This window comes from Pantoea sp. YU22 (assembly GCF_003970755.1).
Taxonomy (GTDB): Bacteria; Pseudomonadota; Gammaproteobacteria; order Enterobacterales; family Enterobacteriaceae; genus Pantoea; species Pantoea piersonii.
The window spans coordinates 56996-97391 of sequence record NZ_RYDU01000017.1 but is presented as its reverse complement, the minus strand read 5'-3'; the positions used below and the strand labels follow the sequence as shown (position 1 = coordinate 97391).

Sequence of the window (40396 nt, the reverse complement as noted above, 5' to 3'; positions counted from 1 at the left end):
AACAGATGTCACCGACAGAATATGAAAACCAGTATTATCAACGGCTCGGAAGTGTCTAGATTATCCGTGGCGATTCAGTAAGTAGTTAGTTATAATGTAAAAAACCCAATCAAAAGGGTTGGGATTCATTTTCAAGCATGAGAAAGTTTGTCTATTTTTCCTATATCCTTAATGATCTGATTATCAAAAATAGATTTATCCAACCCATTTAAAAAAGAACTAATACGTAGAAGAGCAGGCGATACGGATCTTGCCTCATTACTATCTAAAGAAGCTATAGAGGATATCAATTGTCCATCATAGTCTTCTCCAGCCAACGGATTCTGCCTTAGAATAACTTCAGCTCTTGGTAAAACTTCTGCAAAAAATAGCTCTTGCCTTATTGCTCAGGCAGCATCACCAACATCTACTTTATCGAGAGAAATATCCAAAACTCCGCTAAACACTCATCTAAAGATGAGTGTTCACTTTTTTATAATCATTTTTATTGATAAGTAAAAGTTTTCTAAACGCTGTCATATCCCGTATATATCCTTTCATATTCTTCTGGAGTTATTGCAACTTCATACTCACTTATATGATCACACAATATCTCAAAGGCAAGTGACTCTTCATTGTACTGGATATAATCTAAACATCCTTCATCAAAGCTGGTTTTAACCGATCTTCAAGATTTTTCTCTAACTGAGTAATTCTGTTACCGAACATTTATATATTCCTTACTATTTTTTCCGGTCTGGACTGCGCCAGAATAGGTTTCCTATCAGGAGTCAATTAAGTAGGAAGTCAAATTGCATATCCTCTCCTTTGCCTTGATATCTTTGTTTTGTTTTATTAAAAAGACCAACAATAACATCAAATTTTTCACCTAACCTTTCTTTGGAAGTGGATGAGTTCTTCCAGTGTATAAAAAAACCACAAGCCATACCCGAACTTAACATATCCCATAGAGCGTCAGTATTATTACCATAGTAGGGTCCAAAATCTAACACCTCAGCTAAAGTACGATGAAAATCTTTCTCTGAACTCATGAGAGCGCCATCTATTACGATACTTTGATACATATATTTCTCCCTTGTCACTTCCACTTGCCTATCGATGTTACTGTTTCATAGTGGTCTGTTGTTATATATAAAAGGCCATCATCAGAATACAGTAAACGTGTGCCACCTTGTTTTGCTCTTGACATGACATTATTTATTCCAATATCAGCTTCATACCAAGTCCTTCCTGCTGAAGAGGTGCCTTCCAGCACCGGAATAAGCAGTTCGCCTTTTGATAAATCCTATTCGGTGAGAAAGGCCCGGCTGGTAATATAGCCGCGCTGCATATACCAGTCGGAAATATCGTGCACCAGCGCGTTTATTTCCGTTAAGTCAAGGCAGCGGTTAATATAGGGCGCGGTGATATTTCCCTGCTGGCGTTCGGACAGCAGGGAGGCATTGCGGATAACAATTTTTTTCACCGGAAAACAGGGGCCGTTCCGGCCAGATGCCACAGAGGGCGGGCTTTCAGGCGACACGGCGTGCCACAGCGCATCGCGCTGCTGCTGATCCTGGCTCAGCCGCTGCTGCCTCTGAATATAATCGCGGTCAGCGGGATTTAGCGGTGCTGCAATAACTGAAGTTGTGAATAAGCTGACGCATAGCGCCAGTATCGTCCCTGATTTCATCATCATAAAAACTTAATTTAAATTGATTGTAAGTTTTTCGTAAGCACACAAGCCCAGAATACCATCAAAACAATCGGAAAGTTCCTGATGGAACTATAAAAAAATGATTTTCTATATGTTTTAAATATCAAAAAATTAAATATCAACTTAACACAAATCAGATGCAAATCAGACAGAATCATGCAAGCGAGAACAATATATGAAGTGTCAATCAGGAATGAATAATTAAAATAAATGCTGTTTGAATACGCGTAATCAATGGAATTGATAAATAAAATGGGTATGTAGCGGAGAATAAGACGGGCTTCAACGGCGTTAAGTTTTACTCAGCCACTCTTCTGTTTGCTTGTTCAGCCTCTTACCGATTACCACTTTCAACGCACCGTTTGCCGGAGCGGCGATACAGAAACGCGCCCGAACAGATCTCAGCTAAAATCATGCGCAAGGCGTTGCTCGCGAATCATGACTGGCGACGCGCGTCGCGGAAACCACATCGCTACGCCTTACCGGAAAACATGATGTCGCCTGTCGCTGATATCCAGCAGCGCGAAATTTGAGTCACCTCTTTTTAAAACTACCATCTCAGAGCCGCCCTTAACGCACAATGCTCTGGCTTCGGCAACGTTCAGTTATCACAAACGGCAACAGAGGTGCCCTCTTATCGGCCGCCTGTCTGCGTACCTGCCTGCAGGTCCGCTTTTTACTGCTACCTTTTACTGATAACCCTCTGTTTTACTGGAGAGAGACTTTGCCATCACCCCGCACCAGAAGAACAGAGCGCTTTGTGCTGCTGTTTCTGCTTTTTATTAGCCTGTTTATCGTGACGGCATGTAGCTGGGCATTATGGCGTTCCTGGCAGAACCGGCTTCAGGATGTCTCAGTCCAGGCCCGCAACCAGTCGCTCTCTCTGTCGCGACAGGCGCAGGATACTTTCCTGCAGGTTAATATTGCGCTGGATGAAATAGCCCGCCAGACAGACCAGGTATTTAGCCACCCGGAGGCGTACAGCGGCGAGCGCGGCATTCTGGCCAGACTCTCTCTTCCCCTGCCTCAGCTGGCTGGCCTGTTTGTGTATGATAAAGAGGGTAACGGGCTCGCCAGCTCTCGCGACCAGCATGACACGCAGATGAATAATGCCGATCGAGAGTCATTTATCTGGCACCGCGATCACGCGGATACGGGCGCTCATATCGGAGAGGTTATTCGCAGCCGCAGCGCCGATGAGCTGGTCATTCCGGTTTCTCTGCGGCTGAATGACGCTGAAGGTAATTTTCGCGGCGTGGCGCTCGGCTCGGTAAAAGTCGCCTTTTTTCGCCAGTTCTACGGCTGGTATGAACAGAGCCCGGGCGATCTGCTGGCCCTGATGAACACGGAGGGCCTTCTTCTCTATGCCCGCCCTTTCCCAGACAGCGTGCTCAACAGCAGTCTCTCCTCCAGCCCGCTCTTTACCCGCCTGCTGAGCCAGTCGCGCATCGGCAGCGCGACCTGGAACAGCCATCTTGACGGACAGAAGCGTCTTTTCGGCTACGCCCGGCTGGAGCGTTATCCTCTGGTCGTGGCTGTCGGCTATGAAACCCGGGCGATCCGGCACGCCTGGTGGATGAGCAATATCACCGGCATCAGCGTTAATATTTTTACGTGGCTGCTGGTTTTGCTGTTCGGCTTTCTGGTGCTTCGTCAGCTGCATGCCAACCAGCGGAGCCAGCAGGCGCTGATGCGCTCGCAGGATGAGCTGACGCGGCTCAACAGCACGCTCAGCGACCTGGCGATGCTGGACGGCTTAACGGGACTGGGCAACCGGCGACAGTTCGATTTTTATCTGGAGAAGAGCCTGGAGGGCGCCGCCTCACCGGTCTCGCTGATTATGTTCGATGTGGACTACTTCAAGCGCTATAACGATGAGTATGGACATATCGCTGGCGATCGCTGCCTGCAGGAGGTAGCGGCGGTGCTGAAACACCTTCCGCTGCGCAGCACCGACCGGGTGACCCGCTATGGCGGAGAAGAGTTTGCCATTATTCTGCCGGGCACAAAAGCCCGGGATGCGGAGAACGTAGCGCATCGGGCGCTGGAGGCCATTCGCCGGGCGGCGCTGCCTCATGGGGCGAGCGATCTGCCGGAAAAAATCGTTACCCTGAGCGCCGGTATCAGCGCCTCCTCTTCCGGAGACTCGCCTGACTCACTGAAGGTTGCCGCCGACGAGGCGCTTTACGTCGCTAAAAAAGCGGGCCGTAACTGTATTGCCGGTATGGATGGCATCTGCCTGCTATAACCTTGCCTTTCGGCGTGGAACAGAGATCGTCACCAGACCCAGCACGATCAGCAGCACGCCCGCGAGGCCGCTCCAGCGGAACGGTTCGCCGAATACCGGCAGCAGAACCGCAGCCAGCCACACCAGCACATAGCTCAGGCTAAGCAGCGGATAGAGCCGGTTAAGTGGCAAATGACGCAGCGCCAGCATCCAGCAAAGCATAGAAAGCCCATAGGCCCCCAGCCCGATACAGAGCAATATCAGCGACTTGCTGTGCTGCACCCAGTCGACGCTCAGCCATTCAGCGGCGGGTGGAAAGTCCCGCATCGCCAGGCGTAATACCAGCTGAGCCAGCGTCACCAGCAAAACAGAGCACAGCGCCAGACTAAAGCCTTTCACAGATGGCTCCCTATCAATGCCACGCCAGCGACGATCGCCAGCGTGCCGATCCACTGCTGCAGCGTGTAGCTTTCCCGCCAGATGAGACGCGCGGCAAGCGCCACCAGCACAAAATTGATGCTGAGCATCGGATAGGCCACGCTGACCGGCACCAGACGCAGCACCCATAGCCACACCAGCATCGCGACGCCAAGCAGCAGCAGGCTCAACGCGATCCACATCAGCAGGCGTTTTTTCCCCTGTCGCGTGCCGATGGTGGCCGCCTGTTTCTGGCACAGCTGCGCTGCGCAACTCAGCAGGCTCACCAGCATAATCAGCAGCAGGTTCATGGTTTTTCGTCGTAGCCGTAGTAAATCAGCCGCCCCTGGCGATAAATCTCATCTGGCTTCGGCAGGCTTGCATCCGGCTCCTTCTCGCCTGAATCGAGCATCACCACTACGGATACCTTGCCGTTTCGGCGATGCTCCTGCAGCCAGTCCGCAAAGGCGCCGCCATCCACATAGCGCGGCTGCGCATCGGGATAGCTGAGGCCATATTGCAGTTCGCCTTTAGCGTCATAGAGGGTAATATCGCTGCGCCGCAGCTCCCAGGCGATCGCCGAGGCCACGCCCGGATGGTCGGCCAGCAGATAACGGCTGCCCGCCAGCCGCTCGCGCACTGCGCTGACGAAACTCTGCGGCTGCTTCGAGTCGCGCACCTTCTGCGGAATGGCGTAACCAACCAGCAGCGCCAGCGCCAGCGGACAGAGTGCCGCCAGCTGCCAGCGGTTATCGCGCGGCTGGCGGCTCAGCCAGCCCACCACGCCCCAGCAGACAAACGCCGCTGCCGCCCAGACTACGCGCATCGTCTCGTCGCTGGCGTAGAGCGGATGGTGTGCCAGCCCCCACGGCGCAAGGAATGCCACGACTGCGATTGTCGCGATCAGACCGAACAGCAGGTTTATCCAGCCGTTGATCTTAAACACCTTGCCCAGAGCTGCGCTGCTGCCGTGGGCATAGCGCGCCATCAGCAGCGCCAGCGGCGCGAAGCAAGGCAGAATATAGGTGGGCAATTTGCCTTTTGCGATGCTGAAAAACAGCAGCGGCATCACTACCCAGCACAAGAGATAAGCCGCGCCGGGCTCTTGCCCGCGCTGCCGCCACGCCGCCTTCAGCGAGCCAGGCAGTAGCGCCAGCCATGGCATGCAGCCCGCCAGCAATACCGGCAGGTAATACCAGAACGGTGCTTTATGCTGCGCATCGGCTTCGGCAAACCGTTGGATATGCTCGACCCAGAAGAAGTAGTGCCAGAAATCCCCTTCCTGCCGATTGATCGCCAGTGCCCAGGGCGCGCTGATTAGCGCCGCCGTCACGATGGTCAGCAATCCCCAGCGCAGCAGTTCAGCGAAGCGACGCTGCCAGATCGCCCAGGGCACGATTGCCAGCACCGGTACCGCCAGCGCCAGAAAGCCCTTGGTCATAAAGCCCATGCCGCAGGCGGCGCCGAGCAGCAGATAGCCACCGAGTCGCTGCTGCGTGGTGTTCGCCTGCGCCGCCAGCCAGTAACTGCACATCGCCGCCACCAGCCACAGCAGCAAAATGGGATCGATCACCGCATAGGTTCCGACACCATATACCAGCAGCGAGGTCAGAAAAATGAGGCCGCCGGTGAGCGCGATTGTCCGGCTGGCAAACATGCGTCTGCCGAGCCAGTAGAGCAGCAGCGCGCTAAAGGTGGTGCTGAAAATCGCGCCTGCTCGCACGCCGAAAGGCGTATGACCAAAGATGAACTGGCCGATATTATTTACCCAGTAACCGGCAATCGGTTTCTCAAAGTAGCGCAAGCCGAAAAAGTGCGGCACCACCCAGTTGCCGCCCGCGAGCATTTCGCGGCTGATTTCGGCATAGCGCGTTTCATCCGGCTGCCATAAGGCACGAAATTCAATCGGGATAAGGTAATAAAGCGCGAAGAGCGCCAGCAGCAGCGCGGTTTTAGTGCCTGTACGCATCCATGTTTCCTGTGCAAATAAATACCGTGACGTTCAGCCCTGACAGCCCAGCCAGCCTTCGCGTCCGGGGATGTGACCGCGGACGACGCGGCCTCGCGGCAGCGTGCTGAGATCGGCGGGCAATAGCTCACTGAGCGGGCAGAAGTGGATACCCTGATCTTCTGCGCGTTTCAGCAGTTCTGCGAAAGCGGATAATCCGACAATGCCTTCAACCTCGGCATGAATGGTGTAAACCGGCGAGCCGGTGGCAGCCAGCATCTGTTCGAGGATAAAGTCGTTGAAGCCTGCCACACTGACCTGCTGGCCGACCACTTCGTCCCAGGTTGGCAGCGTAACCGGCACCTGCACCGTGCCGTTGCTGCCGTCGCTGAGCTGCGGAATAAAGGGCCCGCTGCCGCGGCAGTCGCTGTTATAGAGGAAGCCAAACTGCTCTTTGGCATCGACCACGCGCGTATCGGCGCGCCAGCCCGCGACCGCCGAACAGGTGACAGTGTCACCTGTTATCGCTTCGAGGGCCGCTTTGCCCCGCGCAATCTGCTCGGTCAGCTTTGCCTGCGGCCAGACGCCCGCCCAGGTTTGCCAGGCGAAATGATCCCAGGCATGCAGGCCGATTTCGTGATGCTCGGCCGTAGCGCGAATAATGTCAGCCAGCCCGCGCCCGATATCCCGCCCCGGCCAGGCGGTGCCGGCCAGCAGAATATCCCAGCCGTAGAGCGAGGCTGCGCGCGAGCGCAGCATCTTCCACAAAAAGCGCGGCTTCATCAGACGCCACAGGTGGCGTCCCATGTTGTCCGGCCCGACGCTGAAAAAGAAGCTGGCCTGCAGCTGATGCAGACTGAACTGCTCCAGCAGCGCCGGGACGCCCAGCTTCGTACCTCGCCAGGTGTCGACATCGACGCGCAAACCGACTTTCTTCATGGCTTGTCCTGTAGCTCAACGGTGCGCAGGAAGAAGTCCAGCGTGTTGTCGATGGTGGTATCCATCTCTACCGTCGGCGTCCAGTTCAGCAGACGGCGCGCGTTTTTGATCGACGGCTTACGGTGCTCTACGTCCTGATAGCCCTTCCCGTAATAGCTGCTGCTCTCGACTTCGCGGAAACCGGCGAACGGCGGGAAACGGTCACGCAGCGGATGGCGTTCGAAGCTCGCCAGCAGACGCTCGGCCAGCTCTTTGATGCTGGCTTCATTGTCCGGATTGCCGATATTAACGATCTGGCCGTCGCAGTTGCCGTTTTTGTTTTCAATGATGCGGAACAGCGCTTCAATGCCGTCACGAATATCGGTGAAGCAGCGTTTCTGCGCGCCGCCGTCGATCAGTTTGATCGGCGAACCTTCCACCAGATTAAGGATCAGCTGGGTGATAGCACGCGAGCTGCCGATACGGGCGGCGTTCAGGTTATCGAGACGCGGCCCCATCCAGTTAAACGGACGGAACAGGGTGAAGCGTAATCCCTCTTTTTCGCCGTATGCCCAGATAACGCGATCCAGCAGCTGTTTCGACACGGAGTAGATCCAGCGCTGTTTGTTGATCGGGCCGACCACGAGATTAGAGTGATCCTCGTCGAAGTGGTTGTCGGTACACATGCCGTACACTTCCGAGGTCGACGGGAAGATAATGCGCTTTTTATACTTCACGCAGTCGCGGATGATCTTCAGGTTCTCTTCGAAATCGAGTTCGAACACGCGCAGCGGGTTGCGGGTGTACTCAATAGGCGTGGCGATCGCGACCAGCGGCAGCACCACATCACATTTCTTGATGTGGTATTCAATCCACTCCGAGTGAATGCTGATATCGCCTTCAACAAAGTGGAAGCGCGGCTGATCTAGGAAACGGCTGATCGCATCGGAACCGATATCCAGCCCGTAAACCTCAAAGTTATCATCCTGCAGCAGGCGTTCAGTTAAGTGATTGCCGATAAAGCCGTTAACGCCGAGGATCAACACGCGGGTGCGTCGTTTGATCGCGGCGACCGGCTGCGAATAGAGCAGCGCGCCCGGCACCATGCCGAGGTTTTGCGCCAGCTGGCTGCCGTTCATATAGACGCCGTTATCGCTCTGACCGGTCAGCACTTCCAGCGCGCCTTCGCCGCAGGCGATCAGGAAAGGATCGACCGACAGCACGGTACCCGGCTTCGCTTTTGGCGCATCCACATGCACGCGCCCTTTCCATACGACAAACTTCAGCGTACCGGCAAAGGCAAACGCGCCCGGCCAGGGATCGGTTACGGCGCGCACCAGGTTATTCACCGACTGCGCAGGCCACTCCCAGTTGATACGTCCGTCTTCCGGCGTGCGGCGGCCGACCACCGTGGCTTCGCTGTCGTTTTGCGGCGTGGCGGAAATTTCGCCGCGCTTCATCGCCGGTAATACGCCGTCCAGCAGCTCCGTCGCGCAGGCGACCAGCTTGCGGTGCAGCGCCAGCGCGTTGTCCTGTTCATCAATCGCCACGCGCTGCTGTACAACGATATCGCCAGCGTCGGCGCGCTTCACCATGCGGTGCAGCGTCACGCCGGTTTCGGTTTCGCCATTAACCAGCACCCAGTTAAGCGGCGCGCGACCGCGGTATTTCGGCAGCAGCGAGCCGTGCAGGTTAAAAGCGCCCACCCGGGCGGTTTTCAGGATGTTGTCGCTCAGCAGCGCACGGTAATAGAAGGAAAAAATAAAGTCAGGCTGCATCGCTTTAATACGATCGATCCACAGCGGATGGCTGGCATCTTCCGGTGCGTAAACCGGGATGCCCTGCTCCGCCGCCAGGCGCGCCACGGATGGAAACGCATGGCTTTCAGGCGAGGTGTCAGCATGCGTGAAGATGGCGCTGATTTCATAACCGGCTTTCAGTAGCGCGCTAATGCCCGCACAGCCCATTTCGGCGTAGGCGAAGACGATGGTTTTCATTACTCGGATTCCTGTACTGAAGAAGCTTTTTGCTGTGGGTGAACAACACGCTGGATAAAGTAGCGGGGACGCGCGCGGACATCGTTATAGATACGGCCGATGTATTCGCCAAGCAGGCCCATGCCGATAAACTGCGCGCCGACAAAAATAAAGAGTACGGCGAACAGCATGAACACGCCGTCGCCCGCCCAGCTGGCGCCGAGAAACAGACGCAGCACGATCAACACCAGCGAAAAGGCGAAACCGGCCAGCGCGATCAGGCTGCCGATAATGCTCAGCAGACGCAGCGGCGTGGTGGTCAGACAGGTCACCAGGTCGTACATCAGGTTAATCAGCTTCATAAAGCTGTATTTAGAGTCGCCGAACTCGCGCTCGGCGTGGGTAACCGGCAGTTCAATGGTGCGGCGGGCGAAGGTGTTGGCGAGAATAGGAATAAAGGTGCTGCGCTCGTGGCAGTTAAGCATCGCATCGACAATATGACGACGATAGGCGCGCAGCATACAGCCGTAATCCCCCATCGCTTTGCCGGTGACGCGCTGAATCAAATGGTTAATGGCGCGCGAGGCGCGGCGGCGGAACCAGCTATCCTGACGGTTCTGGCGAACGGTGCCGACCACGTCATAACCCTGCTGCGCCGCCTGCACCAGTTTCGGGATCTCTTCCGGCGGGTTTTGCAGATCGGCATCCAGCGTGATGATCAGATCGCCTGAAACATGGCTGAAACCCGCCATAATGGCCGAGTGCTGACCATAGTTGCGGTTCAGCAATACGCCGACCACATGGCTGCCGGGCATATCGGCGGCATCGTTGATCATCTGGGCGGAGCGGTCGGCGCTGCCGTCGTCCACCAGCAGGATCTCATAATCGAGCCCAATCAAGCTGCAGGCCGCATCCGTACGGCGCACCAGCTCCGCCAGGCTCTCTTCTTCGTTGTAAACGGGAATAACGACGGAAACTTTGCGAATCGCTTTTTCTTCCTGCATCTCAGACTCCAGCTATGTGACGCAAGGCGTCAATGACGCGGGTGACATCGTCATCATGCATATCCGGAAACAGCGGAATGGAGCAGATACGATCGCTGTTCCATTCGGTGTTGGGCAGAGAGAGCTGCGGATAGCGTTCGCGATAGTATTTGTGGGTGTGCGCGGCGCGGAAATGCAGGCCGGTGCCGACATCCTGCGCTTTCAGCGCTTCCATCAGCGCATCGCGGCTGAGGCCGCACGTCGCTTCGTCGACGCGAATGATAAACAGATGCCAGGCGTGCTGATGAGCCCATGTCGGTTGCGATAGCGGCAGGAACGGCGTGTCGGCTAATTCGCGCAGATAGCGCTGAGCGATCGCCTCGCGGCGCGCATTGAAGGCAGAGAGCTTTTTCAACTGCACCAGCGCAATAGCCGCGCTGATATCCGGCAGGTTGTACTTGAAGCCAGGCATAATCACTTCCGCCTGCGGCTTGCGGCCGTGGGTATGGCGGTCATACGCATCGACGCCCAGACCGTGGAATTTCAGGCTGCGCATGCGATCCGCCAGCCCGGCGTCATCGGTAACAATCAGCCCACCTTCGGCGCAGGTCATGTTTTTGATGGCGTGAAACGAGAAAATGGCAGTACCCGTACTGCCGACATGGCGTCCCTTGTAATAGCAGCCCGCCGCGTGCGCGGCATCTTCAATTACCGGGATATTGTAACGCTTGCCGAGGGCGTGAATCGCATCGCTGTCTGCCGGCGCGCCCGCGTAATGCACCGGGATAATGGCGCGGGTGCGAGGCGTGATTGCAGCTTCGATTTGTTCGGGAGTAACCATCAACGTATCGCGATCGATGTCGATCATTACCGGCGTGGCGCCCAGCAGCGTGATGATATTGATGGTGGAAACCCAGGTCAGCGAGGGTGTGATGATCTCGTCACCGGGCTGAATATCCAGCGCCAGCAGCGTAACGTGCATACCCGCCGTTGCGGAACTCACTGCGATAGCGTGTTGATTACCCGTAAGCTGGCAAAAAGCCTGCTCCAGCGCAGCATTCTGCGGGCCAGTGGTGATCCATCCCGATTCAAACACCGCTTTTACCGCAGCCAGCTCTTCTTCACCCAGTGAAGGCCGCGAAAAAGGAATAAATGACATAGTTAGATTCCATCAATTTAAGTTGTTCAAACGTAAAACAGTTAAGCACCGCCTGGAGAAATAAATATTACAAACATGAAGCAATTGTTTCTTTTTAGCGTAATTTTGTTGAATCTCACTATGGCTCCCGTTTGCAGAGAGTCGTCGGAGAAATAATGCTGAGAAAACCTTAAGACAGCCTTAAAGAGGCTGCAGGTTTTTTTCATCTGGCGTGGAAGGTAAAGCAAGAACAACTTAAAGGAGATGATGCTAATAACCCGCGCTCGATTTTATCTTTTATTTGAGCATTTCGTGTCATATGCGTTACTAGTGTATATGTTCTTTCGGCAAGATCAACTAACAGGTGAAAAGTTCATTAAAAACAGAGGCTTTTTTTATTAGCAATGGTTAGCGCACGCTCGAAAAAAACCGTTAAAAAAATCTATTTTTCAATTGTTTATGATTGATTTATTGATTTAGCGTCACGCTTTTGATTCTGTTTTTCGCCAAAAGCACCCTGCGCAAACTTTAACCATTCGCCTGCATTCTTATCGGCGTGTAAACAATGATTAAACCGTAAATAGCGTCTGACCTTTAGCAAAGAGTTATTTTGGAATACAAATGATGAGGCAGGATGTAAAGACAACGCATTGATACGCGGCTGGCTGCCGCGCAAAAGAACGTAACTTAATACGCCGGCTTATTAATGCATTCTTGTGCTAATTTACTTTGCCCGCTAAGTAAAGAAGCGATCCTTTTACGGGCTCGCTCTGTCAAAATTCCGCTTCCTCTCCTGGCAGTGGCAGAGAAAGTTCCTGACCTTCAACGCCAGCGTAGAAAATAAGTAATTCAGTCGGCTCTTCGCTGGTATAGCCGCGATGCGCGCTGTCGATCGTTTCATTAAGCGCCTGCCCCGCGCTAACGCTAAAGCGTTCACCGGTGTGCTTATCTTCAACGGTCAATTGACCAGACAGAATATAAGCGGTATTGGGCATGGGATGTGTATGCCAGGGGAGCTCGCTGTGGGCAGGCAATGACATACGCATCACCGATATCTGCGGCTTGCCTGCCGGATACGCCTTATATGCCTGACCGTTCCAGGCGGTTCCACTTTGCAACACCAGCGCATGTTCGATATCCGTCGGGCTTTTGTCTGCTGGCTGCTTCTTCTCCGTCATGACTGCTCCTGTGAGTTTAGGTCTGTTCGAGTGTAGCTGCCCTCTGTAAAACCGCACTTTTGCAGGCTCAGCCAGCGGGTCGAGCGGCCGCTGCGCACGCGATAAAAAGGAAAGGCCGCATTAAGCAGCCTCTGCAACAGATTTCAACGCCCTCCCTGAGCCCGATATTCTCCTCACTCTTCAGGCCTGACAGCCTGATCAAAGATGAAAAGCGTAACCATTAAACCTGCGCCAGACCGCCATCCACATAAAACTCCGCGGCATTAATAAAAGCAGCATCGTCAGAGGCAAGAAACGCCACCGCTTTGCCGACTTCTTCGGGCTCGCCCAGTCTGCCGAGAGGGACCTCCGCGGCCAGCACCTCAAACAGCCCCTGGCGATGTTCTTCCGGGACCAGACCGCCCAGACCTGCGGTGCGGATCGGGCCAGGGCTGACAACGTTCACCCTGATACCGCGATCTTTTAAATCGAGCGCCCATGAGCGGGCAAAGTTCCTCACCGCTGCTTTACTGGCGCTATAAACGCTGAAGTTCGCTGTGCCTTTAACTGCGGCAGTCGAGCCCGTCAGGATAACCGATGAACCCTTGTTAAGGAGAGGCAGCGCCTTCTGAACGGTAAAAAGCAGCCCGCGCACGTTCGTGCCGAAAATGCGATCGAAGTGCTCTTCCGTAATTGCGTCAAGCGGCATCATATCCCCGCCGCCGGCATTGACGAACAGGATATCAAGTCGTCCTGACTCGCTGGCGATGGTGGCAAAGACCTTATCCAGATCGGACAGACGGGAGGCATCGGCGCGGATACCGGTCGCGGCCGGTCCAATCGCCGCTACCGCAGCGTCAAGCTCCTCCTGGCGACGGCCGGTGATATAGACCTTTGCGCCCTGTGAAGCCAGCTCCTGCGCCGAGGCCAGACCAATGCCTGAACTGCCGCCGGTCACCAGCGCGATTTTATTTGAAAGTTTATTGCTCATCATCTGTTTCCTCAGGTTAAGGCACGCATATGCCTGTTGAATGTCATTTAAAGTTTCAAGCTGAACATCGCTAAAAATTCAGTGCTGCTCTGCATGGCGGAAGAACGGCGTAATCCGGCAATTCCTTTTCCGCCTGATAAAGAGTTAATGGCTGCCGACGGCGTTACTGACTAAGAGAGACCGGCGGCTGTGGCGACAGAAGAAGCATATCGACGAACTATATTTTTCAAAATAGAATGATTTAAAACTCATCGTTGCAGATTTGAAATGAACAGATTCCCCGATTTCGAAGGACTCGCGATGTTCGCGAAAGTAGCTGAGGAAGGATCGTTCGCCGCCGCGGCGAGAGTCATGGGCGTCTCCGTCCCAACGGTATCGCGCGCCGTCGCCCGGCTGGAGGAGAGGCTGGGCGGCAGACTGTTTAACCGCACGTCGCGGCAGGTGGCGCTGACGGAGTTTGGCCAGAGCATGGCCGCGAAAGCGTCTGAAATTTACCGGCAGGCGGAGGAAGTCGAAAGCGAGGCGCACGAGCTTGCGGTACAGCCGCGCGGTCTGGTGCGGCTGGCGGTGCCGATGGCCTTCGGGCTACGCTGGATTGCGCCGCTGTTGCCGGAGCTAATTCACCAGTTTCCCGAACTCAGCGTGGATTTGCACCTCTCGGACGCGTCGGTCGATGTGATCGCCGAAGGCTTTGATGCGGCGCTGCGCATTGCCGCGCTGCCGGATTCGTCGCTGGTTGCGCGTCGCTTATGCGCGGTAACACAGTTTCTGGTGGCGGCCCCTTCCTATATTGCTCGCCATGGCGCGCCGGAACACCCCAGAGCGCTGACGTCGCGTCCCTGCTTCAGCTATGCGTACCGCGCGCGCAGTCAGGTATGGCGCTTTACGCATACCTCCGGCGTGCATGAAGATATCGTTCCGAATGGACCGCTGCGGGTAACAAACTCAGACGCCCTGCTGCCACCGCTGCTCGAAGGGTTAGGCATCGCCGAACTGCCGGAGTTTATCGCAGCGGAGTATCTGCGCGATGGCCGCCTGGTACGCCTCCTTGATGAATGGTCGATGACGCAGGGCGGGCTCTATTTCGTTACTCCAACCGCACGCAGCCGGCCGCTCAAGGTCAGAGTGCTTTCCGACTTTTTTGCCCAACGTCTGAGCGAGCCAGAGTGGCGCTACGTGCCCTGAAAGCAACATCAGAAGGATGATTACATAAATGAAATGATAGGTTTCATCCTTTGCTGTTTTGTACACTCCTGAAGTTAATTAGGCTGGTGTCAGGCCCGCAGCATTCTGTCGGCCGTTAACCACTTCAGGAGCCTTTGCCCATGAAAACAGCCATACAGCTACTGCAACTTTATCTGGATTCAATACGCGATCCCCGCGCCGCTGCGGCACTTTTCGCCGCGGATGGCGTGCTGGAATTGCCTTACCTGAAAACGCTCGGCCTGCCGCATCGTGCCCAGGGCGCGCAGGAGATCGCATCCTTTATTGCTGGCCTGCTGGAGAAAGTGCCCGATTTCCGGTTCCGTAATATTGAGTTTTTGATCGATACGCCCACTCAGGCCTTTGGCGAATACAGCGTCGAAGCGGGTATTGCAGGCACCGACCGCGTCTACAGGCAGACCTATGCCGGTCGCCTGGTGGCGGAAGCGGGAAAGATCAAACTGCTGAGGGAGTCACTTGATACGCTGGCCGCCTGGCGCGCCTTTTCCGGCGAACAGAGCTGAGCCTTAATCTGAGATCAGGCCCCGGTTTCTTTCCTCTCTGCGGAAAAGAGCGCCCCGCTCTTTTCCGACCCATATCGCCTTCTTTCTGCTCGCTTCTGGCTGGCCTGAAAGCGCAGAAGCTGACCTTCTGCTATCCCTGAATGAAATTGCTGCCGCCGTTCCCTTGCCTGTAAGCGGGTTATCGACGGATAATCCTCTGTGGCGAGCGGCGCGCACCTGCGCCTTTCGCTCTCTGCTGACTTCTGCACTGTGTACGCTCCCTTTTCGTATACGCAAGCGTGGCAACTGAATCCGTACCGCCGTTCCTGCTACGCGCAGTACGACACGATAACGCTGAGAACCTGAGCAACACATTGATATGACAGAAAATTGTAAACCGATGCACCCTATCCAAACCAACCCTCAAGCGACTGCGTATGCCCTACGATAATGTCTATGCCGAGAAACGCCTGCCCGGCGCGTTTCGCCGCAGCTGGCACCACTTTTATCGCAACACGACCGCTATGATCGGCCTGTATGGCTTTGGCGCGCTGCTGTTCCTCTGCCTGTTTGGCGGACTGCTGGCACCCTACGGTATCGATCAGCAATTTCTCGGCTATCAACTGCTGCCGCCCTCCTGGTCGCGCTACGGCGATGTTTCCTTTTTCCTTGGCACCGACGACTTGGGCCGCGACGTACTGAGCCGTCTGCTGAGCGGCGTGGCGCCCACCGTCGGCTCCGCCATTCTGGTGACGCTGTTTGCGACGCTGTGCGGACTGGCGCTCGGCGTGCTGGCGGGCATCACCCACGGTTTACGCTCGGCCGTTATGAACCACGTGCTGGACACGCTGCTGTCGATTCCGTCGCTGCTGCTGGCGATTATCGTGGTGGCGTTTCTAGGTCCGCGTCTGGAGCATGCGCTGCTGGCGGTCTGGCTGACGCTGTTGCCGCGTCTGGTGCGCGCCACCTATAGCGCAGTGCATGACGAGCTGGAAAAAGAGTATGTGGTGGCCGCGCGCCTCGACGGCGCCACCAATATCGATATTCTGCGGCACGCGATTCTGCCCAACGTGCTGCCGATGCTTATCAGCGAAGTGACACGCTCGCTGTCGCTGGCGATCCTGGATATCGCCGCGCTCGGCTTTCTCGACCTCGGCGCGCAGCTGCCTTCGCCCGAATGGGGCGCGATGCTCGGCGATTCGCTGGAGCTGGTCTATGTCGCGCCCTGGACGGTAATGCTGCCGGGCGTGGCGCTGATGATCAGCGTATTAATTGTTAACCTGCTGGGCGACGGCATTCGCCGCGCCGTAGAGGCGGGAGTGGAATAATGCCATTACTCGATATTCGTAATCTGACCATTGAATTTATGACCGCCGACGGCCCCGTGAAAGCGGTGGATCGCATCAACCTGACGCTTATGGAAGGCGAAGTACGCGGCTTAGTGGGCGAATCGGGCTCGGGCAAAAGCCTGGTGGCGAAGGCGATCTGCGGCGTGACCAAAGATAACTGGCGCGTTACCGCCGATCGTATGGTGTTTGACGATATCGACCTGCTGCGTCTGTCGCCGCGCGCGCGCCGCCGCATCGTCGGGCATAACGTCTCGATGATTTTCCAGGAGCCGCAGTCCTGTCTCGATCCTTCGGAGCGCATTGGCCGCCAGCTGATGCAGGCCATTCCGCGCTGGACCTACAAAGGCCCCTGGCTGCGCCGCTTCTGGTTCTGGCGTAAAACCCGCGCCATCGAGCTGCTGCACCGCGTCGGCATCAAAGATCATAAAGATATTATGCGCAGCTTCCCCTATGAGCTGACCGAAGGCGAATGTCAGAAAGTGATGATCGCCATCGCGCTGGCCAACCAGCCGCGACTGCTGATCGCCGATGAGCCGACCAACGCCATGGAGCCGACGACCCAGGCGCAAATTTTTCGCCTGCTGAGCCGCCTTAATCAGAATAACAACACCACTATTCTGCTGATTAGCCACGACTTACGCACCATGAGCCAGTGGGCGGATCGCATCAACGTGATGTACTGCGGGCAGACGGTAGAAACCGCGGGCAGCGACGACCTGATGACCACGCCGCACCATCCTTATACGCAGGCGCTGATCCGCGCGATGCCCGATTTTGGTCGTTCGCTGCCGCACAAGAGCCGTCTTAATACTCTCTCCGGCGCCATCCCTTCGCTGGAAAGCCTGCCGATCGGCTGTCGACTCGGCCCGCGCTGTCCTTATGCGCAGCGCAAATGTGTTGAAACTCCGCGTCTGAGCGGCAGTAAAACGCACCTGTTCGCCTGCCACTTTCCGCTGAATATGGAGGAGCAGTAGATGGAAACGCTGCTTGAGGTGCGCAATCTGAGCAAAACCTTTCGCTATCGCACCGGACTCTTTCGCCGTCAGCACGTCGAGGCGGTAAAGTCAGTGAGCTTTATCCTGCGCGAGAAGCAGACGCTGGCGGTTATCGGGGAGAACGGTTCCGGCAAGTCGACGCTGGCGAAAATGCTGAGCGGCATGGTGGCGCCGAGCGCAGGCGAAATCCTGATTAACGATCATCCGCTGGAGTTTGGCGACTATGGCTACCGCAGCCAGCGCATCCGCATGATATTCCAGGATCCCTCGACCTCGCTTAATCCGCGCCAGCGCGTTAGCCAGATCCTTGACCTGCCGCTGCGGCTGAACAGCGATCTGCCGCCGGAAGCGCGCGAGAAGCGCATCATCGCGACATTGCGCCAGGTAGGTCTGCTGCGCGATCACGCCGGATACTATCCGCATATGCTGGCGCCGGGACAGAAGCAGCGTCTTGGCCTGGCGCGCGCGCTGATCCTGCAGCCGAAGGTCATTATCGCTGACGAAGCCCTCGCCTCGCTCGATATGACGATGCGCTCCCAGCTGGTCAATCTGATGCTGGAGCTACAGGAGCAGCACGGCATCACCTATATTTATGTGACGCAGCATCTCGGTATGATGAAGCACATCAGCGATCAGGTGCTGGTGATGCACCAGGGGGAAGTGGTCGAGCGCGGCGGCACCGCCGACGTGCTGGCTTCGCCGCTGCACGACCTGACTAAGCGGCTGATTTCCAGCCATTTTGGCGAAGCGCTGACGGCGGAAGCCTGGCGACGGGAACGCTGATACAGGTTGGTTTACCCCATTTGCCTGAGACGTGCTAGAATCCGCACGTCGATTAACGCGGTCGCCTGTTTTTTAACCAATGCGGCCGCCAACAACAATGACCATAAGGATTACAGCTATGGGTTTTCTTTCCGGTAAGCGCATTCTGATTACTGGCGTTGCCAGTAAACTCTCTATTGCCTACGGAATTGCGCAGGCGATGCACAAGCAGGGCGCAGAACTGGCTTTCACCTACCAGAACGACAAACTGAAAGGTCGTGTGGAAGAGTTTGCTAAAGAACTGGGTTCAGACATTGTTCTGCCGTGCGATGTGGCCGAAGACGAGAGCATCAAATCGCTGTTTACTGAACTGGCAAAAACCTGGCCGAAATTTGACGGTTTCGTTCACTCCATCGGTTTCGCCCCGGGCGACCAGCTGGATGGCGACTATGTGAACGCCGTTACCCGTGAAGGCTTTAAGATTGCCCACGACATCAGCGCCTACAGCTTTGTTGCGATGGCGAAAGAGTGCCGCGAGATGCTGAACCCGGGCTCCGCCCTGCTGACGCTCTCCTACCTGGGCGCAGAGCGCGCGATCCCGAACTACAACGTGATGGGTCTGGCAAAAGCGTCGCTGGAAGCGAACGTACGCTATATGGCGAACGCAATGGGTCCTGAAGGCGTGCGCGTGAACGCCGTTTCCGCCGGCCCGATCCGCACGCTGGCGGCATCAGGCATCAAAGATTTCCGTAAGATGCTGGCGCACTGCGAAGCGGTTACCCCGATTCGCCGCACCGTTACCATCGAAGACGTCGGCAACTCAGCGGCGTTCCTCTGTTCTGACCTGGCCGGCGGCATCACCGGCGAGATCGTTCACGTTGACGGCGGCTTCAGCATCGCCGCGATGAACGAGCTGGAACTGAAATAAGTTGTAAGGGCGAGCCTGGCTCGCCCTCTCTTTTGCTGCTCACTTTCCCCGCCTTATAGCTACCGGCTATTAATTATCACCGATCGATCTTTTGCCCTTCTCTACCGTTAAGCGACGATAAGCCAGCCCCCGGGCGCGCGTCACGGTTTCGGATTCACGCCATGCGCGACGTGCCAGTTATTTGCAAAAGGAATAACCATGGAACAACGCCGCTATCCTGGCCATCACCACTGGTTTTACGAGAGCCAGACCAGCCCGCACGCCATCCAGGCTGAGCCGCTGGTTCCCGAAGCAGCCCTTATCAACGACCGTTTCCTGCTCGGTTTACAGCAGGAGGCCAGCGCGCTTCAGCCGCTGCTGCAGGCCAGCCAGCCGATGCTGCTGGCCTCGAGAGATCTCAGCCAGCTGCTGTTTCCCGATCGCGTGACGGCGACGCTGACCCATACCCTGACCCTTTACGATCGACTCAGCACCGCGCTGACCGTCGCGCAGATCGCGGGCGTGCAGCGCCTGTGCAATCACTATTCGGCGCGCCTCAATCCCCTGCCCGGCCCCGACTCTTCGCGGGAGAGCAACAACCGCCTGACCCAGCTGACGCAGTATGCGCGCCAGCTGGCGATGCAGCCGGAACTGATTAACGCGGCGGCGCTCCGGGCGCTGGACGCCGTGGGCCTGACCGAGCCGGATATCGTCACGCTGAATCAGATCGTCGGCTTCGTCAGCTATCAGGCGCGCGTCGTCGCCGGTTTGCATGCGCTGCTGGCGCTGCCGGTGCGCTGGCTGCCGGGCGTAACGCCGCCGCCTGATGCCAGCCGCGACGGCTTTGCCGAGAGGCAGACGTGGAAACCCGGTATTAAGCCGCTGGAGCTGCGCTACGCCAGCGCCGAGCAGCTTGCCGCCGTCACCTTTTGCCAGCCGCATCCCGAGCTCGCCGATACGGTCTGGCTGCTGGCGCACGACGCCGCCGCGCTCTACGGCTGGCAAACGCTGCGCCAGCGTATCGTCCCTGCCGCGTTTACGCCGCTGGCGGAGGCGACCTGCGCCCGCACGCTCGGCTGCCGCTGGGCGTTTCAGTTTTTCCCGGTCGAGGTACGCAATACGCTGCTGGAATCCGTGGATGAGGCCGCCAGCCAGCCGACGACGCAGGGCCGCGTTGTGGCGCTGGCGGCGCAGCTGACGCGCTCGCCGGAGCGGTTCAGCGCGGCGCATCTGCAACCGCTGGTCGCAGAAGGCTGGCAGCCGGAAGCGCTGTTCGCCCTGATTCAGGCGGTCGCGATCGGCAACTGGAACAGCCGGCTGTTTTACGCCATGGGTGAAACGACGTAGCTTTCGAGGTGGCTGCGCGCCTCGTCGAAGAAGTGTTGTGACAGCGGCGACGCGCGGCCCGGCTCGGCAATGACCAGCGCCGCCTGGCGCGCCATATGGGTAATGGTAATCGGCCGCTGCGCCATGCCATTCAGCATCGACGGCAGCAGATGGCCGACAGGCGACACCAGCACCCCCAGCCCTACCTGCGCGCTCTGCACCAGCTCAAGAATAGCGGCGCTCTCTACCATTACCTGCGGCGTCAGACCCGCTTCGCGGAAAGCCATATCCAGATAGCGGCGAAAATAGCGCGTCGGCTCCGAGAGGCAGAGCGGCAAGGCAGCGAGCGCGGCCAGCGAGAGAGGCTCATCGCTGACCAGTTCGGGAAACTGCGCGGGATCGAAAATCGCTTCTACCCCGCGTTCAGGCAGGAACGCCGTCTGAAAATGCAGCTCACGCAGCGTCGCCAGCTCGAAAAAACCGATGCCAACGTCAACCGTGTGGCTGTTCAGCGCCTCCAGCAGCTGATCGGCGCTCAGCGCAGCGATACGGTAGTTAAGCTGCGGATAGCGGTTCTGCACCTTTTTCAGCAGCTCCGGCAGCGCCACGCTGCACTGCGGCATCACCCCGATGCGCAGCGTGCCGTTGACGCCGTGCTTCAGTGACTCCACTTCCAGCTTTAGCCCCTGATAGACCGAGACGATTTCCCGCGCCCACGCCAGCACGCGGTCGCCTTCCGGCGTAAAGCCGACAAAGTTATTGCTGCGGTTGATCAAAGACAGCCCGAGTTCGCGTTCAAGATTTTTCAGGCGCATTGAGAGCGTCGGCTGGCTGACGAAACTGGCCTCCGCCGCCCGGCCAAAGTGGCGCTCACGCTCAAGGTTGCAGAGGTAAATTAACTGTTTAATGTCTATTTTCTTTACCTATCAATCGCTTAACAAGGTTTTCTGTGTGTAAAAATAAAATTATGTCCTGACAGGTGTACTAAATAAAAAAATGCCTGTGTAACTTACCTTTGATCTTCAGGTAGGGCCGCCGGGTTGTCAACGTGAAGCCCAAAATGAGACGGAAGCTGCCACGCTCAGATCGTCGGCCGAACTTATTGTTATCATCGACAATCGTCGCAGTAACTTTACCTGGCACGATAATTCTCTCCATTACCTCTCCTTCCATCGTTTCGCGGTCTGGCATTTCGATGCGAAAGCTGCTCGCCGGGTTTTTTATAGTCGGATTACGATTAGGTTGACTCAAGCAGGCTTTTTAAGCCTCAGGTAACACAATGATACAGCTCACAAGTCCGCCACTCATAAAGGATTTACCTGGGCCGCGAGGGTAATATCACCTTGTAGCACACAGCAAAGTGTTGCGAACGATAAGAACAAGACACGCATTTGCCCGCCATTGAGCGGGCTTTTTTATAGAGTTGCCCTGCCCTTTGTTCTGATTTTTAGCCGCTCATCTAACTGCTTAATTGCTTCATTTTTTACGCGCAGGGAAAGGATTTGTTTTGCTCTTTGGTTGCCGACGCCTCTCGTGCTTGTCGGGACTCGCGATTACTGCCCCAATACAGGCGGGTAATCTTCTCGGGTAAAGAGGTACGGTAAGCGCACGGTTGAGGCCAGATGAAAAGGCGGGGAAAAAAGCCATCGAGCTCGACACCAAAAAATATAGCTTGCACCATCCTGCCTTCATACAGATTTACTTAAAGACAGTCACGCCAGGTATGCCTTAGCCTCGCCACTATATCCACATCTAAATGGATCTAATATTACAATAAAGCCTCCCCTTGCAGACGCGCATTCTGCATGTTATTTTTTTATTAATGCCTTAGCAACTTATCGTTAATTTGCAGTATATTCAAAGCATTGCGTTTGTCACCCCCCTTTTAAATAGCCATTCTTAAAGCTTACCTGGAAGGTGAGGATGCCCTCAATAACATTACCAGACAATACAAGAGGCCCCGAAAAGGCTCGTAGCAGTGCTCTACCACGGTTGCCCGCTACCGTTCCTCGCGTAGCGGGCTTTTTTAAAGACGCAGCGTGCATGCATCTAATAAAACGATGTGATCATCCCGCAGCCTGCTCAGATGGGCGCGGTCTACCTCTGCCCCGTCGCCGGGGCTTTTTTATACGTCACGCTTTTCGCTCCCCTGAGCTTGAGCCTGCATCTGATTTACTATCTCCTGCTGACGAAGGTTGTATGGTGAATTAACGGCGAGAAGTTGAGGTAACTAAGCGGCCCTGGTGAGAAAAACGCGACCGTAGTCGCGTCCGTCAGTTACTTTTGCGTTGGTTGCGGCAGCCCAGGAGTAGGCCGTGGAATTGCATGGTGAGGTATGATCTCTTTTCTGCCCATTTATCGGCCATTACTTCTTCGGCGTTTGTGCCGGTGAGGGTTTTGGCTGTATTCGAGGCGGTACAGGGTCATTTGTAAAGCCCTGATGTTCGCTCATGTATTTCCCTCTGATTGCCTGTGGAAAGTAAGGAAACCACACGCCGGGCGTGGCTAAATATCCCGACTTTTTTACCAGCAGGTCGCTCAGGCGGCTTTTTTTACGCCCAAATTCAGGAGAGGGAGAGGAGTAAAGAGACAGGTGGCTGCGCGTTTCCTTTTACAGCAACAGAGAACACAGACTAAAAGCATGTTGAAGGTGGCATGCAATTGCGTGATTACTTCGCAACCAGGGCGATGCAATCAACGTTGTCAGAGCCAGAGGGCTCATCCCAGAATAATAAAACCTGTGCCCGAAATGCCTGCCGGGTTGCCAGCGCAATGCTCGCAGCGCGCGGCCAGTACCTGCTGACAGAAGAGAAATGGAACGGGTGGCGGGCCTCCCATCACCAGATAGTGACTGTTGTAACACCGTTCACGCTCGTTTTGTATTAATCCTGATCCTGAGGTTCGCTTGGTGTCCTTTCCCGGCCTCCGTCAGACCGATGCTCGTCGTTATTTATCAAGCATGAGTCAGGAGTCAGATAGGCCCCACATTTTGCGCAAGCAGCACCATGCCTGGTTTGCCTGCGTTGGCAATAATTCGTAAAGACAAACTTCCTGCAACCGCAATGAGGGCAACAAAAATTAAGGTTACACATTCTACCTCCCTGGGTACGTAACCAGTACCAACAGCTAGATAACGCTCAATCCAACCATTAAATCCATATATATAGCTAACTTAGATCAAATTATAAGTTTTTTAAACCAGAAATTTAGCATTGTACACATCTTATGATTTGTACCTAAAAAGAGTGATACCGCAAAAGAGATGGAGTAGTCAGCTCAGCGGTGGATTCGCACCAGCGCATTTCGGTGCGAAAGAGCGGAGACAAATCATTAGCCCAACAGGAATGTCTGGGCCTTTTATTTTCGTCAGCCTTTGCCTGAACAACTAAACAGGAATCCCACGATGACATTTTTTATCGTGGATGGACCCATCGTGGGCTTCACCCAGTTCGAAGAGTCATTTTTAGAACGGATCACTCGCCGCCTTCGTGCGTGCTTGCGCAGCCTTATCGACACGTTAAATCAAAGGGGCCAGCCATGAAGATTCACGACTTCCAGAAAGCGCAGGAGTTGCTCATCTGTTCGGTGATAACCGATTTTATGTACTAACACAGGTAGAGATTTTCACGGGTTCAGGCATGACACTGGAGGATGCAAAGTGATTATGCAGGATGAAAACTGGTCTCTGGATTGTTGTGTGACGCGGCTTGCGGGAAATGTGTCGGGATCAAAGGAGATAAGTTGTTATCAATAAACTGATTACAGAGGAAATTAACTGTTTAATATTTATTTTCTCTACCTGTCAAGGTCATAACAAGGATTACTGAGTGTGTTTAAATTAAGTACCAGATGCTGCACTAAATAAAAAATGACCTCTTTTCAGACGATCTTCCGGCAGACATTATAGTGATGTCAATGTTGCAGCCTGATGTGCCGAAGCGCCCAGATCCTCTCAGCCCCGGCACTTTCCACCCTGAAACAGATGAACCTGTTGCCTCTGCATCGCTTCATGAAAGATCGCAGAAATTACCGTCGGGGCTGGCTGAAGATAGTATGTAAGGCCAGCAGCATAAGCATAAGTCCGATCAAAATGATAAAAAGATATCCCAGCAGACGATAGAGCCATATACCGGCCACGCCGCCTGTCAGGAAAGAGAAGAGCGTTAGGGCATGGAGTTTCAGACGGTCAAGATAAAGCGGCGCGTACTCAGGAGACTCTTTGCGTCTCAGGATATCGAACAGCATCGCCAGCTCGATGCCGATATCGGTCGAGGTTCCTGAAACATGGGTGGTTCTTACCCGGGCGTTCGATATCCTTGTCACCACCGCATTTTGCAGCCCCATCAGGAAACTCAGGCATAATATCAATACGACCCCAGGTGAAAGCGGCGTTAGCCAGGTTTCAACGACGCCGAGACCAACCAGTCCCGCTCCCTCAATCAAGATATTCAATGCGTAGACCGTGCGTATCTTTCGCCTGCGCCCGATATTAATAATGACCGTTGAGAAAGCGGAGCCGGCGATAAAAACAGAGATAACCGACAGAAAAAAGATGGCCGGAGCCATATTGGCTTTAGCAAGATGATCTGAAAGCGATGAAACGTTTCCTGTCATATTGGCCGAGAAAAAGCCTACAACTTCAAATGCTGCGGTATTGAGCGCGCCAGCCACGGCGGCAAGCGTAGAGGCGAGTCGGATATCCGCTGAGGTGCTGCGTAATTGTTCAGTGCTGATCAGCATAGCGTCTGCAGTGCCGGAAAAACGTAGCGCTATGATCCTCTTATCCGGTCTCAGTGACAAGCTGACAAACGCCAGAGCGCCAGTTTTCATTTGGCCAGCCCGCCGCACTTTCATAGTGCGTGTACACCGCTGAAAAGAAAAAGCGTCGGGGTCTCCTGTCAGGACCAGAGAAGATAAAAAGCGCATTCGCAGCGCGAGATGAAGGCGGGAACGTCGGCGTAGCGGCTGGAAAAGGTCGTGATACAGCTCCCACCATAACTAATCTGGTCAGCCAGGTGGGAACCCGATATGGCTGCGCGCTAAGCGCTATTTTTTATCCCGATCCTGATAGGGATCTTTCTTGTCATCGTTATGGTCATCGCGGGTGCGAGGGATTTCGCCGTGCTCATTGGGCGCGTCGACCGCCGGATGATCGTCCTCTTCATAGGCGTTGCCGACGTGCGGCGTGCTCTCGGGGGCGCTCTTGCTCACGTCGCCTTCCTGTTTACGTTCTTCATTGGTTTTATGTTTAAACATTTCCGTCTCCTTGTTCGCTTCCGGTCTGTTAAGTGTAGACGTAAATCGTTTCACGCCACGCCGAGCGCGCTTTTCACTTCGTTAGCGATCTTTTCGACCTGCGGGCCATAGATAACCTGGATATCGTGCTCGCTGACGCGATTGATGCCGTTGGCACCGGTGGTGAGCAGCGTCTGATCCACTACCTCTTTCATATCTTTGACCCGCACGCGCAGGCGGGTAAAGCAGCAGTCGACATCCTCAATATTGGCCTCTCCCCCGAGACCGCTGATAATGACTCTGGTGCGCTCACCCGCCGCCACCTGCTGCGGTTTTTCATCGTCGGACTCGCGTCCCGGCGTCTCGACGCCCATGCGCGTGATAATAAATCGAAACCCGTAGTAGTAGAGCGGCGCATAGAGCGCGCCGAGCGCCAGCGTCCACCACCAGTGCGTTTTACTGCCGCCGAGTATGCCAAATACCACCAGATCGATTACGCCGCCCTGCACGTTACCGATCATCAGGTGCAGCATCGACATCAGCATAAAAGAGAAACCGGTAAGCAGCGCATGCATCAGATAGAGCACCGGCGAAACGAAGATAAAGCAGAACTCCAGCGGCTCGGTAATGCCGGTAGTGAACGAGGTCAGCGCGCCCGCCATCATCAACGCCTTGACCCGCTGTTTATGTTCAGGGCGCGCGGTGTGGTAGATCGCCAGCGCGGCGGCCGGCAGACCAAACATCATGACCGGGATCTTGCCCTGCGCGAGAAACTGAGTGGCGTTGCGCAGCGTGTCGTCAGGCACCGATCCGGGATGGGTCAGCGACGCGTTGAAGATATTAAGCGCCCCCACCAGCGTCTGCCCATCTACCGTGGCGATGCCGCCAATGGGAGTGAAACGCACGGTTTCGTTGAGGATATGATGCAATCCGGTCGGGATCAGGATGCGTTCCGCCGTCCCGAGCAGAAAGGCGCCGTACTGCCCGCTTTTGCCGATCATCTGACCGACCCAGGCGATACCCGCGCCGAGCGTCGGCCAGATCAGCGCCAGCAGCACACCCACCAGCGGCAGAAAGACCACGGTGACGATAGGCACGAAGCGACGTCCGCCGAAAAAACTGATAGCAGTCGGCAACTGTTGGGTATAGAAGCGATTATGCAGCATCACCGTCAACAGCCCGGCAATAACGCCCCCCAGCACGCTCATGTTGTAGGTGAAGATGCCCAGCATCTGGATATATTCCGCCGAGGTCATCATCGCCGCAGTCTGATCCATACCCGCCTTTTGCAGCGCTTCCGGCGTGGTGGTTGCCGCCGTCAACCCTTTCGCCGCCAGCGTGGCGTTGATGCCGACGTTCATAGCGATATAACCGATAACGGCGGCGAAGGCGGCCGTCGGCTTCTCCGCCTTCGCCAGACCAATGGCGCTGGCCACAGCGAAAAAGACCGGCAGGTTGGCAAAAAGCGCGCCCGCCACTTTACGAATGAAACCGATAATCAGCTGCGGCACCTGCATCTGAGCAAAGGCGTCGCCGGTAATCGCCGGGTTCTGCATCGCGGCCGCGAGGCCGAGGAAGATCCCCGCCGCCGCGATCACCGAGATCGGCATCATTAAGGCTTTGCCAAATGCATGGATCTGACTGGTGAGCTGTTTCATGGGGTGCGCCCTTTCAGAGAAGAAGGTGCAAGTATTGACCCGATGCGCCAGTAACTCCCGTTATCGCCAGGTTACCAGAGAGTAAAATTTGAGCAGCATCACAATTACGCCTGTGCCGCGATAAACGGCGGCTATCGCACCATTAAGTCAATCAATTAGACAACTTATGATTGCAGTCGCACACTTCCCTCACCGTCAGGATATATCCTGATAACAAACTTCCTACAAAAAACATAAGCCTGCACTCACCATGAAATTCAAACGTAAAATTAAGCCTTACCGCGCCGCTGCGGGCGGTTGGGGTTCGCTGGAAGCCACTACCCGTTTCGTTTTCGACAGCAAGGCCGCGCTGAAAAATATGCGCAACCTGATGCGCATGAATAAAGCGCGCGGCTTCGACTGCCCGGGCTGCGCCTGGGGCGACGATAACAAAAGCACCTTTAGCTTCTGTGAAAACGGCGCTAAAGCGGTGACCTGGGAAGCGACGCGTCGCGTGGTCGATACCGATTTCTTCGCACAGCACAGCGTCACTAAACTCTATGCCCAGAGCGACTACTTCCTGGAGTATCAGGGCCGTCTGACCCATCCGATGCGCTATAACGCTGAAACCGACCACTACGAGCCGGTCAGCTGGGACGACGCCTTTGCGCTGATCGCACAGCACATTAAGGCGATGGATAACCCGAACCAGATGGAGCTTTACACCTCCGGTCGCGCCAGCAATGAAGCCTCCTGGCTCTATCAGCTGTTCGGCCGTCTGGCGGGTACCAATAACTTCCCGGACTGCTCCAACATGTGTCACGAAGCGAGCGGTGCCGGTCTGAAGCGCAGCATCGGCGTCGGCAAAGGCACCATTCGTCTCGACGACTTCGACCATGCTGACGCGATCTTCGTCTTTGGCCAGAACCCGGGCACCAACCACCCGCGTATGCTGCACAGCCTGCGCCACGCAGCCGATCACGGCGCGAAAATCGTGACCTTCAACACGCTGCGTGAACGTGGCCTTGAGCGTTTCGCCGATCCGCAGAAGCCGCTGGAAGTCGTCACCTCCAAAGCGGGCACCATCAGCTCCGCCTACTATCAGCCGAATCTCGGCGGCGATATGGCGGCGGTGCGCGGCATGGTGAAAGCGCTGCTGGAAACCCATCGCGCCCGCGTAGCGGCCGGTGAGAAAGGCCTGTTTGACGAAGCCTTTATTAACGCGACCACCCACGGCGTTGAAGCCTATTTCGATGCGGTAGACAACACCGACTGGATGCAGATCGTGCAGCAGTCTGGTCTGAGCGAAGCGCAAATCCGCGAAGCTGCGGCGATTTACCAGAGTTCCGATCGCGTCATTATCACTTGGGCGATGGGCATCACTCAGCATAAGCACTCGGTAGATACGGTACGCGAGATCGTTAACCTGCAGCTGCTGTTCGGCCAGCTCGGCAAAAAAGGCGCGGGCCTCTGTCCGGTACGCGGTCACAGTAACGTGCAGGGCAACCGCACGATGGGTATCGATGAGAAGCCCAGCAAAGCCTTCCTCGACGCGCTCGGCAGCCACTTCGGCTTTGAGCCGCCGCGCGAACACGGCCATAACACAGTTGACGCGCTGAATGCGATGCTGCGCGACGAGATTAAAGTGCTGATCGCGCTGGGCGGCAACCTGGCCGCCGCTGCACCCGATTCGCCACGCACCGAAGAGGCGCTGCAGCGCTGTGGTCTGACGGTGCACATCAGCACCAAGCTCAACCGTAGCCACCTGGTGCCGGGCGCAGAGAGCCTGATCCTGCCGACGCTGGGCCGTACCGAGCGAGACACGCAGGCGAGTGGCAACCAGTTCATCACCGTTGAGGACTCCTTCAGCATGGTGCACGCCTCCGAAGGCATCGGCATTCCGCTGGCGGAGACGCAGCGCTCTGAAACCGCCATTGTGGCGGGCATCGCGCACGCGGTGCTGGGCGATGAAAAAGTGAAGTGGCTGGAGCTGGCCGCCGATTACAACCTGATCCGCGACCATATCGCCGCCACGATCCCGGGCTTCGCCGACTTCAATGAGAAGTGCGACCTGCCGGGCGGTTTCTACCTCGGCAACGCGGCGGCGGATCTGCGCTTCAACACCCCGACGCAGAAAGCGGAGTTCAGCAGCGCAGCGCTGCCTGAATCGCTCTTCCCGGCGGATGTGGCTGAGGTGCCGTTTACGCTGCAGACGCTGCGTTCGCATGACCAGTACAACACCACGATTTACGGCCTTGATGACCGTTACCGCGGCGTTTACGGCCAGCGCGAAGTGGTGTTTATCAACCCGGAAGATATGCAGGCGCTCGGCTTTACGGAAGGTCAGCTGGTGGATATCGAAACCCTGTGGAACGACAATATTTCGCGTCGCGTCAGCGGTTTCAAACTGGTGCCCTACAATATTCCGCGCGGTAACCTGGCGGCTTATTACCCGGAAACCAACCCGCTGGTCCCGCTCAACAGCTTCGGCGATATCAGCGGCACGCCGACCTCCAAATCGGTTCCGGTTAAGCTGGAGCTGTCGGTTTCACTGCCTACGCAGCGCATTGCGTAAGGTCAGAGTTTCCTTAGATAAAAGCCGGTTAATCCGGCTTTTTTACCCTCTTTTGCCTTGCCGCGCGCCCCTGATTCGCGTAAAACTAGCAGCCGCTCTTAGGCCACGAAACTAAACTGACTATGTTCCAGGATAATCCGCTGCTCGCGCAGCTCAAAGAGAAGCTCCACGCGCAGACTCCTCGCGCAGAAGGTGTTGTTAAAGGCACCGAAAAAGGTTTCGGCTTCCTTGAAGTCGACGCGCAGAAAAGCTATTTCATTCCGCCGCCGCAGATGAAGAAGGTGATGCACGGCGACCGTGTTTCTGCCGTCATCCACAGCGATAAGGATCGTGAAAGCGCCGAGCCTGAAACGCTGATCGAACCCTTCCTCAGCCGCTTTGTCGGCCGCGTGCAGAAGAAAGATGACCGTCTTTCCATCGTCCCGGACCATCCGTTATTAAAAGACGCTATTCCCTGCCGTCCGGTGCGTGGCCTGAGCCATGATTTCCAGGCTGGCGACTGGGCCGTCGCCGAAATGCGCCGTCACCCGCTGAAAGGCGATCGCGGTTTCTATGCCGAACTGACTGAATTTATCGTTAAAGCCGACGATCATCTGGCGCCCTGGTGGGTCACCCTGTCGCGCCATAATCTGGAGCGCGAAGCGCCGCAGGTTGGCTTTGGCGAGATGCTGGATGAAAACCTGACGCGTGAAGATCTGACCGCGCTCGATTTCGTAACCATCGACAGCGCCAGCACTGAAGATATGGATGACGCGCTCTATGTCGAAGAGAACGCCGACGGCACGCTGAGTCTCACTATCGCCATCGCCGACCCGACCGCTTACGTGCCGGAAGGCAGCGAGCTGGACAAGCTGGCGGCGCAGCGCGCGTTCACCAACTATCTGCCTGGCTTTAATATCCCGATGCTGCCGCGCGAACTCTCCGACGACGTCTGTTCGCTGCGTCCGAACGTGCGCCGCCCGGCGCTGGCCTGCCGCGTTACCGTCGCGCAGGATGGATCGCTGGGCGACGACGTACACTTTTTTGCCGCGTGGATCGAATCTAAAGCCAAACTGGTTTACGACGAGGTTTCCGACTGGCTGGAAAACAGTGGCGAATGGCAGCCGCAGAGCGAGGCGATCGCCCGACAGATCCGTCTGCTGCATCGCATCTGCCTGGCGCGCAGCGAATGGCGTCACAACCATGCGCTGGTGTTTAAAGATCGTCCCGATTACCGCTTTGTTCTCGGCGAGAAAGGCGAAGTGCTGGATATCGTCGCCGAGCCGCGCCGTATCGCCAACCGTATGGTAGAAGAAGCGATGATCCTCGCGAACGTCTGCGCCGGTAAAGTGCTGCGTGAGAAGCTCGGCTTTGGGGTCTACAACGTGCACACCGGCTTTGACGCGACGAACGCCGAGCAGGCTGCTGCCGTGCTGTCCAGCCATGGCGTGACCGTTGACGCTGCCGCTATCACCACGCTGGAAGGCTTCCGCCAGCTGCGCCGCGAGCTGGATGCGCAGCCGACGCAGTATCTGGACAGCCGCATTCGCCGCTTCCAGTCATTTGCTGAGATCAGCACCGAGCCGGGTCCCCATTTCGGGCTGGGTCTGGAGGCTTACGCCACCTGGACCTCGCCGATCCGTAAGTCGGGCGACATGATCAACCATCGTCTGCTGAAAGCGATTATTCGCGGCGAGCAAGGCGCTCGCCCTGATGAGGCGTTGACGGTGACCATGGGCGAACGTCGTCGCCTTAACCGTATGGCGGAGCGCGACGTCGGCGACTGGCTCTATGCACGCTGGCTGGCGCCGCATGCCGGCACCGACCGCAAGTTCAGCGCGGAGATTATCGACGTCTCGCGCGGCGGCATGCGCGTGCGCTTGCTGGAGAACGGCGCGGTCGCCTTTATCCCGGCGCCCTTTATCCATGCGGTGCGCGACGAGCTGGTGTGCAGCCAGGAGCACGGCACCGTACAGATTAAAGGCGAGATCGCCTATCGCGTAACGGACGTCATTGACGTCACCATCGCCGAAGTGCGTATGGAAACGCGCAGCGTGGTTGCCCGCCCCGCGGTCTGAACATAAAAAATGGGGGATAACGATTGTTATCCCCCTTTCTTCTTTGCCGCTGCTACAAATGTTAAATTTGTTCCCCGCTTCACACTTCTCAACACATTAACTTTCACTTACATTCCATTACATTACTTTTGACTCGTTGTCTTTGAACGTCCCTTTCGGTTCATACAAGGAGTGAGGTCATGAAGAACGTCAAAACCGGCGCGATCTGGTTAGTGGTGGCGTTAGTCGGCGCGGGCGCATTCGCTATGCTGGCGTTAAATCGCGGCGAACAAGTTAATGCAGTCTGGCTGGTGGTGGCCGCCGTCGCCTGCTACAGCATCGCCTATCGCTTTTACAGCCTGTTTATCGCACGCAATATTTTTGAACTGGACGATCGTCGTCGTACGCCAGCCGAACGTTTCAATGACGGCCTCGACTATGTGCCGACCAATAAATGGGTGCTGTTCGGCCACCATTTTGCCGCCATTGCAGGCGCGGGTCCGCTGGTCGGCCCGATACTGGCGGCGCAGATGGGCTTTTTGCCCGGCACCATCTGGATCCTCGTCGGCGTGATGCTGGCGGGCGCGGTGCAGGATTTCCTTGTGCTGTTTATCTCTACCCGCCGCGACGGCCGCTCGCTGGGCGAAATGGCGCGCCAGGAGCTGGGTGCTTTCGCTGGCGTGATCACCATGCTCGGCGCGCTCGGCGTGATGATCATTATTCTCTCCGCGCTGGCGCTGGTGGTGGTTAAAGCGCTGGCTAACTCGCCGTGGGGCCTCTTTACTATCGCCGCGACGATTCCGATTGCGCTGCTGATGGGCGTCTATATGCGCTTTATCCGCCCAGGCAAAATAGCGGAAGTCTCCCTGATTGGCTTTGTGCTGATGATGGCGGCGATTATCTACGGCGGAAACGTCGCGCAGGATCCCTTCTGGGGCCCCTTCTTTACCCTGAAAGGTACCTCGCTGACCTGGGTGCTGGTTATCTACGGCTTTGTCGCCTCGGTGCTGCCGGTCTGGCTGCTGCTGGCGCCGCGCGACTACCTCTCGACCTTCCTGAAAATCGGCGTGATTGTCGGGCTGGCGATCGGCATCCTGTTCGCCATGCCGGAAATGAAAATGCCAGCCGTTACGCGTTTTATTGACGGCAGCGGCCCGGTCTTCTCAGGACAGCTTTTCCCGTTCCTGTTTATCACCATCGCCTGCGGTTCGATTTCCGGCTTCCATGCGCTGGTTTCCAGCGGCACCACGCCGAAGCTGGTGGAGCGCGAGAGCCATATCCGCTTTATCGGCTATGGCGCGATGCTGATGGAATCTTTCGTCGCCATTATGGCGCTGATCTGCGCCTCAGTTATCGATCCTGGCGTCTACTTCGCCATGAACTCGCCTGCCGCGCTGATCGGCACGACGGTGGAGAACGCCTCGCAGGTGATTAACGGCTGGGGCTTTGTGGTAACGCCAGAGTCGCTCGCCAGCATCGCGCGCGATGTCGGCGAGGCCTCGGTGCTGTCGCGCGCGGGCGGCGCACCGACCTTTGCGGTCGGCATGGCGCATATCATCAGCGACGTCTTTAACAGCCGCGCGATGATGGCCTTCTGGTACCACTTCGCTATCCTGTTTGAAGCGCTGTTCATTCTTACCGCCGTGGATGCCGGCACGCGCGCCTGTCGCTTTATGGTGCAGGATCTGGTCGGCACCGTAGTGCCGTCACTGGCGAATAACCGGTCGTGGGCGGGCAATATGGCGGGCACGGCGGTTTCAGTCGCCGGCTGGGGCTTTTTCGTCTATCAGGGCGTGGTCGATCCGCTGGGCGGCATCAATACGCTATGGCCGCTGTTCGGCATCGGCAACCAGATGCTCGCCTCTATGGCGCTGATCCTTGGCACCGTGGTGCTGTTTAAGATGAAGAAGCAGCGCTACGCCTGGGTAACGATTCTGCCGACCGCCTGGCTGTTTATTACCTCCATGACGGCGGGCTGGCAGAAAATTTTCCATGAAAAGCCGTCAATCGGCTTTCTGGCGCAGGCGAATAAGTTCCGTAAAGGCATCGACGACGGGGTGATTATCGCGCCGGCGAAGAGCGTGGCGGATATGCAGACCATCGTGTTCAGCAATCAGATCAACGCCGTGCTGTGCGGATTCTTTATGCTGGTGGCGGTGACGATGCTTATCGCCGCATTCTTCGTTATTCGTCGCGCTCTGCAGAGCAACGTGCCGACCACGCACGAAGCGGAGCCGTCGCTGCGTAAGGAGGTTCACCATGTCTGATGCGATTCGCCGGGCCGTCCGCCCGGCAAGCCTGGTCGGCATTACCTGCTGTCGACCAATCGCCGCGCCCGCACGTTTTAGCTGGCGCAGGTTATGGCGTGGGCTGCAGCAAAGTTTCCGGCTGATGGTCGGCGTGCAGGATTATCAAAATTATCTTCAGCATATGCAGCGTCAACACCCGGATCTGCCCCCGATGAGCGAGCGCGATTTTCATCGATACTGTCTTGATGCCCGGTTCCCCAGCCAGGCAGGTAAGCTGGGGAAATGTCCTTGTTAAGCAGGGAAATTGGCCCCGCGATGCGGGGCTTTTTTGTGCCATTGTTAATCAGACTGGAAAATATATTTGGCTGGCATCTTGTGCTGAAGTCAGATGCCGAATACTGTTGATAAAATAATGAGATAACGCCAGCAGAGCACTCCCCGGAGGACCTTTCCATGACCGATGAACAAGGGCAAACGTTGCTATACACCTTGTTTGGCACGACCAGCCCTCATTGGCGCCTGACCACCGACAGCGATGCTTTGCATTTAGCAGAGGATGAAAACGCGCATACCAACATCGCCGTTGCGCTGACCCCCGCGCAGGCCAGCCTGTTGCGCGCGATGCCGGTGATCACCTCCAGCGTCAACCTGACGCTGTCGCTGCACGGCACGCCGGTGCCAATGCACTTTGTCGGCCGTAAGGTTAATCAGTCAAGCTGGGCCGGCACCGCTTCCGCCTGGGGCGATACGTCTGCCGTCGCGCGCGATCTGACCCAGGGCCTCTCTTTTGCCGAACAGGTGGTCTCTGAAGCCAACTCGGTGATCGTTATTCTCGATCAGCGCGGCAATATTCAGCGCTTTAACCGCCTCAGCGAAGAGTACACCGGCCTGAATGAGCATGAAGTGATTGGCCGTAACGTTTTCCAGCTGTTTATGACCAAACAGGAGGCGGCCGCTTCGCGCCGCAATATCGCCGGTTTCTTCCGCGACGGCAATTCCTATGAAGTGGAGCGCTGGGTGAAAACCCGTAAGGGCCAGCGACTCTTTCTGTTTCGTAATAAGTTCGTTCACAGCGGCAGCGGGAAAAATGAAATTTTCCTCATCTGTTCAGGAACGGACATAACTGAAGAGCGACGGGCGCAGGAGCGCCTGCGCGTGATGGCGAACACCGATACCGTGACCGGTTTGCCTAATCGTAACGCTATTCACCAGCAAATTAGCCTGGCGCTGGAACTGGCGAAAGGCGATGAGACCGGCGTGGTTTACCTCGATCTCGATAATTTTAAAAAAGTGAACGACGCCTACGGCCATATGTTCGGCGATCAGCTGCTGCAGGCGGTATCGCTGGCTATCCTCAGCTGCCTGGGCAAAGACCAGACGCTGGCGCGCCTCGGCGGCGATGAGTTCGTGGTGCTGGCGGAACATACCAGCCAGGCGGCGCTGGAGGCGATGGCGTCGCGCATTCTGGAGCGGCTGCGCCAGCCCTTCCGTATCGGCCTGATTGAAGTCTACAGCGGCTGTTCCATCGGCATCGCCCTCGCCCCGCTACACGGCGAGGATCGGGAAAGCCTGATCCGCAACGCCGACACCGCGATGTATCACGCTAAAGAGAACGGGCGCGGTAAGTTCTGCGTTTTCGCCGCCGAAATGAATCAGCGCGTATTTGAGTACCTCTGGCTCGACACCAACCTGCGCAAGGCCCTGGATCAGGATCACCTGACGGTGTTCTATCAACCGAAGCTCGACAGCGACGGCGTGGTGCGCAGCGCAGAGGCGCTGGTGCGCTGGAACTCGCCGGAGCGCGGCATGGTCTCGCCCGCCGACTTTATCCCCTATGCCGAAGAGTCTGGCCTGATTGTGCCGCTCGGCCGCTGGGTAATGCTGACCGTGCTGCGTCAGATTCTGGTCTGGCGCGAACAGGGTATAAATCTGCGCGTGGCGGTCAACGTCTCCGCGCGGCAGCTTATCGACCAGAGTATCTACAGCGATCTCAGGCTGGCGCTTATCGACAGCGGGCTGACGGAGTGTCCGATCGATATCGAGCTGACCGAAAGCTGCCTGATAGAGAACGAAGCGCAGGCGCTGACCCTGATGAAACAGTTTCAGGAGCTGGGCGCGCAGGTGCACCTCGACGATTTCGGTACGGGCTACTCTTCGCTGTCGCAGCTGGCGCGCGTACCGATCAACGCCATCAAGCTTGATCAGAGTTTTATTCGCAATATTAATGAGCAGCCGGTCTCTCAGTCGCTGGTGCGCGCTATCGTTGCCGTTGCCAAGGCGCTGGCGTTGCAGGTGATTGCCGAAGGCATCGAGACCAAAGCGGAAGAAGAATTTGTCCTCCTTAACGGTGTGGATGGGCGTCAGGGATATTTCTATGCAAAACCAATGCCCGCAGAACAGTTCGGGCATTGGCTGGCTAAGCATCCTGCCCGCGTTTAAAAGGTGTTGTTACTAGCCGGCTTTACGCAAGGATGCGCTATGACGGTTCTGTAACTGTACCAGACGTTCCATATAGGCAATGTCTTTGGGTTCCAGCGTAAAGGCATAATCTACCCAGTCTTCAGTGATATCCATCAGCTCGGCGCGCGACAGCTGCAGTACGCGCTGACGCGCTTTCAGCATGGCGCGCACGCCGTTCAGCTTCGGTCGCAGCGTATCGATGAAGGTACGCGTGCAGCGGTAGCTTTCGCCAGGCTGGAAGACTTTGTCCACCAGACCGCGCGTTTCATACCATTCGGCACTGTGTGACTCCCCTTCGCAAATCAGCTCTTCCGCCAGCTTCATCCCGGCACGACGCGCGACTAAGGAGTAGCCGCCCATACCCGGGAACAGGTTGAAGGCGATTTCCGGAAAGCCGAGCCGCGCGTTGTTTTGCGCCAGGATAAAGTGGTGCGCCAGCGCGGCCTCGAAACCGCCGCCTAGCGCGCTGCCCTCTATCATCGCCAGCGTGACCGCGCCCGTGTCAAAGCCGCGCGCCGCCGAGTGAATGCAGTCGACGCAGGCGCGCGCATAGGCGCGCAGCGCCTCACGGCGGTTGTTGCGAATGCACTCGACAAAGAAGCGCAGATCGCCGCCCGCGTTGAACATCTGCGGCACCAGCGAACCAGTGACCCAGAAATCAATCGGCAGACCGGAACGCTGCGCCGCATAGCTCAGGTTCATGATCTCCTCGATTAATTCGTGGTTGAAACTGGGACGCGGTTGCGCCCGCAGCATCATCCACATGGTGCGGCGGCCCTCTTCGTAATACGCGGCAAGTTGGGTGGTCTGTCCCACTTCGGTGAACAGTCGGCAGGTTGGTTGGTTAATTACTGTCATCGTCTCATCCTCTGTTTATTTGATGCGTTAAACGCCACATCAGCGTAATGCAGAGAGAGGCCAGACCAAATGAGAGATTGATTTATAAAGTAAAATCCAGAGATATCCCCGACTTAGAGGTCGGGGATGCTTAAGCGGGGTTACTTGATCGCCGCGCGCTGGCCAACCGCAACGCGAGAACGCTTAACGCGTTTTGAATAAACAGCAGTTATGACTGGCACCAGCACTGAGGTCACAATCACCGAGGTCGCCACCAGCGCGGTGGCGGCTGGCGCAACCGGTTTAAACTGCGGCAGCATTTCAGCTATCAGCACCGGCGTTGCGACCGCCGCACCTGCCGTGCTGGAGGCGGCGATGCCTGCGGTGCCGTCGCCGCCGCCTATCAGACGATCGGCGATAATCAGCGGAATGCCGGTTATGATAATCACCGCCACGCCCAGCAAGATGCCCAGCAGGCCGGTCTGTGCGATAACCGTCAGGTCGATGGTATTGCCCAGCGCAAAGGCGAAAAAGGGAATAAGCGTATGCACCGCTTTGCCGAAAAACTCCCGCAGTTCTGGATCCAGATTGCCCAGCGCGAAACCGATCAGGAACGGTAAGACTGCGCCGACAAAGACATGAGGTTCAAAGGAGGCGATGCCTGCCGTGCCGAGGATCACCATTGTCATCAGCGGGCCAGACTCAAGCGACATCAGCACAAAAGCGCCCGCTTCTTCCTTGCTGCCGTACTGCTGCATGATCGAGGCGTAAAGACCGCCGTTAGTCATATCCATCGCCGCTACCAGCGCCAGCGTTGACAGCCCGGCAAGCATCCCGACTTCTACGCCATTTTCCGGCATCACGCGTGAAGCGATAGCCGCCACGATCCAGGCCACCGCGATCTTGGTAATCACCAGCGTGCCGGATTTGCGCAGTACGGTGCCGGTGGCGCTGATCCTGATTGAGGCGCCCATGCAGAAGAACCAGATGGCGAGGATCGGCACCGTGCCGGTCATCAGGCCATTGGTGAATGAGCCGAGATATTTCCCAGCGCCAGGAGAAAGGGTATGACAAAGCGCGCCGAGAAAGAGCGGAATAAGCATCATGCCGCCGGGAATTTTATCGATAGCACGTTTGATATGCATCAGGGATCACCTTTGCTGTCCAGAGGGAGGTGCGTTTTTATGCCCGAAGGCGTGACAGCAAAGTACGGGGGACGGCGACAGAAAACAGTGATCCCATCCTTAAAATGAAACGCTGTTTTATTTTTTGTGAAGAGTGCATTTCATTATTTTGATCGGCGTCGCCATACCAGGCGTTTCAGGCACAGATAGCGCGCATTTCATCAGCTGTATGTTTTGAGAGGACGCAGGTACCAGGGGCCGATCGTAAAGAAGCAAAATTGGCATCCCTGCCCGCCCGGTCTGTTGCGGGACGCTTTTCTCTTGTCGGTCGGTACTCCCTGCTCAGGTGGGATCTGCGTTCTCTGTGAGAAGCAGAGCGCGGCGAATCAGGCGCCCTGCTCTTTGTTGAAGAGAGGATGCAGCAGATTACCCTTTTTGACCGTACCAGGCGTTTTCGCCGTGCTTACGCAGGTAGTGAAGGTCAAGCAGCGTCTGGTTGATGGGTGGCAGATCAGCGCGCAGCTGCTGGCTGAACAGCCCCATATAGGCGACCTCTTCCAGCACCACCGCACTGTGTACTGCCGCGTGCGCGTCGCGTCCCCAGGCGAAAGGCCCGTGCGAATTGACCAGCACCGCTGGGATCGCGCTCGGCGACAAATCGCGCTGGGCGAAGGTCTCGATGATGACGCCGCCAGTATTCCATTCGTAGTCGTTCTGAATCTCCTCATCACGCATGGCGCGTGTACAGGGGATCTCGCCGTAAAAGTCATCCGCATGGGTCGTTCCCCATGCCGGTATCGGCCGACCAGCCTGCGCCCAGATTGTGGCGTGGCGCGAATGGGTATGAACAATACCGCCGATTTCCGGCCATGCCTGGTAGAGCGCGCGGTGAGTGGCGGTATCAGACGAAGGCCGCTTGTCCCCCTCTACGACTTCTCCGCTGGCGAGATCCACCACCACCATATCGTCGCGCTTCATGCAGGCGTAGCTGACGCCCGAAGGTTTGATCACCAGCAGGCCCTGCTCGCGATCGACCGCGCTAACGTTGCCCCAGGTAAAGGTGACGAGGTTATAACGCGGCAAGTCCAGGTTCGCTTCCAGTACCTGCTGTTTGAGTTGTTCCAGCATTGTGTTCTCCTGCTCAGATTTATCACTGAATTGTGCAGGGGCTGGCTCTGAAAAGGTTATGGAGCGATTGGCTGGAAAAGCGGCGGAAAACGGCTGATAACGCAAAAATGCGGCGTGAATTAGGAATCTTCCATCTTCGGAAAATTTGCATAAGGCTTAGAATTCACTCATGCAATGGGCGGATCTGTTTGCCGGTTGCATTTATCTGTCCGAGACAACATTGTCCATAGTGAAAAGGCATATCGGCATCTTCAGGGAAGAAGCGATGGCGTAATACGGGCAGATAGAAGAACAGAGGAAAAAACCACCTATACTGAGTGTGTTGCCTCTGTGAGCACAATCAAGGAGAAGTTTATGACAACAACCATGAAACGTATTACCGCAGCTGTTTTGGCTACCACATTAGTTGTCGCGCTGAGCGGCTGTTCCAACTGGTCAAAACGCGATCGTAACACCGCCATCGGTGCCGGAGCAGGCGCAATTGGTGGCTCAGTGTTAACGCACGGCAGCGCGCTCGGCACTCTCGGCGGCGCAGCAGTGGGCGGTGTCATCGGTCATCAGGTCCATTAATGACCAAAAAGCATTTTTAATAATAAAGGCTACGCAGCGCATCTACAAA

At 56.3% G+C, this 40396-nt stretch carries 34 protein-coding genes and 1 pseudogene; 15 read left to right on the top strand and 20 right to left on the bottom strand.

Going from position 1 to position 40396, the window contains the following annotated elements:
* Nucleotides 1–131: 131 nt before the first annotated feature.
* The 4 genes and pseudogenes from EKL29_RS19210 to EKL29_RS19190 all read right to left on the bottom strand — a co-directional run bounded on the left by EKL29_RS19210 (nucleotide 132) and on the right by EKL29_RS19190 (nucleotide 1678).
* Complete coding sequence (locus EKL29_RS19210; protein WP_158618940.1) at nucleotides 132–383, bottom strand: contact-dependent growth inhibition system immunity protein; 252 nt, start codon at nucleotides 381–383, stop codon at nucleotides 132–134.
* A 122-nt stretch (nucleotides 384–505) separates the two neighbouring features.
* Nucleotides 506–628, bottom strand: a pseudogene (locus EKL29_RS23575) (MafI family immunity protein); the annotation flags it as partial.
* A gap of 142 nt (nucleotides 629–770) precedes the next feature.
* On the bottom strand, nucleotides 771–1064 hold the full coding sequence (locus EKL29_RS19200) for a barstar family protein (RefSeq protein WP_126690458.1): 294 nt from the start codon (nucleotides 1062–1064) through the stop codon (nucleotides 771–773).
* Nucleotides 1065–1285: 221 nt separating this feature from the next.
* Nucleotides 1286–1678, bottom strand: a complete 393-nt coding sequence (locus EKL29_RS19190) for a POTRA domain-containing protein (RefSeq protein ID WP_126690457.1) — start codon at nucleotides 1676–1678, stop codon at nucleotides 1286–1288.
* A gap of 742 nt (nucleotides 1679–2420) precedes the next feature.
* On the opposite strand from EKL29_RS19190, the gene EKL29_RS19185 reads away from it, so the two are divergent.
* On the top strand, nucleotides 2421–3944 hold the full coding sequence (locus EKL29_RS19185) for a sensor domain-containing diguanylate cyclase (RefSeq protein WP_311779045.1): 1524 nt from the start codon (nucleotides 2421–2423) through the stop codon (nucleotides 3942–3944).
* Here EKL29_RS19185 and arnF read toward each other — a convergent pair.
* The 9 genes from arnF to EKL29_RS19140 form a co-directional block, all read right to left on the bottom strand.
* Nucleotides 3939–4322: a 4-amino-4-deoxy-L-arabinose-phosphoundecaprenol flippase subunit ArnF gene (gene arnF, locus EKL29_RS19180; protein ID WP_126690455.1), complete on the bottom strand. Its 384-nt coding sequence runs from the start codon at nucleotides 4320–4322 to the stop codon at nucleotides 3939–3941. The genes EKL29_RS19185 and arnF overlap by 6 nt on opposite strands.
* Nucleotides 4319–4651, bottom strand: a complete 333-nt coding sequence (gene arnE, locus EKL29_RS19175; RefSeq protein WP_126690454.1) for a 4-amino-4-deoxy-L-arabinose-phosphoundecaprenol flippase subunit ArnE — start codon at nucleotides 4649–4651, stop codon at nucleotides 4319–4321. The genes arnF and arnE overlap by 4 nt, the downstream gene beginning before the upstream one ends.
* Nucleotides 4648–6309, bottom strand: coding sequence for a lipid IV(A) 4-amino-4-deoxy-L-arabinosyltransferase (arnT, locus tag EKL29_RS19170; protein WP_126690453.1), 1662 nt, complete (start codon nucleotides 6307–6309; stop codon nucleotides 4648–4650). Before arnT ends, arnE begins: the two co-directional genes overlap by 4 nt.
* 33 nt (nucleotides 6310–6342) lie before the next feature.
* Entirely contained in the window at nucleotides 6343–7227 is an 885-nt protein-coding gene (gene arnD, locus EKL29_RS19165) for a 4-deoxy-4-formamido-L-arabinose-phosphoundecaprenol deformylase (protein WP_120454133.1), read from the bottom strand.
* On the bottom strand, nucleotides 7224–9203 hold the full coding sequence (gene arnA / locus EKL29_RS19160; protein ID WP_126690452.1) for a bifunctional UDP-4-amino-4-deoxy-L-arabinose formyltransferase/UDP-glucuronic acid oxidase ArnA: 1980 nt from the start codon (nucleotides 9201–9203) through the stop codon (nucleotides 7224–7226). Before arnA ends, arnD begins: the two co-directional genes overlap by 4 nt.
* Nucleotides 9203–10186 carry an undecaprenyl-phosphate 4-deoxy-4-formamido-L-arabinose transferase gene (gene arnC / locus EKL29_RS19155; RefSeq protein ID WP_120454130.1) on the bottom strand — a complete coding sequence of 328 codons (984 nt, stop codon included), beginning with the start codon at nucleotides 10184–10186 and terminating at the stop codon, nucleotides 9203–9205. Before arnC ends, arnA begins: the two co-directional genes overlap by 1 nt.
* A gap of 1 nt (nucleotide 10187) precedes the next feature.
* Entirely contained in the window at nucleotides 10188–11324 is a 1137-nt protein-coding gene (gene arnB, locus EKL29_RS19150; RefSeq protein WP_120454128.1) for a UDP-4-amino-4-deoxy-L-arabinose aminotransferase, read from the bottom strand.
* A gap of 752 nt (nucleotides 11325–12076) precedes the next feature.
* Nucleotides 12077–12481, bottom strand: coding sequence for a cupin domain-containing protein (locus EKL29_RS19145; RefSeq protein WP_120454126.1), 405 nt, complete (start codon nucleotides 12479–12481; stop codon nucleotides 12077–12079).
* 220 nt (nucleotides 12482–12701) lie between these two features.
* Nucleotides 12702–13451, bottom strand: a complete 750-nt coding sequence (locus tag EKL29_RS19140) for an SDR family NAD(P)-dependent oxidoreductase (RefSeq protein WP_120454124.1) — start codon at nucleotides 13449–13451, stop codon at nucleotides 12702–12704.
* 300 nt (nucleotides 13452–13751) lie between these two features.
* Between EKL29_RS19140 and EKL29_RS19135 the strand changes: the two genes are divergently transcribed.
* The 7 genes from EKL29_RS19135 to EKL29_RS19105 all read left to right on the top strand — a co-directional run bounded on the left by EKL29_RS19135 (nucleotide 13752) and on the right by EKL29_RS19105 (nucleotide 20517).
* Nucleotides 13752–14636 carry a LysR family transcriptional regulator gene (locus tag EKL29_RS19135; protein WP_240629442.1) on the top strand — a complete coding sequence of 295 codons (885 nt, stop codon included), beginning with the start codon at nucleotides 13752–13754 and terminating at the stop codon, nucleotides 14634–14636.
* A 140-nt stretch (nucleotides 14637–14776) separates the two neighbouring features.
* Nucleotides 14777–15178 (top strand): nuclear transport factor 2 family protein, encoded by a 402-nt coding sequence (locus EKL29_RS19130; protein WP_120454121.1) that lies wholly within the window; start codon nucleotides 14777–14779, stop codon nucleotides 15176–15178.
* Nucleotides 15179–15594: 416 nt separating this feature from the next.
* The gene (gene sapC, locus EKL29_RS19125) at nucleotides 15595–16485 is read left to right on the top strand and encodes a putrescine export ABC transporter permease SapC (protein ID WP_126690451.1); all 891 of its coding nucleotides are present in this window, start codon (nucleotides 15595–15597) and stop codon (nucleotides 16483–16485) included.
* Complete coding sequence (sapD, locus tag EKL29_RS19120; protein ID WP_120454118.1) at nucleotides 16485–17480, top strand: putrescine export ABC transporter ATP-binding protein SapD; 996 nt, start codon at nucleotides 16485–16487, stop codon at nucleotides 17478–17480. The genes sapC and sapD overlap by 1 nt, the downstream gene beginning before the upstream one ends.
* Nucleotides 17481–18284, top strand: a complete 804-nt coding sequence (gene sapF / locus EKL29_RS19115) for a putrescine export ABC transporter ATP-binding protein SapF (protein ID WP_120454116.1) — start codon at nucleotides 17481–17483, stop codon at nucleotides 18282–18284.
* A 118-nt stretch (nucleotides 18285–18402) separates the two neighbouring features.
* A complete protein-coding gene (gene fabI / locus EKL29_RS19110; protein WP_120454114.1) occupies nucleotides 18403–19191 on the top strand; it encodes an enoyl-ACP reductase FabI in 789 nt (262 codons plus the stop codon).
* A gap of 198 nt (nucleotides 19192–19389) precedes the next feature.
* Nucleotides 19390–20517: an oxidoreductase gene (locus EKL29_RS19105; protein WP_126690450.1), complete on the top strand. Its 1128-nt coding sequence runs from the start codon at nucleotides 19390–19392 to the stop codon at nucleotides 20515–20517.
* Here EKL29_RS19105 and EKL29_RS19100 read toward each other — a convergent pair.
* Nucleotides 20493–21410: a LysR family transcriptional regulator gene (locus EKL29_RS19100; protein ID WP_120454110.1), complete on the bottom strand. Its 918-nt coding sequence runs from the start codon at nucleotides 21408–21410 to the stop codon at nucleotides 20493–20495. The two genes, EKL29_RS19105 and EKL29_RS19100, sit on opposite strands and share 25 nt — an antisense overlap.
* A 2489-nt stretch (nucleotides 21411–23899) precedes the next feature.
* On the opposite strand from EKL29_RS19100, the gene EKL29_RS19090 reads away from it, so the two are divergent.
* Nucleotides 23900–24037, top strand: a complete 138-nt coding sequence (locus tag EKL29_RS19090) for a protease FtsH-inhibitory lysogeny factor CIII (RefSeq protein WP_120454108.1) — start codon at nucleotides 23900–23902, stop codon at nucleotides 24035–24037.
* 485 nt (nucleotides 24038–24522) lie between these two features.
* Here EKL29_RS19090 and EKL29_RS19085 read toward each other — a convergent pair whose 3' ends face one another.
* From EKL29_RS19085 to EKL29_RS19075, 3 genes are all read right to left on the bottom strand, one after another.
* The gene (locus EKL29_RS19085) at nucleotides 24523–25236 is read right to left on the bottom strand and encodes a YoaK family protein (protein WP_126690461.1); all 714 of its coding nucleotides are present in this window, start codon (nucleotides 25234–25236) and stop codon (nucleotides 24523–24525) included.
* Nucleotides 25237–25542: 306 nt separating this feature from the next.
* Nucleotides 25543–25752, bottom strand: coding sequence for a hypothetical protein (locus tag EKL29_RS19080; RefSeq protein WP_120454107.1), 210 nt, complete (start codon nucleotides 25750–25752; stop codon nucleotides 25543–25545).
* Nucleotides 25753–25802: 50 nt separating this feature from the next.
* Complete coding sequence (locus EKL29_RS19075; RefSeq protein ID WP_126690448.1) at nucleotides 25803–27389, bottom strand: PTS transporter subunit EIIC; 1587 nt, start codon at nucleotides 27387–27389, stop codon at nucleotides 25803–25805.
* A 250-nt stretch (nucleotides 27390–27639) separates the two neighbouring features.
* Here EKL29_RS19075 and EKL29_RS19070 point away from each other — a divergent pair, with 250 nt between their 5' ends.
* The 5 genes from EKL29_RS19070 (at nucleotide 27640) to pdeR (ending at nucleotide 36667) form a co-directional block, all read left to right on the top strand.
* The gene (locus EKL29_RS19070) at nucleotides 27640–29943 is read left to right on the top strand and encodes an FdhF/YdeP family oxidoreductase (RefSeq protein ID WP_120454103.1); all 2304 of its coding nucleotides are present in this window, start codon (nucleotides 27640–27642) and stop codon (nucleotides 29941–29943) included.
* A 122-nt stretch (nucleotides 29944–30065) separates the two neighbouring features.
* Nucleotides 30066–32000, top strand: coding sequence for an exoribonuclease II (locus tag EKL29_RS19065; RefSeq protein WP_126690447.1), 1935 nt, complete (start codon nucleotides 30066–30068; stop codon nucleotides 31998–32000).
* A 179-nt stretch (nucleotides 32001–32179) separates the two neighbouring features.
* Complete coding sequence (locus EKL29_RS19060) at nucleotides 32180–34246, top strand: carbon starvation CstA family protein (protein WP_120454100.1); 2067 nt, start codon at nucleotides 32180–32182, stop codon at nucleotides 34244–34246.
* Complete coding sequence (locus EKL29_RS19055) at nucleotides 34239–34523, top strand: YbdD/YjiX family protein (protein WP_126690446.1); 285 nt, start codon at nucleotides 34239–34241, stop codon at nucleotides 34521–34523. Before EKL29_RS19060 ends, EKL29_RS19055 begins: the two co-directional genes overlap by 8 nt.
* A 158-nt stretch (nucleotides 34524–34681) precedes the next feature.
* Nucleotides 34682–36667, top strand: a complete 1986-nt coding sequence (gene pdeR / locus EKL29_RS19050) for a cyclic di-GMP phosphodiesterase (RefSeq protein ID WP_120454096.1) — start codon at nucleotides 34682–34684, stop codon at nucleotides 36665–36667.
* Nucleotides 36668–36679: 12 nt separating this feature from the next.
* Here pdeR and EKL29_RS19045 read toward each other — a convergent pair whose 3' ends face one another.
* The 3 genes from EKL29_RS19045 to araD form a co-directional block, all read right to left on the bottom strand.
* Nucleotides 36680–37546 (bottom strand): crotonase/enoyl-CoA hydratase family protein, encoded by an 867-nt coding sequence (locus EKL29_RS19045; protein WP_103795955.1) that lies wholly within the window; start codon nucleotides 37544–37546, stop codon nucleotides 36680–36682.
* A 140-nt stretch (nucleotides 37547–37686) separates the two neighbouring features.
* The gene (kdgT, locus tag EKL29_RS19040) at nucleotides 37687–38670 is read right to left on the bottom strand and encodes a 2-keto-3-deoxygluconate transporter (protein WP_120454094.1); all 984 of its coding nucleotides are present in this window, start codon (nucleotides 38668–38670) and stop codon (nucleotides 37687–37689) included.
* Nucleotides 38671–39075: 405 nt separating this feature from the next.
* Entirely contained in the window at nucleotides 39076–39777 is a 702-nt protein-coding gene (gene araD / locus EKL29_RS19035; protein ID WP_126690445.1) for an L-ribulose-5-phosphate 4-epimerase, read from the bottom strand.
* 354 nt (nucleotides 39778–40131) lie between these two features.
* Between araD and osmB the strand changes: the two genes are divergently transcribed.
* Nucleotides 40132–40347: an osmotically-inducible lipoprotein OsmB gene (osmB, locus tag EKL29_RS19030; protein WP_033746828.1), complete on the top strand. Its 216-nt coding sequence runs from the start codon at nucleotides 40132–40134 to the stop codon at nucleotides 40345–40347.
* Nucleotides 40348–40396: the final 49 nt, after the last annotated feature.

Excerpts from the sequence above, each read along its gene's own strand:
- EKL29_RS19045 (WP_103795955.1), bottom strand. The coding sequence starts at position 37,546 with ATGACAGTAATTAACCAACCAACCTGCCGACTGTTCACCGAAGTGGGA.
- EKL29_RS19105 (WP_126690450.1), top strand. The coding sequence starts at position 19,390 with ATGGAACAACGCCGCTATCCTGGCCATCACCACTGGTTTTACGAGAGC.
- sapD (WP_120454118.1), top strand. The coding sequence starts at position 16,485 with ATGCCATTACTCGATATTCGTAATCTGACCATTGAATTTATGACCGCC.
- fabI (WP_120454114.1), top strand. The coding sequence starts at position 18,403 with ATGGGTTTTCTTTCCGGTAAGCGCATTCTGATTACTGGCGTTGCCAGT.
- kdgT (WP_120454094.1), bottom strand. The coding sequence starts at position 38,670 with ATGCATATCAAACGTGCTATCGATAAAATTCCCGGCGGCATGATGCTT.
- EKL29_RS19135 (WP_240629442.1), top strand. The coding sequence starts at position 13,752 with ATGTTCGCGAAAGTAGCTGAGGAAGGATCGTTCGCCGCCGCGGCGAGA.
- EKL29_RS19080 (WP_120454107.1), bottom strand. The coding sequence starts at position 25,752 with ATGTTTAAACATAAAACCAATGAAGAACGTAAACAGGAAGGCGACGTG.
- sapF (WP_120454116.1), top strand. The coding sequence starts at position 17,481 with ATGGAAACGCTGCTTGAGGTGCGCAATCTGAGCAAAACCTTTCGCTAT.
- arnE (WP_126690454.1), bottom strand. The coding sequence starts at position 4,651 with ATGAACCTGCTGCTGATTATGCTGGTGAGCCTGCTGAGTTGCGCAGCG.
- osmB (WP_033746828.1), top strand. The coding sequence starts at position 40,132 with ATGACAACAACCATGAAACGTATTACCGCAGCTGTTTTGGCTACCACA.
- EKL29_RS19070 (WP_120454103.1), top strand. The coding sequence starts at position 27,640 with ATGAAATTCAAACGTAAAATTAAGCCTTACCGCGCCGCTGCGGGCGGT.
- EKL29_RS19055 (WP_126690446.1), top strand. The coding sequence starts at position 34,239 with ATGTCTGATGCGATTCGCCGGGCCGTCCGCCCGGCAAGCCTGGTCGGC.
- EKL29_RS19060 (WP_120454100.1), top strand. The coding sequence starts at position 32,180 with ATGAAGAACGTCAAAACCGGCGCGATCTGGTTAGTGGTGGCGTTAGTC.
- arnB (WP_120454128.1), bottom strand. The coding sequence starts at position 11,324 with ATGTCATTTATTCCTTTTTCGCGGCCTTCACTGGGTGAAGAAGAGCTG.
- EKL29_RS19130 (WP_120454121.1), top strand. The coding sequence starts at position 14,777 with ATGAAAACAGCCATACAGCTACTGCAACTTTATCTGGATTCAATACGC.
- arnD (WP_120454133.1), bottom strand. The coding sequence starts at position 7,227 with ATGAAGAAAGTCGGTTTGCGCGTCGATGTCGACACCTGGCGAGGTACG.
- pdeR (WP_120454096.1), top strand. The coding sequence starts at position 34,682 with ATGACCGATGAACAAGGGCAAACGTTGCTATACACCTTGTTTGGCACG.
- EKL29_RS19145 (WP_120454126.1), bottom strand. The coding sequence starts at position 12,481 with ATGACGGAGAAGAAGCAGCCAGCAGACAAAAGCCCGACGGATATCGAA.
- EKL29_RS19085 (WP_126690461.1), bottom strand. The coding sequence starts at position 25,236 with ATGCTGATCAGCACTGAACAATTACGCAGCACCTCAGCGGATATCCGA.
- EKL29_RS19190 (WP_126690457.1), bottom strand. The coding sequence starts at position 1,678 with ATGATGATGAAATCAGGGACGATACTGGCGCTATGCGTCAGCTTATTC.
- araD (WP_126690445.1), bottom strand. The coding sequence starts at position 39,777 with ATGCTGGAACAACTCAAACAGCAGGTACTGGAAGCGAACCTGGACTTG.
- arnA (WP_126690452.1), bottom strand. The coding sequence starts at position 9,203 with ATGAAAACCATCGTCTTCGCCTACGCCGAAATGGGCTGTGCGGGCATT.
- EKL29_RS19140 (WP_120454124.1), bottom strand. The coding sequence starts at position 13,451 with ATGAGCAATAAACTTTCAAATAAAATCGCGCTGGTGACCGGCGGCAGT.
- sapC (WP_126690451.1), top strand. The coding sequence starts at position 15,595 with ATGCCCTACGATAATGTCTATGCCGAGAAACGCCTGCCCGGCGCGTTT.
- EKL29_RS19200 (WP_126690458.1), bottom strand. The coding sequence starts at position 1,064 with ATGTATCAAAGTATCGTAATAGATGGCGCTCTCATGAGTTCAGAGAAA.
- EKL29_RS19075 (WP_126690448.1), bottom strand. The coding sequence starts at position 27,389 with ATGAAACAGCTCACCAGTCAGATCCATGCATTTGGCAAAGCCTTAATG.
- arnT (WP_126690453.1), bottom strand. The coding sequence starts at position 6,309 with ATGCGTACAGGCACTAAAACCGCGCTGCTGCTGGCGCTCTTCGCGCTT.
- arnC (WP_120454130.1), bottom strand. The coding sequence starts at position 10,186 with ATGCAGGAAGAAAAAGCGATTCGCAAAGTTTCCGTCGTTATTCCCGTT.
- EKL29_RS19090 (WP_120454108.1), top strand. The coding sequence starts at position 23,900 with ATGACATTTTTTATCGTGGATGGACCCATCGTGGGCTTCACCCAGTTC.
- EKL29_RS19065 (WP_126690447.1), top strand. The coding sequence starts at position 30,066 with ATGTTCCAGGATAATCCGCTGCTCGCGCAGCTCAAAGAGAAGCTCCAC.